Annotated in this window: 46 protein-coding genes (1 of these 46 cut by a window edge); 16 read left to right on the top strand and 30 right to left on the bottom strand. The window is 62.7% G+C overall.

Translation table 11 applies throughout. The annotated features are described in order from the left end of the window. Positions 1-103: 103 nt before the first annotated feature. Together E5X88_RS12375 and E5X88_RS12370 are read right to left on the bottom strand one after the other, a co-directional pair. Positions 104-1078, bottom strand: a complete 975-nt coding sequence (locus E5X88_RS12375; RefSeq protein ID WP_292161558.1) for a hypothetical protein — start codon at positions 1076-1078, stop codon at positions 104-106. A gap of 194 nt (positions 1079-1272) precedes the next feature. Beyond that, on the bottom strand, positions 1273-1779 hold the full coding sequence (locus E5X88_RS12370; protein WP_292161557.1) for a glycosyltransferase: 507 nt from the start codon (positions 1777-1779) through the stop codon (positions 1273-1275). Between the two features lie 149 nt (positions 1780-1928). Here E5X88_RS12370 and E5X88_RS12365 point away from each other — a divergent pair, with 149 nt between their 5' ends. Beyond that, positions 1929-3083 (top strand): PA0069 family radical SAM protein, encoded by a 1155-nt coding sequence (locus E5X88_RS12365; RefSeq protein ID WP_292161555.1) that lies wholly within the window; start codon positions 1929-1931, stop codon positions 3081-3083. 157 nt (positions 3084-3240) lie between these two features. Further along, positions 3241-3936, top strand: a complete 696-nt coding sequence (locus tag E5X88_RS12360) for a ribonuclease HII (RefSeq protein WP_292161553.1) — start codon at positions 3241-3243, stop codon at positions 3934-3936. A 284-nt stretch (positions 3937-4220) separates the two neighbouring features. On the opposite strand, the gene E5X88_RS12355 is transcribed toward E5X88_RS12360, so the two are convergent. The 8 genes from E5X88_RS12355 to E5X88_RS12320 all read right to left on the bottom strand — a co-directional run bounded on the left by E5X88_RS12355 (position 4221) and on the right by E5X88_RS12320 (position 10797). Beyond that, positions 4221-4712: a F0F1 ATP synthase subunit B gene (locus E5X88_RS12355; RefSeq protein ID WP_292161552.1), complete on the bottom strand. Its 492-nt coding sequence runs from the start codon at positions 4710-4712 to the stop codon at positions 4221-4223. Positions 4713-4722: 10 nt separating this feature from the next. Further along, complete coding sequence (locus E5X88_RS12350; RefSeq protein WP_292161551.1) at positions 4723-5322, bottom strand: F0F1 ATP synthase subunit B; 600 nt, start codon at positions 5320-5322, stop codon at positions 4723-4725. A gap of 77 nt (positions 5323-5399) precedes the next feature. Further along, positions 5400-5624 (bottom strand): F0F1 ATP synthase subunit C, encoded by a 225-nt coding sequence (locus E5X88_RS12345; RefSeq protein WP_056103679.1) that lies wholly within the window; start codon positions 5622-5624, stop codon positions 5400-5402. A gap of 78 nt (positions 5625-5702) precedes the next feature. Beyond that, complete coding sequence (locus E5X88_RS12340) at positions 5703-6464, bottom strand: F0F1 ATP synthase subunit A (protein WP_292161549.1); 762 nt, start codon at positions 6462-6464, stop codon at positions 5703-5705. A 69-nt stretch (positions 6465-6533) separates the two neighbouring features. After that, complete coding sequence (locus E5X88_RS12335) at positions 6534-6932, bottom strand: AtpZ/AtpI family protein (protein WP_145716059.1); 399 nt, start codon at positions 6930-6932, stop codon at positions 6534-6536. Positions 6933-7174: 242 nt separating this feature from the next. Next, positions 7175-8341, bottom strand: coding sequence for a cell wall hydrolase (locus tag E5X88_RS12330; RefSeq protein ID WP_292161568.1), 1167 nt, complete (start codon positions 8339-8341; stop codon positions 7175-7177). Positions 8342-8694: 353 nt separating this feature from the next. Then, positions 8695-10128, bottom strand: a complete 1434-nt coding sequence (gene der / locus E5X88_RS12325; RefSeq protein ID WP_292161548.1) for a ribosome biogenesis GTPase Der — start codon at positions 10126-10128, stop codon at positions 8695-8697. Positions 10129-10131: 3 nt separating this feature from the next. Next, positions 10132-10797, bottom strand: coding sequence for a tetratricopeptide repeat protein (locus E5X88_RS12320; protein WP_292161547.1), 666 nt, complete (start codon positions 10795-10797; stop codon positions 10132-10134). Between the two features lie 192 nt (positions 10798-10989). Here E5X88_RS12320 and E5X88_RS12315 point away from each other — a divergent pair, with 192 nt between their 5' ends. Then, positions 10990-11994, top strand: coding sequence for a polysaccharide deacetylase (locus E5X88_RS12315; RefSeq protein WP_292161546.1), 1005 nt, complete (start codon positions 10990-10992; stop codon positions 11992-11994). Positions 11995-12021: 27 nt separating this feature from the next. On the opposite strand, the gene sbmA is transcribed toward E5X88_RS12315, so the two are convergent. The 3 genes from sbmA to E5X88_RS12300 form a co-directional block, all read right to left on the bottom strand. Next, positions 12022-13299: a peptide antibiotic transporter SbmA gene (sbmA, locus tag E5X88_RS12310; RefSeq protein ID WP_292161545.1), complete on the bottom strand. Its 1278-nt coding sequence runs from the start codon at positions 13297-13299 to the stop codon at positions 12022-12024. A 117-nt stretch (positions 13300-13416) separates the two neighbouring features. Further along, positions 13417-14577 (bottom strand): YbfB/YjiJ family MFS transporter, encoded by a 1161-nt coding sequence (locus tag E5X88_RS12305; protein ID WP_292161544.1) that lies wholly within the window; start codon positions 14575-14577, stop codon positions 13417-13419. 141 nt (positions 14578-14718) lie between these two features. Then, the gene (locus E5X88_RS12300) at positions 14719-14931 is read right to left on the bottom strand and encodes a hypothetical protein (protein WP_292161543.1); all 213 of its coding nucleotides are present in this window, start codon (positions 14929-14931) and stop codon (positions 14719-14721) included. A 96-nt stretch (positions 14932-15027) separates the two neighbouring features. Between E5X88_RS12300 and E5X88_RS12295 the strand changes: the two genes are divergently transcribed. The 3 genes from E5X88_RS12295 to E5X88_RS12285 all read left to right on the top strand — a co-directional run bounded on the left by E5X88_RS12295 (position 15028) and on the right by E5X88_RS12285 (position 17662). Beyond that, the gene (locus E5X88_RS12295) at positions 15028-15942 is read left to right on the top strand and encodes a LysR substrate-binding domain-containing protein (RefSeq protein WP_292161542.1); all 915 of its coding nucleotides are present in this window, start codon (positions 15028-15030) and stop codon (positions 15940-15942) included. An 84-nt stretch (positions 15943-16026) separates the two neighbouring features. Continuing rightward, positions 16027-17283, top strand: a complete 1257-nt coding sequence (locus E5X88_RS12290; protein WP_292161541.1) for an aminopeptidase — start codon at positions 16027-16029, stop codon at positions 17281-17283. Between the two features lie 22 nt (positions 17284-17305). Continuing rightward, positions 17306-17662 carry a DUF488 domain-containing protein gene (locus tag E5X88_RS12285; protein WP_292161539.1) on the top strand — a complete coding sequence of 119 codons (357 nt, stop codon included), beginning with the start codon at positions 17306-17308 and terminating at the stop codon, positions 17660-17662. A gap of 137 nt (positions 17663-17799) precedes the next feature. On the opposite strand, the gene ugpC is transcribed toward E5X88_RS12285, so the two are convergent. The 5 genes from ugpC to E5X88_RS12260 all read right to left on the bottom strand — a co-directional run bounded on the left by ugpC (position 17800) and on the right by E5X88_RS12260 (position 23015). Beyond that, positions 17800-18867, bottom strand: a complete 1068-nt coding sequence (gene ugpC, locus E5X88_RS12280) for a sn-glycerol-3-phosphate ABC transporter ATP-binding protein UgpC (protein ID WP_292161538.1) — start codon at positions 18865-18867, stop codon at positions 17800-17802. A gap of 31 nt (positions 18868-18898) precedes the next feature. Next, a complete protein-coding gene (locus tag E5X88_RS12275; protein WP_292161537.1) occupies positions 18899-19624 on the bottom strand; it encodes an SDR family oxidoreductase in 726 nt (241 codons plus the stop codon). Between the two features lie 64 nt (positions 19625-19688). Continuing rightward, on the bottom strand, positions 19689-21194 hold the full coding sequence (locus E5X88_RS12270) for an extracellular solute-binding protein (RefSeq protein ID WP_292161536.1): 1506 nt from the start codon (positions 21192-21194) through the stop codon (positions 19689-19691). A 59-nt stretch (positions 21195-21253) separates the two neighbouring features. Then, positions 21254-22126, bottom strand: a complete 873-nt coding sequence (locus E5X88_RS12265) for a carbohydrate ABC transporter permease (protein WP_126039536.1) — start codon at positions 22124-22126, stop codon at positions 21254-21256. A 1-nt stretch (position 22127) separates the two neighbouring features. Next, entirely contained in the window at positions 22128-23015 is an 888-nt protein-coding gene (locus E5X88_RS12260) for a carbohydrate ABC transporter permease (RefSeq protein ID WP_292161535.1), read from the bottom strand. 155 nt (positions 23016-23170) lie between these two features. Between E5X88_RS12260 and E5X88_RS12255 the strand changes: the two genes are divergently transcribed. Further along, positions 23171-24091: a sugar-binding transcriptional regulator gene (locus E5X88_RS12255; RefSeq protein WP_292161534.1), complete on the top strand. Its 921-nt coding sequence runs from the start codon at positions 23171-23173 to the stop codon at positions 24089-24091. 189 nt (positions 24092-24280) lie between these two features. Here E5X88_RS12255 and E5X88_RS12250 read toward each other — a convergent pair whose 3' ends face one another. Both E5X88_RS12250 and E5X88_RS12245 read right to left on the bottom strand, forming a co-directional pair. Beyond that, positions 24281-25084 (bottom strand): HAD family hydrolase, encoded by an 804-nt coding sequence (locus tag E5X88_RS12250; RefSeq protein WP_292161533.1) that lies wholly within the window; start codon positions 25082-25084, stop codon positions 24281-24283. A gap of 4 nt (positions 25085-25088) precedes the next feature. Then, complete coding sequence (locus E5X88_RS12245) at positions 25089-26417, bottom strand: sn-glycerol-1-phosphate dehydrogenase (protein WP_292161532.1); 1329 nt, start codon at positions 26415-26417, stop codon at positions 25089-25091. A 139-nt stretch (positions 26418-26556) separates the two neighbouring features. Between E5X88_RS12245 and E5X88_RS12240 the strand changes: the two genes are divergently transcribed. Beyond that, positions 26557-27540: a sugar-binding transcriptional regulator gene (locus E5X88_RS12240; RefSeq protein ID WP_292161531.1), complete on the top strand. Its 984-nt coding sequence runs from the start codon at positions 26557-26559 to the stop codon at positions 27538-27540. Between the two features lie 38 nt (positions 27541-27578). Continuing rightward, on the top strand, positions 27579-29075 hold the full coding sequence (locus tag E5X88_RS12235; RefSeq protein ID WP_292161530.1) for an FGGY-family carbohydrate kinase: 1497 nt from the start codon (positions 27579-27581) through the stop codon (positions 29073-29075). 19 nt (positions 29076-29094) lie between these two features. Here the strand turns inward: E5X88_RS12235 and E5X88_RS12230 are convergent, their stop codons facing one another. Then, the gene (locus E5X88_RS12230; protein ID WP_292161529.1) at positions 29095-29451 is read right to left on the bottom strand and encodes an ArsC family reductase; all 357 of its coding nucleotides are present in this window, start codon (positions 29449-29451) and stop codon (positions 29095-29097) included. A 173-nt stretch (positions 29452-29624) separates the two neighbouring features. Here E5X88_RS12230 and E5X88_RS12225 point away from each other — a divergent pair, with 173 nt between their 5' ends. Together E5X88_RS12225 and E5X88_RS12220 are read left to right on the top strand one after the other, a co-directional pair. Then, positions 29625-29990: a metalloregulator ArsR/SmtB family transcription factor gene (locus E5X88_RS12225; protein WP_292161528.1), complete on the top strand. Its 366-nt coding sequence runs from the start codon at positions 29625-29627 to the stop codon at positions 29988-29990. Continuing rightward, the gene (locus tag E5X88_RS12220) at positions 29987-30472 is read left to right on the top strand and encodes an SRPBCC family protein (RefSeq protein ID WP_292161527.1); all 486 of its coding nucleotides are present in this window, start codon (positions 29987-29989) and stop codon (positions 30470-30472) included. The genes E5X88_RS12225 and E5X88_RS12220 overlap by 4 nt, the downstream gene beginning before the upstream one ends. 92 nt (positions 30473-30564) lie before the next feature. Here the strand turns inward: E5X88_RS12220 and E5X88_RS12215 are convergent, their stop codons facing one another. From E5X88_RS12215 to E5X88_RS12180, 8 genes are read right to left on the bottom strand one after another with little or no spacing between them, the layout of a single operon-like run. Next, complete coding sequence (locus tag E5X88_RS12215; RefSeq protein WP_292161526.1) at positions 30565-31113, bottom strand: 2'-5' RNA ligase family protein; 549 nt, start codon at positions 31111-31113, stop codon at positions 30565-30567. A gap of 59 nt (positions 31114-31172) precedes the next feature. After that, positions 31173-32159 carry a 2-dehydropantoate 2-reductase gene (locus E5X88_RS12210; RefSeq protein ID WP_292161566.1) on the bottom strand — a complete coding sequence of 329 codons (987 nt, stop codon included), beginning with the start codon at positions 32157-32159 and terminating at the stop codon, positions 31173-31175. A gap of 2 nt (positions 32160-32161) precedes the next feature. Beyond that, positions 32162-33694, bottom strand: coding sequence for an acyl--CoA ligase (locus E5X88_RS12205; protein WP_292161525.1), 1533 nt, complete (start codon positions 33692-33694; stop codon positions 32162-32164). Continuing rightward, positions 33687-34385 carry a fumarylacetoacetate hydrolase family protein gene (locus E5X88_RS12200; RefSeq protein ID WP_292161565.1) on the bottom strand — a complete coding sequence of 233 codons (699 nt, stop codon included), beginning with the start codon at positions 34383-34385 and terminating at the stop codon, positions 33687-33689. Before E5X88_RS12200 ends, E5X88_RS12205 begins: the two co-directional genes overlap by 8 nt. Positions 34386-34387: 2 nt before the next feature. After that, a complete protein-coding gene (locus tag E5X88_RS12195; RefSeq protein WP_292161524.1) occupies positions 34388-35143 on the bottom strand; it encodes an ABC transporter permease in 756 nt (251 codons plus the stop codon). 6 nt (positions 35144-35149) lie between these two features. Beyond that, entirely contained in the window at positions 35150-35953 is an 804-nt protein-coding gene (locus E5X88_RS12190; RefSeq protein WP_292161523.1) for an ABC transporter ATP-binding protein, read from the bottom strand. Between the two features lies 1 nt (position 35954). After that, positions 35955-36782, bottom strand: coding sequence for an ABC transporter permease (locus E5X88_RS12185; RefSeq protein ID WP_292161522.1), 828 nt, complete (start codon positions 36780-36782; stop codon positions 35955-35957). A gap of 12 nt (positions 36783-36794) precedes the next feature. Beyond that, positions 36795-37790 carry an ABC transporter substrate-binding protein gene (locus E5X88_RS12180; protein WP_292161521.1) on the bottom strand — a complete coding sequence of 332 codons (996 nt, stop codon included), beginning with the start codon at positions 37788-37790 and terminating at the stop codon, positions 36795-36797. Between the two features lie 178 nt (positions 37791-37968). On the opposite strand from E5X88_RS12180, the gene E5X88_RS12175 reads away from it, so the two are divergent. After that, on the top strand, positions 37969-38661 hold the full coding sequence (locus E5X88_RS12175; RefSeq protein ID WP_292161520.1) for an FCD domain-containing protein: 693 nt from the start codon (positions 37969-37971) through the stop codon (positions 38659-38661). 75 nt (positions 38662-38736) lie between these two features. On the opposite strand, the gene E5X88_RS12170 is transcribed toward E5X88_RS12175, so the two are convergent. Then, positions 38737-40164 (bottom strand): aldehyde dehydrogenase family protein, encoded by a 1428-nt coding sequence (locus E5X88_RS12170; protein WP_292161519.1) that lies wholly within the window; start codon positions 40162-40164, stop codon positions 38737-38739. A gap of 425 nt (positions 40165-40589) precedes the next feature. Between E5X88_RS12170 and E5X88_RS12165 the strand changes: the two genes are divergently transcribed. From E5X88_RS12165 to E5X88_RS12150, 4 genes are all read left to right on the top strand, one after another. Continuing rightward, positions 40590-41747 (top strand): fumarylacetoacetate hydrolase family protein, encoded by a 1158-nt coding sequence (locus tag E5X88_RS12165; RefSeq protein ID WP_292161518.1) that lies wholly within the window; start codon positions 40590-40592, stop codon positions 41745-41747. A 78-nt stretch (positions 41748-41825) separates the two neighbouring features. Further along, the gene (locus E5X88_RS12160; protein ID WP_292161517.1) at positions 41826-42620 is read left to right on the top strand and encodes an SDR family oxidoreductase; all 795 of its coding nucleotides are present in this window, start codon (positions 41826-41828) and stop codon (positions 42618-42620) included. 238 nt (positions 42621-42858) lie between these two features. Next, positions 42859-43791, top strand: coding sequence for a substrate-binding domain-containing protein (locus tag E5X88_RS12155; RefSeq protein WP_292161516.1), 933 nt, complete (start codon positions 42859-42861; stop codon positions 43789-43791). A gap of 124 nt (positions 43792-43915) precedes the next feature. Continuing rightward, a protein-coding gene (locus tag E5X88_RS12150; protein ID WP_292161514.1) for an ABC transporter permease crosses the window boundary here: on the top strand, positions 43916-44213 show its start. Its footprint extends 689 nt past the window's final position; 298 of the gene's 987 nt are visible here — the first part of the coding sequence; the start codon lies at positions 43916-43918; the stop codon falls past the right edge of the window.

The following is a 44213-nucleotide window of genomic DNA, read 5'->3' as shown; positions in this document are numbered from 1 at the left end:
AAACGCCGGCCGATAGGCTACAGAAGGTGTTGCAATGACCTATTGAACCCACCGGTTGTTTCGGGACATTCCCAAAACCAGCGCCAAGAATCAGCGCCAAGAATCAGCGAATGACGGGCTCGCCGTGGAACCGCCGGCGCGAGGGCGGCGAAACGCCGAAGCCGACTTCCATCATCAGTCGCGGTGTGCGCGTCGGCACGGTGCCCATGTGGAAGCCGAAGGGATCCTCGACAAAGCCCAACCCCGCCTCGCCGGTCAACGTGATCGGGCTCTGCTCGCCATAGACGTCCAGTACTTCTTCCGCCGGATGGCCGACAAGAAGCGTCAGCTGATGTTTGAGGCTGCGGCGGTTGTGGCTGCCCCTGACATAGACATGCGGCCCGGTGTCGGCATCGACCGGATTGAGATAGAAGAAGAATTTCAGCATCCGCCAATCGTCGAGGTCGAAGTGGTATTTGCCAAGCGACGCAAGGTTCTTCTCGGCATCGGAGACGGAGCCCGTCGGAAAGCTCCACCAGACGCGCGTTGTGATCAGCTTCGCCTGGCTGCCGAGGTAGTGGGCGGCGATGTCGAGAAGCAACGGGTCGCGCTGCACGGTAAGCGCGGCATTGCAGTCGAGGATGCGCTCGAAAAAGTGCCCGCTGAGCAATGGGCGGTCGAAGTGTTTCTCGGCCTCCGCATGCTCCGTCGGCAGGAACTCCAGCCGACGGTCGAAATTACCGAAGCAAGGTGTGCGCTGCGCAAAGCTGGCGATCTCCTCGTGGATCGACGACGGCAGGACAAGCCCGGAAAACAGGCCTTCCGAGCGGAGCGCATCGACCACCGCATCACGATCGACGCCGGTGAACATCGTTTCCTGGGTTTTTTGTGCCGGTCGGACGGGTTTTGCGCCGCGCCAATGCAACCGCCGCGCCGGCATGGTGCGCGCCAGCATGAACATCGGCAGCCATGCCGGATTCTCGCGAAGGTCCGTCAGATAGGTCGGAATCCGCACGGCAATGCGGCGCAGCAGGCTGCCGTTTCGGGCGATCGATTCGAGGCTTGCAGCACCGGATTTGTCAGGGCTTGAAGGGGGCATCAGGATCCTCAACTATCAATGCAGCATAGCCAAAGCGCCGGTCGCTCACTGCTCTGGTGCTACCCAAACCCATCCGCCCGCATCAAAGTAACCCGAGGTCAGCTTTTGTGCAATGCACAATGGGCGACTACCTCAGCAAAACTCGCCTCCCCGAAGGACGCGACCTTCCTCGCCACTTACGGGGAAAAGGACCCTCACCTCGTCGGCGCCACCCAGATCTCGGCGTCGAGCCTCCTGGTCGCAAGGCCGCGCGCGATGGCTTCGGCGCTGCGGGCGTTTTTCGCCAAGGCCGCGGCCTGACGCTTGCTGATCAGCAGCCCTTCGGCCAGTGCCCGGTTCCCCGAAAAGACCCGCGACAGGAACGGCACGCGACTGCCGCGCGCCCGCGAGAACCGCGCCGGCATGGTTTGCCTGCCCGCATGGGCGGCCACCTCGTCGATCCAGCCTTCCGCCAGCCGCGCACCCGGCTCCAGCAGCAGCAGCCAGTCTCCCTTGGCCTGCCTGATGCCGGCGGCAATGCCGCCGCTCGCCACGTAAACGCAGCCGGCATGTTCGGCAACGCGGTGCGTCTGGTCGGTCGAACCACTGTCGCAGACGACGACATCGCGCACCACGCCCTCGACCGCGCCACCGATCAGCGAGGCGAGCGTGCGGGCAAGTCTCTCTTCGTCATTCAGGGTCTGGATGAGAACGCTGAGCATCGTTAGCCGAATAGCGGAAAGCTGGCCGGAGCGCCAGTTTTGCATTGCACCATAAAAAGTTCTTGCTTTGTTCCCATCAGCAAAATAGGATTATTTTCATGAGCAGAGCGATTCGACGGCCAACCGGCAATCCGTGGGAGAGGGCGAAAATGGAACAGATCGTACGTGCCGACATTGCCGCCTTCGGAGCTGGAAGAGCCGAGATGGCCAACGCGATGATCGAGCAGAGCGGCGTCCGTATCCGTCCGGACCGCAATCGCGGCCGGTCCGCCGGCATCAACCCGTCCGGCCGGTTCGAACCGGTCAGCCGGCACGTATTCGACGATGGCTGGAATTCGCTGGAGGAACTGCCGCCCTTCAAGACCGAGGTGCAGGTCGAGAAGCCGCGCACCATCATCACCCGGAACGAATCCCCGGACATTTCCTTCGACCGCTCGATCAACCCCTATCGCGGCTGCGAGCATGGCTGCGTCTATTGCTTCGCCCGGCCGACGCACAGCTTCATGGGCCTGTCGCCGGGGCTGGATTTCGAATCGAAGCTGTTCGCCAAGCCGGATGCGGCGCGGCTGCTCGACAAGGAGCTGTCGAAGGACGGCTATCAGCCGCGCACCATCGCCATCGGCACCAACACCGATCCCTACCAGCCGATCGAGAAACAGTACCGGATCATGCGCGAGATCCTCGAAGTGCTGGAGGCGCGCGGCCACCCGGTCGGCATCGTCACCAAATCCGCGCTGGTGACGCGCGATATCGACATCCTGTCGCGCATGGCCGAACGCGGGCTGGCCAAGGTGGCGCTGTCGGTGACGACGCTCGACCGGATGCTGGCGCGCACGATGGAGCCACGCGCATCGACGCCAACCAAGCGGCTGGAGGCGGTCAGGCAGCTTTCGGATGCCGGCATTCCGGCCTCGGTCATGGTTGCGCCGATCATCCCCGGCCTGACCGATCAGGAGATGGAGCGCATCCTCGATTCGGCACGTGCGGCAGGAGCGCGCGAGGCCGGCTATGTCGTGCTGCGCCTGCCGCTGGAGGTCGCGCCGATCTTCAAGGATTGGCTGCTGCGCCATTATCCGGACCGCTACCGCCATGTGATGTCGCTGATCCGTTCGATGCGCGACGGCAAGGATTACGATTCGGAATGGGGCAAGCGCATGAAAGGGTCCGGTCCCTATGCCTGGCAAATCGGCCGGCGTTTCGAGATCTCCGCCAAAAGGCTTGGCCTCAACGCTGAGCGGCGATCGCTCAGGACCGATCAGTTCGTCGCCGCGGCCAAGGCGACCGAGCAACTGATGTTGCTGTGAAGACATCACGTGTGTCGCCGTTGCCGGCGGCACATGAAGAGATCCCGTCCGGCCTGTCTTGTCCCCGGGCTTGCAGACGGTGCTCTCCGGGTCCGATGCCCCATCCGACCCGGAGGGGCTTGCGGAGAATCGGAGCCGATGCGAACCTCGCCGCAACATGGCTCGCGCGCGTTCTGATTCTCCGCTTCTCTTTGAAATCGTCGAGAGGCCCGATTTCTCCTTCGAGACGAAGGCGATGGCCGAAGGACTGTGGCCGGTGGCGGGAATGGACGAGGCCGGCCGCGGCCCGCTCGCCGGGCCGGTCGTCGCGGCAGCGGTGGTGCTCGATCCCGCCAACATTCCCGACGGCCTCGACGATTCCAAGCGCCTCAACCATCTGCAGCGTGAGGCGCTGTTTCTGAAAATCCTCGGATCCGCTCTTGGCGTGTCGATGGCTTCGGTCAGCGCGGAAGGCATCGATGGCAGCAATATCCTCAAGGCCAGCCTCGAGGCGATGCGTCGCGCGCTGGTCGGCTTGCCGGTACAGCCGAAACTCGCGCTCGCCGATGGCCGCGACGTGCCGCCGGGCCTGCCTTGCCCGGGCCGCGCGCTGATCAAGGGCGACCAGCGCTCGCAGTCGATCGCCGCCGCCTCGATCGTGGCCAAGGTGATGCGCGACCGCATGATGTGCGGCTGCGGCAGCCATCACGCGCAGTACGGTTTCGAGGTCCACATGGGCTACGCCACGGTCCGCCACCGCACGGCGATCGAGGTGCATGGACCGGTGGCGCGGCTGCACCGCGCCACCTTCGCACCGTTCCGGCTTGGCGGCACCGAAGTGGCTGATGAAGAGAGCCTTGCGGGCCTGGATTGAGCGGGCTCGGCGGTATTTCTCGACGATTTAGCGACGGCGGCTAGGCGCGTAGTCTCCCACCTTGACGGGGAGATGGCCGGCAGGCCAGAGGGGGTCGCCGCGCGCGAAGCGCCGGCCTTCTCTTTCATCCCACGTGTTATCCGATATGGCGTCGCGCCAGAACGTACCGACCCCCTCTGTCGCCTTCGGCGACATCTCCCCGTCAAGGTGGGAGATTATCCGCACCACAACAAAAAGCCGCCAGGTTTCCCGGGCGGCTTCAATTGTACGACCACTATGGCCGCTTAATTCAGCTTGGACTTCACGTCATGAAGCGAGGCCTTGAACAGGTCGGCGCCGGCCTTCGCGTCGATCTTGCCGGCGAGCAGTGTGCGGGCGGCTTCGACGGCGATATCGACGGCACTGGCGCGCACCTCACCGATCGCCTCGCGCTCGGCCTGACCGATCTTCAGTTCGGCAAGTGCAGTGCGCCGGGCGACGTAGTCCTCGGTCTTCTTGTGCGCCTCGGCGGCCAGCATGTCGGCCTCGCGCTTGGCGGCGGCGACGATGTCGGCGGCCTCCTGCTCAGCTTCCTTGCGCTTGCGCTGATATTGACCGAGCAGTTGCTGGGCCTCCTCGCGCAACCGGCGCGCGTCCTCAAGCTCGTTGCTGATCTTGTCGGCACGAGCATCGAGCGCCTTGGCGATCAGCCCCGGCACCTTGATGTAGACGGCAATGCCAAGAAAAATGACGAGGGCAACCGTGGCCCAAAGCGTTGCGAGTGATGTGGCGTCCATGATGCGCTCCTCACCGGGCCACGGATTTGACGGCTGCCGCGATCTCGGCCTTGCTGGCCTTGCCGCCGACAAGCGCCTCGACGATGGCCGAAGTGGTGTCCTCGGCGATCGTGCCGACTTCCTTCATGGCACTCGCCTTGATCGACGAAATGCGCGCCTCGGCTTCGCCAAGCTTCTGGTCGAGGGCAGCCTCGACCTTCTTGCGGGCGGCCTCGGCTTCCGCCTTGGCGGCATCGCTGGCCTGCTGGCCGATTGCATTGGCCTTGGTCTTGGCCTCCGCCAGTTCCTGCTCATAGGCGGCAACGGCGGCATCGGCCTCGCCCTTCAGCCTGGCGGCATGGTCGAGGTCCTGCGTGATGCGGTCATTGCGAACGTCGATGATGCCGCTGACACGCGGCATCACCACCTTCTTCAGGAACAGGTAGAACAGCCCGAAGGTGATCGCCAGCCAAAGAAGCTGCGACGGGAACGTCGCCGGATCGAATGGCGGGAACACGCCGTGCGCCTCGGCAGGCACGCCGGTTTCGGAATGCGTATCGCCTTCCGTGCCGGTATGGCCGCCTTCGACGGCGGGCGCGGACTCTTGCGCAAAGGCAGATGTCACGAACATGGACTATCCCCGATAATCGGGCCTGCCGCTGAATTGCAGCCGGCCCGTCCAATTCCCAGTGTTAGCTGAACAGGGGCTCAGCCGAACAGGGCCAGAAGCGCGATGAGAAGGGAGAAGATGCCCAGCGCTTCGGTCACGGCGAAGCCGAAGATCAGGCGGCCGAACTGGCCATCCGCGGCCGACGGGTTGCGCAGCGCGCCCGCCAGATAGCTGCCGAAGATGTTACCGAGGCCAATACCGGCGCCACCCATGCCGAGGCATGCGATGCCGGCGCCAATGTACTTTGCTGCTTCTGCTTCCATGTGTTCAACTCCTTTGGATCTAAAATTCCGTTGCGATTCCATCCGGCAGCAATGCCGGAAACTCTTGGTCAGCCCGTGTCAGTGCCCGGGATGCAGGGCGTCGTTCAGGTACATGCAGGTCAGCACGGCAAAGACGTAGGCCTGCAGGAAGGCGACCAGCAATTCCAGCGCGGTCAGTGCCACGGCCATCGCCAGCGGCAGGACCGATCCGGCAATGCCAAGCGTACCAAGCGCACTCAGGCTCACCACGAAGCCCGAGAACACCTTTAGCGTGATATGGCCGGCCAGCATGTTGGCGAACAGACGAACCGAGAGGCTGACCGGGCGCGAGACGAAGGAAATCACCTCGATCAGCACCACCAGCGGCAGCAGGTAAACCGGCACGCCATGCGGGACGAACAGCTTCAGGAAGCCAAGGCCGTGCTTCATGAAGCCGTAGACGATAACGGTTCCGATCACCAGCGCGGCGAGGCCGAAGGTGACGATGATGTGGCTGGTGACGGTGAAGAAATACGGGAAAAGACCGAGCAGATTGGCGACGAGCACGAACATGAACAGCGAAAACACGAAGGGGAAGAACTTCATGCCTTGCGTCCCGGCTGCGTCCCTCAGCATGTTGCCGACGAATTCGTAGGCCATTTCCGAGACCGACTGAAGACGGGTGGGAACGAGGCTGCGGCTCGATGTGCTGAGATAGAGGAATGCCGAGGCAACGGCGACGGTCGCGACCATGAAAAGGGCCGAATTGGTGAAGGACAGGTCGTAGCCGCCGATCTCGATCGGAATCAGCTTGTTGATATGGAACTGGTGGATCGGATCGACCTTGTCAGCAGCAGCCACTTTAATTCCCCATCAAAGCCGCACGCGGCTTTAGTGTCCTGTTCATTGCGCCGGCAAGCGGCCTTAAGTTCATTCTTTCGGATCGCGCGTTTTATCGCCCTGTCCGAACTCCGCCATAAGCCCTGCGGAACGCAAGACGTTGAGCACGCCGGCGCCAAAACCCAGCAGCAAGAAAACGATCAGACCCCATGGCGATGTCCCCGCCAGACGGTCGATGATCCAGCCGATGCCGGCACCAACCACTATCCCGGCGATGAACTCGCTGGACAGCTTGAGCGCCTGGCCATATCCGGCCGCACTGCCCGCTTTCGCGTCGTCTTTCCCCTCGAGCCGGTCCGGCCGCCTTGTCGCAAGCGATGCTTCAAGGTCTCGCCGGCGGCGCTCAAGATCGTCGTCGCGGATGTCGGCTTGACGCTGTTTGCCGCGGCCGGTTTCTCCGGTTCCGTCTGGCCCATTCATGTCGGCCATCGCAACCCCCTTGCCCGGTCAGATCGTTGCCGTCCGTCCGCTCTTAAGTCGCCGGCAACATAGTTAGAGGGTCCGCGCCCGTCAAGCCACGGGGGGAACTTCAGCCTTAAGTATTTTTCTAATTAAAATCAATAACTTGCCAAGGTGCGACATCGTGCCCGATACGGTCATTGGCGTGCCGCGGCCGAATCCCTCCGGCGACGGGTCTTCGATCGACCGTGCCTGGGGCCTTGCCGGAGCGCTCAGCTCCAGCCGCCGCCATAGGTGCGGTAGAAGATATGCAGGCCGATCTTGGTCATTTTTTTCATCGTTCGCGCCCAGCCCGGATTGACGTAGTTGGCGTAGTAATGGGTCGACGATCCCACTTCCGGGATGAAGACCTTGCCGGCGGTGACCGCCATGGCGACATCCTGCGCAATTCTGTAGTTGGCGGGGCTCTGGATGCGCTTCTTCCTGCCGTCGCAAGCGAAGGAAAACTGGCAGCGGTTGAACCACTTGTCGTTCTGGTAGACGACGCCGCAGATCGAGTTCGGATAGGCCGGATTGCGGACGCGGTTGAGGATGACTTGGGCGACAGCAGCCTGGCCGCGCACGGATTCACCGCGCGCCTCGAAGTAGATGCCATTGGCGAGGCAAGTCTGTTCCTTCTTGGAGAAGACGCTCGCCGGCAGCGGAGTCTGCATCCACGAATGATCGCCCTTGGCCATCGGCGGAATGAAGCGGCCATCGTTCGGCTTCTCGTCCTGAAGCAAGGCCTCGAAGGGCGAAGCCTGCGCATAGTCGGGCGCGGCCGGGGCGTAGGCGGTCGCCAGGACGTCGGGGCGGTCGTTGTTGACAAGTGCGGCAAGCATGGCCGGCACGCCGGGATCCGGCTTCTTGTCGACGCGCGCGTGGAACGCGGCGGCGATCTGGATCTCCTTGCCTTTGATCTCGGGCTTGGAGAAAGCCATCTTCAGGCCACCGTCCATGCTCGGGCGAAGCAGCGAGGAGGTGCGCTCGAAGATCGAGCCGGCATTGAAGTTCTTCGGTGGCGCGACCGGCGAGACCATGATGATGCGGCCTTTCTTGTCGGCACGCATGATACGGTCCTCGTCGGGCGTCGCGCTGGCCACGCTGCCCTTGCCGCGAAACGAGACGGCGCCGATGCCAGGCAACCGGACGCCGGAACCCGAGATCGAACCGGTGGTGTCGGAATCGAGGAAAGGCATTTCGGCGGCATGGACAGAGCCGGCGACGGATTTCTCGACATAGGCGTTCCAGCGGGCATTCGGCGCTTTGAGGCCCGAGACCAGGCTTCCCATGTCCTGGTAGGCGATGACGGTCGGAAAGCCGACCCAGATGCCAAGCCCAATGACCAGAGGAGACACGAGTGAACGTCTTTTCTCACCGGCGGCGGCGAGCTGCGTCAAAATACGTCGATGCGCGGATCTTTCGGGAAAGCCGACCCGAGTGCACAGACCAACAATGAACGGAGACAGGAGTGAACATCTCTCACCGGCGGCGGCGATCAGCCGCTTCACAACACGTCGATGCACGGAACTCTCCAGAAACGCAACGGACCCACTGGAGAGGCACGATGATGCATTAACCTTGATGGGGCGTTAACAGGTTCGATCGTGTTTTCCCTGTCGATCTTCCTGTCGATCTGAAGTCCGGCGCTTTTGCGGCCATGTTCGGGCCGAAGAAAGATCGGCCAGGCGATCAGCGCGCAAAAAGGCCGCACCCATCCGCACGCCCATCCACGACCAGAGGGCGCCGGCGCTCAGCGGCGTTTTTTCGCCCTGCCGGCGAACGGATTTTCCGAGGTGCGCAAGGCGATGCGGATCGGCACACCTGGCATGTCGAAGGCTTCGCGAAGACTGTTGGAGAGATAGCGGACGTAGGACTGCGGCATCGCGTCCGGTCGTGAGCAGGACACGACGAAGCCCGGCGGCCGGGTCTTGGCCTGCGTGACATATTTGATCTTCAGCCGGCGCCCCGCCACGGCGGGCGGCGGATGATGCGCAAGGATGCCTTCCAGCCAGCGATTGAGCTTGCCTGTCGAGACACGGCTGTTCCACACTTTGTGCGTCCTGATGACGGCGTCCATCAGCTTGTCGAGACCGCGCCCGGTTTCGGCCGAGACCGGCACCGCCTGCAAGCCACGCGCCTGCGGCAACAGCCGCTCAGTCTTCTCGCGCAGTTCCGCCAGGAGTTCCTGTGGGTGGTCGATCAGATCCCATTTGTTGAAGGCGATCACCGGCGCGCGGCCCTCGCGGATGATCAGGTCGGCGATCTGCAGATCCTGCTTCTCGAAGGGAATTGTCGCGTCAAGCACGATGATGACGATCTCGGCAAAGCGGATGGCGCGCAAGCCGTCCTGCACCGACATGACTTCCAGCTTTTCGTGAATCCTGGCCTTGCGGCGCATGCCGGCGGTGTCGAACAGTTTCAGGCGGCGGCCATGCCAGTCCCAGTCGACGGAGATGGAATCGCGAGTGATGCCGGCTTCCGGCCCGGTCAGGAGCCGCTCCTCGCCGATCAGCGCGTTGATCAGCGTCGACTTGCCGGCGTTCGGACGGCCGACGACAGCGATGCGCATCGGCTTGGTGTCGTCATAGCTCGGTTCGGCGTCCGGATCGGTGATGTCCTCGCCGATCAGCACCTCGCTGGCGGCAATTTCCTCGTCCGTATCCTCTTCTTCCTCGCCGAAGGCGCGTGCCTCGCCAAGTGCTGCGATCACCGCATCGCGCAAATCGGGCAGGCCCTGGCCGTGTTCGGCCGAGACCGGGATTGGCTCGCCAAGGCCGAGTTCCCAGGCCTCCAGCATGCCGCCCTGGGCGCCGCGCGCCTCGGCCTTGTTGGCGACGACGACAACCGGCTTGCCGGACTTGCGAACGATCTCGGCAAAGGTCTTGTCGTCGGGCATCAGCCCGGACTTGGCATCGATGGTGAAAAAGATCAGGTCGGCTTCGCGGATGGCGATCTCGGTCTGGGCGCGCATGCGGCCGGGCAGCGTCGAAGCGGCAGCATCCTCGAAACCGGCGGTGTCGATGACGTCGAAATGCAGATCGTAGAGCTTGGCGGCATGGACGCGACGGTCGCGGGTCACGCCCGGCGTGTCGTCGACAAGCGCCAGCTTCCTTCCCACCAGACGATTGAAAAGGGTCGATTTGCCGACGTTAGGCCGGCCGATGATGGCGACTTTGAATGTCATGCATCACGACGCGCTGCCCGACCCACGGATCAGCTCGGACATCAACGTCGCCCGCTCGCGCGCGTTGCGCGGGGCGCCGTCATCCGAGGCGATCTGGTCGAACAGTTTCAGCGCGTCCGTCGCCTTGCCTTCCTTCCAGGCGGCAAGGCCGAGCGCCTCGCGCGCCGTATGGCGCAGCGTGTTGGTGTCGGCGGTGAGCGCCTCGACGCGGCTGGAGACATCGGCGAAGGAACCGTGATCGACGAGCAGCAGTGCCGCCCGGAGGCGCGCCATGTCGCGAAGACCGGCAGGAATGTCCGTGTCGGCGGCGACTTCGTCGAAGTCCTTGACGGCAGCGTCGACGTCGCCCTTGTCCGCCTTGACGGTTGCCGCGCGCATGCGGGCGAGCAGCGGATAGGCGCCGTAGCCATCCTTCTCCAGTTCAGCGAGGGCTGTCAGCGCTTCGTCGCTCTTGCCGTCATTGGCAAGCTTCAGGGCCTGCGAGAAGGCATCGCCCGAGCGATTGGCGCGGGTCTCGTCCCAATAGCGATAACCGACGAAAGCGGCGGTTCCGACCACCACCAGCACTGCGAGCCCAAGCAAGACAGGGCCAAAACGGTCCCACAGCGCATGCGCCTGATCGCGACGCATCTCTTCGTTGACTTCGCGGATAAAACTATCGTCCGACATGGATCAAAACCATTCCTGCCCCGGCCGGGGCGGTTCATGAGCCCGCGTTTTAGCGAAATTTTGTCGGCATGGAAGGGGTTCGGCAGGAAAATCGGCTAATCGCCGGATACGTGGCCACCAGAGGTGACCGTACCCACGCCACATTTCGCCGATAGCCGGTGCCGACCATTGCTAAATCCAGACCGGATGCTGATGCCTCGTTTGTCCCGCTTTGTTGCGTTTTCTCTTGCCTCGCTTGCGATGGCAGGCACTGCCCTCGCCGATCCGCCCGCGGCGCCAGCACCGGCAAAGCCTAAGCAGGCCGTCATCATCTCGTTCGACAGCGCCCGCGATATCTCGCAGTGGAAGCGCAGCCGGGCGCTGGCCGCCCGCACCGGCGCGCATTTCACTTATTTCGTGTCCTGCGTCTTCCTGCTCTCGCCGGAGACGCGCAAGGAGTACACGGCGCCCGGCAAGACATCAGGCAAGTCCAATATCGGCTTTGCCGCCTCGAAACAGGAGGTCACCGAGCGGCTTGAACAGATTCGGTTCGCCGTCTCGGAAGGCCACGACATCGGCAGCCATGGCTGCGGCCATTTCGATGGCAAGGACTGGAGCAAGGCCGACTGGCTGAGCGAGTTTGGCTCCTTCTCGCATATTCTCGAGAACGCCTATTCGATCAACGCCATTGCCCCCGAACCCGCGGGCTGGCGCGACATCGCACGCAAGGTGGTGGGCTTTCGCGCGCCCTATCTGTCGGCAAACGAGGCGCTTTACAGGGTGCTGCCAAAAGCAGGCTTCCTGTTCGACGCAAGCGGTGTATCGCGTGGCCCTGCCCTGCCACCGACCGGCAATGGCATCACGCGCTTTTCGCTGCCGCAGATTCCGGAAGGTCCAAGGCCACGACCGGTGATCGCCATGGACTACAATCTCTATGTCAGGCACTCGGGCGGCTTCGAGCGGCCGAGCAAGGCGGCCGAGTTCGCCAACCGGACTTATGACGCCTTTCGCGCCGCCTTCGACACCCAATACCAGGGCAAACGCATTCCGCTGGAGCTCGGCTTCCATTTCACGCTGATGAATGACGGCGCCTACTGGAATGCGCTGGAGCGCTTTGCCGGCGAGGTCTGCACCAAGCCCGATGTCGAGTGCATTAGCTACCGCGACTATGTTTCGCGCCAACGTACCAGCGAAAAGCAGGCGTCGGTGGGCGGCTGAGCCGGAAGCGCTCGCCGCCAACCACTCTTAGCTTACCGGCTGATCCTCAGGACGCAAGCCGGCTTGCTCACTCTCCAAATAACGCTGGTCGATTTCGGGCAGCGGCTCCCCTTCGAGCGTCGCCTCGAAGGCGCGCAGGCGTTTCTGGATCGAGATCAACTCGACGATCGTCGGCCATGCATTGACCAAGTACTGAAATGAAGAACTGACCTGGCCGAAAGCGGTGGAAACCTGCTGCCATATGCCCAAGGTAATTGTTCCAGCAGCGATCGTGGGAATGAGGATCAAACTGGAGAAGATGGCATCTGCCTGCAAATAGCCGGATCGGACGATGTTGAAGTAGGCGTAGTGGAAGTAGAGGGTGAAGTAGTTGCGTCGGACATGCGAAAACAGTTCTGCCACTGTCGGCGGCTCTGCGCGCGCGGCATCGTCTTCGCCGTATACGAGTTCTTTGCGGTAAGCCGCCTCGACTCGCTGATTCTTGAACTCCAGCCCCGGCAGTTTGACGCCAGCAATCATAAGAAGAGCCGTACCGAAGATCGACCAGGTGACTGCGGCTACAACCAGAGAATAGGGAATTTCGCCAACGAGGGGCAAGACTTTCACATGGCTGGAGAGTTGTGCGAGCAATGGCAAGAACGCAATCAATGTCATGACGGAGTCAACGAGCGATACACCAAGGCCCTCCATCGTAGTGGAGAACCGCATCGTGTCCTCCTGCACGCGCTGAGACGCGCCTTCGATGTGTCGCAACCTCTGCCAGTGCGTCATGTAGTAGTCATTCATGGCCGTGCGCCAGCGGAAGATATAGTGGCTGACGAAGAACCGGGTGACGACGAACAAGGCCATGCCCGAAGCGCCAATCCAGGCGTAGATCCAGAACATCGAATAGAGTTCGCCGGCGGTCACCGAGCCGGGTGTCGTAATCGCTTTCTGGAAGAGATCAAAGAAGGGTCCGCGCCAAGTATTCAGCGCCACATAAATCTGCACATTGAGATATGTAGAAAACAGGATGAGCGCCGAACCGAGGATCGACCAATCCTGCCACGGGTGAGGAGAATAAAGGCGCCAGAAGGCGTAGAAAGCACCAACCAGAAACCCAAAATAGATATAGAACCAGATAAACGGCTTGGTCGAGAAAATCGTCATTCCGAGGACCGGAGGGACATCGGCCGGTGCCGGCGGCAGACCGACCAGGGCGCCGAGTTGTTCCCCACCAAAGAACCAGAACAGAATTCCGGCAAGGCTCCAGACGGCGGCCGAAGTGAAAAACAACTTCGGCTGCGGGAAGAAGGATACGAACACTGTGGCGATTTCCTCAGTCGATGCGCAAATCAGCGGCGTTGCTGTCAGCGGGCATAAGGTCACACATCGGCTGGAAAGAGAATGGTGGCCTATGCCCGGTGTCGAGCAAGACCATAATCATGGCGATTTTGGCGCAGCCGACCAGGTGATCACGCCGGAGACAAGCAGAACGGCGGCGGCCACGATCGACGCGAGGAAGAAATCGCCCGAGGCTTGCGCAAGCAGACCGGCAACGATCGGACCGATGATCTGACCGAGGCCGAAGGAGGCTGTCATCAACGCCAGGACCCGGCGTGGCGCTCGCGGGACAAGCTGCCTTCCGGTCTGCAGGCCGAGCGCGGTGATGGCGATGAAGGTTCCGCCAAGCAGAAACCCGCCGAGCAGCGGCCCAATGTGTCCGCCCATGGCGACGCTCGCGGTGACGCCGACCACCTCGACGAGGCACCCTAAGGCATAAGCCGCATACAGGCCGATCCTTGCGGCGATCTTCTGCCAGAGCCAGATCGAAGGAATCCCGGCAAGGCCGGTGACCATCCAGACCACTGCTTCGAAGACGCGTCCGCCGCCACCCTGCCGGACAATGGCGATCAGAAACGTCGCCGTCACGATGTAGCCGAAGCCGAACAGGCCATAGGCAACGATGATCTTCATCAGCGAGCGGTCCTTCGGCAGTGCCGGTTCGCGACCGTCGGCGCCGTTGGCGGTCGCAGTGCTGCCGACCAGCAGCGCCACGACGACCAAGGCGCATGCCGAGATCGCGGCGGACCAGAACCAGCCCGCCGCCCAGCCGGCATGTCCCGTCACGAGGATCGCCATCAGCGCCGAGGACGCCGCTATACCGAGGCCGACGCCGCCGAAATGCAGCGCCTGCAGGTCGTTTCGTCCGGCCGCGGCCAGATGGCCGAAAACGATGCTGGACATGAAGACCAAGACGAAGGCGCTGGCCAGACCGGCAAGAAACCGGATGACGAGAAAGGTCGCCATAGTACCGGCCAGGCCCATCGCCCCGGTGAGGACTGCGGTGGCGGCAAGACCGACCAGCATCAGCAGGCGCTCGCGGCCGTGCGCCCAGCCGCCAACCGCTGCAAGCGCGCCGACGAGATAACCCAGATAGTTGGCGGATGCGATCCAACCGGCGTCCGCCGCCGACAGGCCGAGCTCTTCCATCATGCCGGGCAGGATCGGCGTATAGACGAAGCGGCCGATGCCCATGGCGACAGCCAAGGCGACCATGCCGGCGAAGGCGAGACGCAAAGGGGATGGCGGAACAGCTTTCATTGCGGTGCACAATAGGTGCACGAGCCTGTCAAACAATCCGCTTGTGTTGGGCCAGAGCGGCTCGCAGCGGTTGTCGGCAACCAGTCTCAGCCCGCCCCTACCAGCGGCAGAGGGCGACGGTCCGCCGGCGTTTCAGCAGCTTCAACCGCACCCCGCTTGCACCGTTGTCATTTCGTAGGCAGTGCGCCGGGCGGTCAGCCTGAACGGCATGTCGCCGAGTTCGCGCTCCGACATGGTGCCGAGCACAGGATGCGACAGCGGATCGATCGCCCATCGGGCGGTCTCGCTCTCATGCGACCGGCTCTGCCGCGTGCCGGCAACGGAAAAGACCCTGAGCAACGATAAAATCTTCATCGGATTTTCCTCCAGAGGTCTGCTTGCCCGTTAGAATCTGCCATTGTGCCTTGTGTTTCAATTGAGATTTCAACCGTTCAGGTTTAGAAAAACTATATGGTCTTGCTGAACCGCGTCCACCTCAACGGCCTGCGCGCCGTGGAAACCGTCGCCCGCCTGGGATCGCTTTCGGCTGCGGCGAGCGAACTCAACGTGTCCCCCAGCGCCGTCAGCCAGCAGGTCAAGCGGACAGAAGAGCAACTCGGCCAGGCGCTGTTCGAACGAACGGCAAGCGGTCTCGTGCCGACCGAATTCGGCACCGTCTTCACAGCGCGGCTCGGGGCAGGTTTCCGCGAGCTTGCGCAAGCCGTGGCGCTCGCCGACGAGGCTTCCGAATGCACTCTGGTGGTTTCGGCCGCGCCGGCTTTCGCGTCGAAGTGGCTGCTGCCGAGACTGTCACGCCACTTTGCCCGGCATCCGAATGTGCTTTTGCGCATCGACGCCTCGGTACGGATTGCCGATCTCGACCGCTCGGACATCGACATCGCGATCCGGCTTGGCGACGGCAAATGGCCGAGCGGGCGTGCTGAACTGCTGCTGGCGCAGGAGGTCTTCCCGGTCTGTGCCCCGGTGATCGCCAACAAGCTGAAATCGATCGAAGACCTAGCCTTGACCTGCGCGATCACCGACGAAAGGGCGATGATCAGTTGGGAAAGCTGGTTCGAGGCCGCCGGGGCAGAGCCGGTCACCTTCCTCAAGGGCGCGCGCTTCACCGACCCGATGCTGTGCCTGGAATCGGCGATCGCCGGCCACGGCGTCATGCTCGGCTGGCAATTGCTGACCGCCGATGCGCTGGCCGACGGCCGCCTTGTCGCGCCTTTCGGCGTGCGTGCCCAGAGCGGGCTCGGCTATTGGCTGGTGACCTCCGCCACCAAGAGCGAAAGCCGCAAGGTCAGGGACTTCAAGATCTGGATCCGCGAGGAAATAGCGGCGACCATGGCGCAATTCGGGTCGCTCGCCCGCGCGGACTGAGCCTGCCCAGTGCAATCGCGGTGGAAAGTAGAGCGGTGCCGGTCTATGTAGGAACCAGACTCCCACATCACGGCAGGCAGGATCATGACCACACATTCGCGCGGCGTTTCCGCAACGATCGACCCGGTGAAGCTCGACAGGCTGGCCGAGGTCGCCATCAAGGTCGGGCTGCAGTTGCAACCGGGGCAGGATCTGGTGCTGACATCGTCGATCGCGGCGCTGCCACTGACGCGACGGATCGTCGAGCACGCCTACAGAGCGGGCGCCGGCTTGGTGACGCCGATCTTCAACGACGACGAAATCACGCTGGCGCGCTTCCGCTATGGGGCGGACGCCGGCTTCGACCACGCCGCCGGCTGGCTCTATGAGGGCATGGCGAAGGCCTTCGCCAACAATGCGGCACGGCTTGCGGTGCGCGGCGAGGACCCGTCGCTGCTGTCGGCGCAGGATCCGGCGAAGGTGGCGCGCGCCAACAAGGCGAATTCGATCGCCTACCAGCCGGCGCTGGAAAAGATCACGGGCTTCGACATCAACTGGAACATCGTCGCCTATCCCGATCAGGCCTGGGCCAAGCAGGTATTTCCGGACGATACCGACGACGTCGCCGTGGCGAAACTCGCCGACGCGATCTTTGCCGCCTCACGGGTGGATGTGGACGACCCGATCGGCAACTGGACAGCGCATAACGCAGCGTTGCGCAGCCGTACCGAATGGCTGAACGGCCATGATTTCCACGCGCTGCATTTCACCGGACCCGGCACCGACCTCACCGTCGGCCTGGCCGATGGCCATGAGTGGATGGGCGGCGCCTCGACCGCCAGGAACGGCGTCACCTGCAACCCCAACATCCCGACCGAGGAGGTCTTCACCACGCCGCATGCAAGGCGCGTCGAAGGCCATGTCTCAAGCACCAAGCCGCTGTCCTATCAGGGCACGCTGATCGACGGCATTGCCGTGCGTTTCGAGGCAGGCCGCATCGTCGAAGCCAAGGCCAGCCGCGGCGAGGAGGTGCTGAAGAAAGTGCTCGACACCGACGAGGGCTCGCGCCGTCTCGGCGAGGTCGCACTGGTGCCGCATTCCTCGCCGATCTCGAAGAGCGGCCTCTTGTTCTTCAACACGCTGTTCGACGAGAATGCCGCCAGCCACATCGCGCTCGGCCAGTACTATTCGAAGTGTTTTGTCGATCGCGCGTCGCTCAGCCAGGACGAGATCGCGGCGCGCGGCGGCAACAAGAGCTTCATCCATATCGACTGGATGATCGGTTCGGACAAGATCGACATCGACGGCGTCGGCAAGGACGGTAGCCGCCTGCCCGTGATGCGCAAGGGCGAATGGGCCTGACAGGAGCGCGTCGCGAGGTTCCATGGCCTTCGATATCGCGGTCAAGCGCATCTATGAGCCGGCATCGCCCGCTGACGGGCAGCGGGTGCTGGTAGACCGGATATGGCCGCGCGGGCTCCGCAAGGCAGATGCCGCGCTAACGCTTTGGCTGAAGGACATCGCGCCAAGCGACGAACTGCGCAAATGGTTCGGCCATGAGCCGGCGCGCTGGGCGGGATTCCAGCAGCGATACCGTGACGAGCTCGACGGGAATGGCGAGGCCGTCGGGCAATTGCGCGCGCTGCTGGGCAAAGGCCGGGTGACGCTGCTCTACGGCGCCCATGACGAGATGCACAACAACGCAGTGGCGCTGGCTGACTATCTGCGCGAAACGGGCTGAGGCAGCGCGCCCCCTCGAGGTGTCGCCGCCGCCACGCAGCACAAGTTCAGGATCGCCTCCAGGCAGTTGCGTTGGGTGTGACCGCCTCGTGGTCGGACCATTTTTGATTTCATGATCGTCCGATCGCGAATCTCTCCTCAGGCGACACGCAGTTCCGTGGCCGCATCGAAGAGGTGCACCTTGCCCGGCAGTACCGAGAGATTGATCGCGGCGCCGGCGTTGCGGCGCTCGTCACGCGGCACCACGGCGACGGCGTCGTACCCCGCCACGCGCAAATGAATCTGGACATCCGCGCCGGTTGTTTCGGACAGCACGACCTCGCCCTTGATCTCACCCGCATCCGAAATGCCGAGATCGTTGGGCCGGACGCCCATGATGACCTTTTGGCCTGGCTCCGCCTTGATCTCCGGTGAAAGGCCGATCGACACGCCTTCGGCGACGAAGCGAGGACTGCCGCCCACGGTCTCGACAGCACCGGCGATGAAATTCATCGAAGGCGAGCCGATGAAATCAGCGACATATTTCGAGTTCGGGCGCTCGTAGACCTCGTCCGGCGTGCCGATCTGCATGATCCTGCCGGCGTGCATCAGCACGATCTTGTCAGCCATCGTCATCGCCTCGATCTGGTCATGGGTGACGTAGATCGTGGTCGTGCCGAGACGATTGTGGAGTTGCCGGATTTCCACGCGCATATGAGTGCGCAGCTTCGCATCGAGATTGGAAAGCGGCTCATCGAAAAGGAAGACGGCGGCATCGCGCACCATGGCGCGGCCCATGGCGACGCGCTGGCGCTGGCCGCCCGACAGTTCCTTGGGATAGCGCCCAAGATAGGGCGTGAGATTGAGGATATCCGCTGCCCATTCGACCTTCTTCCTGATCTCCGCCTTTGGCAATTTCGCCACTTCGAGACTGAAGCCGATATTGTCGAACACCGTCATTGTCGGATAGAGTGCGTAGTTCTGGAACACCATCGCGATGTCACGATCGCGCGGGTGAACGTCGTTGACCCGCCTGTCGCCGATCAACAGATCGCCGTTGGTCACGCTCTCGAGCCCTGCTGTCATGCGCAGCAGCGTCGTCTTTCCGCAACCGGACGGCCCAAGAAGCACGACGAATTCGTGGTCGGCAATGCCGAAGGAGATGTCCTTCATCACCTCGACATGCCCGAAACTCTTGGCGATGTTTCTATATTCTACGGTGGCCATTCTCTCTCTCCAGAAGCCCTGATTCGGGTCGTCAGTATTTCTGCCTGGTCGGCGTGATGACGATTTCCTGCACGAGAGCGTTCTGTGGCATCTGGTAGGTGTGCAGCATGAGGTCAGCGACGTGCTCCGGCCCGATCCCGCCGCCGATCTTGAGCTTGTTGGCCTTGTAGTTGGCTAGCGTCTGTGGATCGAGCACGCCGCTCAGAACTTCGGTTTCGATCACCCCGGGCGAAAGCACGACCACGCGGACGTCATAGTCGGAAAGATAGTCGCGCAGCGATTCCGACACGGCGTGAACGAAGAATTTCGTCCCGCAGTAAACGGTATGATCCGGATAGACCTTCCGGCCAGCGATCGAGCTCATCATGAACAGCGTCCCGTGACGACGCTCCATCATGCCCGACATCACCGCGTGGACCGAATTCAGCACGCCCTTCGTGTTGATGTCGATCATCTCGTCCCATTCCTCGGGCGGCTGGCGGCCTATATCGGCAAGACGCGCGATGCCGGCATTGGCGAAGAGCATGTCAACCGGTCCGTATTCGGCTTCCGCCTCCTTCACGGCGGCTGCGATTGCGGCGCGGTCCCGGACATCGACCTGCCGGGCCATGCTGTCGGGCAGGTTCAGCGCCTCCATGCGCTCCAGACGGCGGGCCATCATCAAAACGGGGTGGCCAGCGCGCGAAAACGCCTTGGCGACGGCCTCGCCGATACCGGAACTCGCTCCTGTCACCGCTACGAGCTGTTTTCCAGCCATTGCTTTTCCTCTTGGGAGTTGTCGATACACGGGGTGGCGGCCTCAGGCCGCCACCCCGGAACACTCAGCTCTTGGCGACGAGATCGTCGACCTGGGTTTTCAGAGCGTCGAGCGACTCCTTGGCCGTCCCCGACTGGCCGGCGAAGTACTTGCCCAGCGCAACCGGAATCATGTCGCTCGAAAGTTCCGCCCATGCCGGGAGGTCGGGCTCGGAGCCCATGTAGTTGGCGATGGTGTCGCGCACGACCGGCAGATGGCGGGTCGTGCCGGCGCCGACACGGGCATTGGCCAGCACGCGCGGATCGTCATAGACGCTGGTCCGCGTTGGGCCTGTACCGCCGCCCAGAACGGTTATCAGCGCCTGGGTGTCGGCTGAAGTCGCCCACTGCATGAAAATCCAGGCGGCGTCCGGGTTCTTCGAATATTTCGACACCGCGAGCGAAGAACCGCCCTGGTGACCAACGCCCGGAATTTCGCCGAATCCGGTCTGTTCGACCGTGCGTAGCGTGGCGGCCGGCTTCGGCGGAACCATCGCTTCCATCAGACCGGAGACCTTGGAGGCGTTGGGATCATCGAAGAACGGGAAGAATTCGCCCCAGGACAGCATCGAGGCGGCGACGCCCTGGCCGACCGACTGGCCCTCGCCATCCCATGTCCAGCCATCGACGCCGGGCGGCATCGTCGCCTTGAGCTTGTCCCAGTAGGCCATCGCGGCCAACCCAGCTTCATCGTTGCCGGTGAATTTGCCGTCGGCGCCGAAAATCGAACCGCCATGGCCCCAAAGCCACGCCGTCCAATCGCATTCGAGGCTGTAATGGCCCGATTTCATCTGGCCGCTGGTGCCATACATGTTCGGGCCCTTGGCGTCGGTGATCGCCGCGGACGCCTGCAGCAAATCGTCCAGCGTGGCCGGAGGCGGCAGCTTGAGCTCGTCCCAGATGTCCTTGCGGTACTGCATGATGAAGATCGGGATGTCATAGGGCACGCCGACCATGCGGTCCTCGTACATGGCGATACCGTCGACGAGCGGCTTCAGGAAGTCGTCGATATTGTAGTTCGGCATCGCCAGCTCGGCGTTCTTGAGCTGCTCGCGCGGATCGAAGACGTCCTGGCTGAAGCTCGCCGCCCAGCTCTGGTCGATGTAGTAGAGGTCGTAAGTGCCGAGGCTCGACGCCACGTCGAGCGTCAGCTTCTGCAGCACCTGCTCGAGCGGCAGCACTTCGATCTCGACCTTGATGCCGGTAGCCTCCTCGAAATACTGCTTGAGCTGCGTGGCGATGGCATTCGACGGCGGCGTCGATTCGGTGGCGAGACGCAGGGTCGTTCCGGCAAAGGGCTTGCCGACATCCGAGAGCCACTTGGTGATTTCGGCGCTGGGCTTCAGTTCCTGTTCCTGGGCCGATGCCTGGCTGATGCCGTAGAACGGACGTCGTCCCAGGCCCATGCCGAGAGCGCCGGCGCCGAGGCCGAGAATGCTTGCTGCGCGAAGAAACGAGCGCCGGTCCATCTGTCCGCGAACGAAGCGATCGGTGACAGAGGCAAGATGCGCCTTTCTGATGCTGTCTTTCATTGTCTACTCCTCCGGTTTAATTCGCGATTTTCACAAGGCTGCGAATTCGAGCCTCCCATCTATTGTTTCAACGATCCCATCGTGAGACCGCGCACGAGATGCTTTTGAACCAACAGAATGAAGATGAAAGCAGGAATGATGGATGCGGCGCCAAGCGCGGCCATGTTGCCCCAGGCGGTGCCGATCGAGGTAACGAAGGTCGACGAGACGACAGGCACGGTCTTGAGCGACGTGGTGGTCAGGGTCAGCGCAAAGAGGAATTCGGTCCAGCTGAAGATGAAGCAGAGGACTGCCGTGGCGGCGATGCCGCCCTTGGCCATCGGTAGCACAATCCGCCGGAAGATCATAAAGCGGCTGGCGCCATCGACGATCGCGCTCTCGTCGATCTCGGAAGGAATGTCGTCGAAGAAGCTCTTCATCAGGAGAACGGCGAGCGGCAGGTTCATCAGCGCATGGATCAGCACCATGCCGGTATAGGTGTCGATGAGCCCGAAATTCTTGTAGATGAAGAACATCGGAACCGCGACCGCCACAGGCGGCATCATGCGCGTGGACAAGACCCATCCGACGAAACTGTGCCGGCCGCGGAAGTTCATGCGCGACAGGGCATAGGCGGCAACCGTGGCGATGGCGACGGCGAGCACGGTCGACAGCGTCGCGATCACGATCGAATCCCAGACGCGGGGCGCCATGTAGAAATTGCCGCCGCCCGGCGTAACGGTGATACCGCCGCTGCCCAGCGAAATTCCGAACACCTTCTGGAAATTGTCGAAGGTCGGCGTGAAGGCGAACAGTTTCGGCGGCCGGTTGAAGATGTCATTGCCGTGTTTGAACGCCACCGACGTCCAGTAGTAGATCGGAAAGAAGAAGACTGCGACCACAACCCAAGCGGCGATGGTGCGAAGCATGCGCGTCGAGAAGGAGCCGTTCATTCTACCATTTCACCTTCGCGATACGGATGAAGAGGTTGGCAATGACGAGGATAATCACGAGGGTGACGAGGCTGAGCGTGGCGCCATAGCCCCATTTTACGAAGCTGAACGTCTGCTGCCACGCATAGAGGGAAAGCGAATAGGTCGACGCTCCCGGCCCGCCGGACGTCATGACGAAGACGTAGTCGAAGACGCGGAAGAGATCGATGCCGCGGACCAGGACGGCGATCGCGATCACCTTGGACATCATCGGCAGCGTGATGCGCCGGAAAATCTGGAACGATGACGCACCGTCGATCATCGCGGCCTCGTAAGGCTCCGGCGGCAGCGCCCTCAGACCAGCAAGGAAGATGAGGACCATGAACGGCGTCCACTGCCAGATTTCCGCGACGAGAACGCCGGCAAGCGCGGTCGACGCCGTGGCGAGGATGGGATTGTTCGGATTGAGCAGGCCGATGGACTGCAGGAGATAGCTGATCACCCCGAACTGCGGATCCTCCATCAGCAGATACATCATGCCGACAATGGCCGGCGGGATGACGAGCGTCATCGTCAGCACGCCGCGCAGAAAGCCGAAACCGAAGCCGTCGCTGTCCAGGAGCAGCGCGATCGCCATGCCGAGCACCAGTTCAAAGACCAGCGCGATGGCGAAATAGGTGAAGGTGATGACGAGCGACTGCCAGAACCGCGTATCGTTCCAGAGCTGCACCCAGTTTTCCATTCCGACGAATTCAAGCGCCCGCCTGCGCGGGACGAATTCGTGGAAGCTCAGCCAGATGTTGTAGATCAGGGGATAGACAGTGAAGACAAGCAGGATTGCCACCAGCGGCAGCAGCCAGGGCAGCGGATGATCCGAAATGACGAAACGTCTGGCTTGGGCAACCCGCACGCGTTCCTCCCGAACCGCTTCGTTTTGCGATGCACAAATGTTCATATCTTGTGCATTTGTTCAAATGCTATATCGTCACCATGTCCGTGGCAAGCACTTGTTGGCCGGCGACAGCGGCGTTCGGACGGGTGCGCCACCAGCATCGGAGAACCCTCATGACGTCGATCGGCCTTCTGGCACGGGTTGCCCATCAATATTTCGTGCTGGGCGAAACGCAGCAGGCCATCGCCGAGCGGCTGCAGATCAATCGCACCAAGATCCACAGGCTGCTGGCCGAGGCGAAGGAGCGCGGCATCGTCTCGATCCGCATCAACGCCGGGACGTCCCAAGCCCTCGAAATGGAAGAACAGCTCAGGCGGAAGTACCGGCTCGACATATGCAGCATCACGCCTGATGACACCGGCTCGGAGCTCGGCCTCTCCGAAGTGATCGGCATCTATGCCGCGCAGACCGTCGAGACGCTGCTCAGGGACGACATGACAGTCGCCATGGCGTGGGGCCGAACCATGAGATGGCTCGCGTCCAACATCGAACCGGTGACGCTCAGGAACGTTACCGTCGTACCGCTTCTCGGCTCTCTGTCGCGCCGGTCGTCGATCGACAAATACGACGCCGCCGCCGTCTTTGCCCAGCGCACTCAGGCCGAATCCTATTATCTCCCCGGACCCATCATCTGCGACAGCCGCGAAAGCCGCGAGACGATCCTGCAGCAGCCGAGCGCGCGTGAGGTTATCCAGAAGGCGCTGAATGCCGACCTTGCGCTCATGAGCGTCGGCGGCACAACCAGCTCGACGCTTCGGAGCGTCGGTTACATGACGGACGAGGAATTCGACGACATCCTGAGAATGAAGCCGATCGGGAACTTTCTCGGCTATTTCTTCGACCGGAACGCCGAACTCGTCGACCATCCCGTCAACGAACGCATCGTCGGGGTTTATCCTCTCGACACACTGAACATTCCCAAACGCATCCTCGTTTCCGGCGGAAAGAACAAGATCGGCATCATGGCCAAGCTCCTGGAAAAGGGATTCTTCACCGGCCTCATCACCGACCAGGAGACGGGCAGTTCGCTCTGACATCCGCGGGCCGGGATCGCTGCAGCAAGCGAAGGTGCTGCGCGGTGTTGTCCGGAACATCGCATTCGCTTTCATCTGAAAGCAAATTGCCACCGAGTCCTCCCTAAGCCGTCCCTGGTTCTGTTCCATCGCCTGCAGAACATCCTTTGCGTCTTTTCCGAGCGGTCCACTTCGCGCCGGCCAATCAGGCTACCCCGACCTCCGGTTTGCCAGAATGATGTCGGCAATCTCGACGAAGCCGCGGCCACCCCGCGAGGTGGCGACGAAAGCGGGTTCGGCGTCGATCTGTCCCTGGAAATCCATCACATTCGCGACCCCGAACGAGTTCGGAAAGAACCCGAACATCGGCGCATCGTTCGGGCTGTCTCCGACGAATGCATAGGCCTGTCTTTCAACATCGAGATCGGTCCCGAGTCTCTCGCTCGCAAAGCGACGCGTCATCGACAGCTTGTCGTACCGGCCAAACCAGCCGTTCACATGGATCGACGAAATCTTGGCGACAGCGCCGGCTTCCTCGAACATCTGCTTGATGCGCCTGGCATCGGACATCGGCAGCGCCGGAACATCTTCGCAAAAGTCGATGGCCAGATCGGCTTCGCGATATTGCTGGTCGGCGGACACGGCCGAACCCGGCACTTCCCGGACAATGCGTTGTTCCAGTTCGGCGAGCCTGCGCCTGTTTTCCCGGCGTTCCTCAGCGCTCGCCGCGAAAACCCGGACCATCTTTCGCGCTGGCTGATCATAGGCGAAGTAAAAAGCGCCATTTTCGCCGACAACGCCCGTCACCGGCCAGAACCGGGCAATCATGTCGCACCAGCCCGCGGGTCTCCCGGTAATGGGAGCAACGACGAGGCCTGCCTCGTGCAGTCGTTCGAGCGCACGGTAGGCATCGGCCGGAAGACGACCCTCGGTCGTCAACGTATCGTCGATATCGCAGAAGACGCCGCGAATGCGCGACGCAGCTTCAGGGCCGAATTCGACGAGGTCGCGCATCCGGTCAGGCTTCCCCGCGAGCAAAATCCTCCAGCATTCCTGCATCCGCAGCAATGTCGAGGAACGAGAAGCGATTGCGCATCTCCCGGCAATGAATGACGGCTTCGCGATAGAAATTGGCTGGCGTGCCCAATTCGGCCGCTGAGACCGGGCCGCCGGTAGATTTCAGCAGGCGCTGCATCTCGTCGACCGGCACCATGAATTGCTTGAGCTCCTGCCTGAGCGTCGGCCAGAGCTCCTGCAGGCGCTCGTTGAATGCGGCGGCGGCATTCCCGTCGAAGGCCTTCTTCTTCAGTTCGTCGAGACATTGGGCGGCGACAGCCGGCCCCATGCGGCGGACCATGTCGTCGGGATCGATCTTCGTCGCCTTCAACACCGGCGGCTTGTCGCTTGCAAGCATTGCTTGCTGCAATCGCGCCATGGTGAGTGAAGCGACGCCAACCTGGGTGCCGTGGAGCGTACCGGGGTGGCGCCCGCCGGCGAAGCAGTCGATGTAGTGCGATATCTGATGCTCGCCCATCGAACCGTGGTTGGAGACGCCGGTGAAGGAAATGCCGAGGCCGCAGAGCGTCAGCACGCGGTAGAGATAACCATTCGCCTCGATGTCGTGTTCGGCAAGCTTTGCCGCACGCTCGTTGAGCGCCGCCTCATCCTTTTCCTGGATGAGAAACGGTACCTGATGGTAGGCGGTGCCAAGCAGACGGTGCGACATCCACCAGTCGATCTGGGCGACCGAGCGGCAAAGGCAGTCACCAAACCCCGCCGCCGACAGATAGGTCGGGGCGGCAGCAGAGACGCCGAGATCGACGAAAAAGCCTGACGGCGCATGGGAGGGGAGCGATACTTTCAGGCCGCTTTCAAGCGTGATGGACGCGGTCGTCGATGTGTAGCCGTTCATCGAACCGGCCGTCCCGAACACGCAATAGCGCCGTTCATTCCTTCCGGTGACGAACTTGCAGAGATCGTTGATCGTGCCGGAACCGACCGCGACCACGGCATCCGCATCCGCGAGTTTGACGGCTAGGCTTTCGACATTGGCCATGTCGGCGTGTGGGTGATCCAATATCAGGACATCGACAGGGCCGAGCGTCTTCAATTCGCGCGCGACGCGTTCGCCAAGCGCATCATAGGTCGCGGCATCGGCAACGACCGTGAACCTCTCGCCTAGATCGAGCTCCGAAACGAGATCGGCCGCCCGCCCTTCGAGGCTTTCTTCGATGACAATCCGGTCATACGGCACCACGGCCTTTTTACCGGTCTCCGGGCTGGTCCAGTTCCCGTCCAAAATGTCGTCGATCAATGTCGTCCAGGATCCGGCTGCCGGATTCGTCATGGCGTCCTCTTCTGGGGCAACTCTCTAATCGAGACGCAGGCGCGCTGCGCGATCAAACAATAGTCACTTGCCCATGTCTTTTGTCAAGTATGTACCCGCAACGCTTGACTTCATTCTGCAAACCTGCGGAAAAAGGGACATGAATGCCGATGCCGACATCGACCTGGTCCGCCCCTCCGGGCTCTCGGCACTGCCGTCCGAATTCGACAGCGCGGTGGCGTGGGCTGCCTGGCTCTACTATGTCGACCAGCTTAACCAGAGCGATGTGGCCAAGGTTATGAACCTCTCCAGGGCGAGCGTGGTAAACTATCTGCAGGAGGCGCGCGAAAGCGGACTGGTCGCCGTGCAGGTCGACCACGACGCTTTTGCCCGCACCTCGACCTCGCGGCGTCTCATGGAAAAATACGGGCTCCGCGGCGCGGCGGTTATCCCCGACCTCGATCCCAGCGATGCCGACCGCCGCATCGGCGAGGCGGCAGGACGGTTGCTCGCGTCCATGGTCGATCCGGGCGACACGATCGGCGTTGCCTGGGGAAAAACCGTGCTCGCTGCCGCCCGCTCGATCCCACGGCTACGGCATAACAGGAACCTCACCGTCGTCCAGCTCTCGGGAAGCTCGATCGGCACCAGCGATTTCTCGCCGGAATTCTGCACCTCGCTGATGGCCAATCGGCTCGGTGCCCGCTGCATCAACCTGCTTGCCCCGGCGATCGTCTCCACCGACAAGCTGCACGACGAACTCATGCAGGAGCCGATGCTCGTCAACCAGTTCCGCATGATACATGCCGCCGGCAAGGTCATCTTCGGGATCGGCGATATCGGGCCGGAGAGCACCTATGCCCGAGCCGGGATATCGGATGCCGCCGCGCTTGCCGGCATGATCGAACAGGGAGCGCTCGGGGTGATCATCGGGCGGTTCATCGACGCTCAAGGGGCTGCTTTCGCAACTCCGCTCGATGGACGCACCGTCGGCATCACGCTCGACGAACTGAAAGCGGTGCCTGTCCGCATCTGTGCAGCCGGTGGCGCCCGCAAGATCGGGGCGATCAGGGCTGGGCTCGGCGGCGGATACGCGACACATTTTGTCACCGACCTGGCCACCGCGAACATTCTCTTGGAATAGCCAGACTCGGCGGAACTCATCGTCTCGGGAGGACAATCATGGGCAGCAGCGACGGACCTCTTGTCGTCGGCCTCGACAGTTCCACGCAATCCTGCAAGGCGATTGCCTGGAGCCGGGACGGACGAGCCGTCGCGGAAGGCCGCGCACCGCTCGATCTGATGAAGCCGAGGCCGGACTATGTCGAGCAGGAGGTCACCGACTGGTGGCGGGCCGCAACGGCAGCGCTGCGACAGCTTGTCGGCGCAGTCGATGCAAAACGCATCGCCGGTATCGCGATCTCCAACCAGCGCGAGACCGTTGCCCTCATCGACGGCGCCGGCGAGCCGATCGGACCCGCGAGCCTGTGGCTCGACGAACGTGCCGCCGGGCTGGTCGACCGTTTCGCGGCTGAGATCGGCCGTGAGCGGCTGCACGCGATCACCGGCAAGCCGATCGACGTGACGCCGGTCGTCTACCGCCTGAAATGGCTGCGCGAGAACGAGCCGAAACGGTTGGATCACGCTGACAAAATCCTCGACGTGCATGGCTATCTGACGCTGAAACTGACGGGAACGCCGAGTGCGAGCTGGACGAGCGCCGATCCGTTCGGTCTCTTCGACATCTCGCGCAAGGCATGGTCGCAGCCGATCCTCGATCATCTCGGCATCAAGCCGTCGCAACTTCCCAATGCGGTACGGTCCGGCACGCGGGTCGGGACCGTTCATGCCGCGGCCGCCGCGGCAACGGGCCTTGCCGAGGGAACGCCGGTGATTGCCGCCGGCGGTGACGGGCAATGCGCCGGGCTCGGCGTCAATGCCATGCGCGACGGCGTCGTCTATCTCAATCTCGGAACTGCGATCATCGCGGGAATCTGGTCGCGGGAACCGGTGGTCGGCGCCTTCTGGCGTACCATGACCTCGCCGACAGGCGATGGCTATTTCCTCGAGGCAGTGCAGCGGGCGGGTGTCTATTTCGTCAACTGGTTCGTCGACACGTTTGCCGGCGGACGCTCCGATCCGGCGATCTTCGACCGCCTGGAACGGGAAGCGGCGGCTGTCCCGATCGGCTCGGACGGACTTCTCGCCGGCACCACCCTGGTCGGCTGCATGGACCCGCATTGGGATCCGAGCGCACGCGCGAGCTTCATCGGCATGCACCCCTCGCACACGCTCGGTCACTTTTATCGCGCGGGGCTCGAGGCGATGACGCTGCAAACCGCCCGGGCTCTCGAAGAGATGCGCAGCCATGGTCTTTCGCCGGCGCAAATGGTGGCGATCGGCGGCGGCGCCAACAGCAAACTTTGGACAAAGATGATCGCGGACGCAACCGGGATCTCGATCCATAAGGGTCACAATGCTGAAGCTTCCTCCCTCGGCGCAGCCATCAGCGCCGCGGTCGGAGTCGGATGGTTCGAGAGTTTTGCCGGGGCCGCGAACGCCATGACGAGCATCGTCGAGACGATCGAACCGGACCGACGCGACCGCGAAGCGTGGGACGCGCTGTCGGCCAGGCAGGCCAAGGTCTTCCCCGCGACCCAATTCGCCTGGCGGAATTGAGGCCCGCGCGGCGCTACACCTACTTCAACCCACCCACTACCTGCTGATAGACATCAGGCTTAAAGCCGACGAGGATGCGATCGCCAAGATCGAGAACCGGCCGCTTGATCATGGTCGGTTTGGCCAGCATCAGTGCCTTGGCCTTCTTCTCATCGAGGCTCATCTTGTCCTTGTCCGCCAGTTCGCGAAACGTCGTGCTCGCCTTGTTGAGCAGGACTTCCCAGCCGACCTTGCCGGACCAGCCGTCGAGCCGTTGCGCGTCGAGCCCTTCGACCCTGTAGTCGTGAAAGCGGTAGGCGACGTCATGGCTCTCCAGCCAGACCCGCGCCTTCTTGATCGTGTCGCAGTTAGTGATGCCGTACATCGTGATCGTCAAAACCGTGGTCCCTCGGACTGATCGCTGGTCGAATCTGGCGGCACCCTAAAACCACGCTTCCCGCTTTGCCAGCGGTCCCGCCGGGCATTCCCGATTTTTGGCCTTGCCAACACTAAGGAATTTTCCTAAGTATTGCGAACCGTCTTTGCCCGATGCAGTGACGCAAGGAAGACATGACCGTGGCAACAAACCAGCAGACCGCAAGTCCGAACGTCCCGCCGATTGACGGCATTTTCCGCGCGCTCGCCGATCCGACGCGCCGCCGCGTGGTGGAGCGGCTGAACAGAAGCCCTGCCTCGGTCGGCGAGCTTGCCCAGCCATTCGGCATGGCCCTGCCCTCCTTCATCGAACATCTCAAGGTGCTGGAAAGTTGCGGCCTGGTGCGCTCGCAGAAGACCGGCCGCGTCAGGACCTACCGGCTCGCGCCTGAGCCGCTGAAGCTTGCGGAAAACTGGCTGACCGAGCAGCGCGCGCTGTGGGAGCGTCGCCTCGACCAGTTCGACGCCTACGTCATGACACTCAAGGAGAAAGACATATGAGCCCGGCGCCGCTGTTCAAACCCGATCCGAAACTCGACCTCGTCCTCGAACGCGTTGTCGATGCGCCACGAGAACTGCTCTGGACCGCCTACACCAAGCCCGAGCATGTCCGGCAATGGTTCACGCCGAAGCCGTGGATCATCACCGATTGCGAGATCGACCTGAGGCCCGGTGGGCTATTCAGGACCCGCATGCAATCGCCTGATGGCAGGCAAGTCAACGACCGGCGTTGCTGCTATCTCGACATCGTGCCGAACGAGCGGCTGGTGTGGACCGATGCACTGCTGCCTGGCTATCGCCCGTCGGGGGATCCATTCATCACCGCGGTCATATCCTTCCAGCCGGAAGGCAAGGCGACGCGCTACACCGCGACCGCCATCCACCGCGACGAAGCCACGCGCAATAACCACGAGGAGATGGGATTTTACGACGGCTGGGGCACCGTGCTCGACCAGCTTGCGGAGTACGTCAAGACGATCTGATACGGTGTCTTCTCACATGGCGGCCACGGCGTCGTCCTGGCCGCCCAACTGCCAGCGGCCAGGGAACTCGTATCGACCTTCATAACTGTGGATCAATGCAAAATTCTGCACAGTCCACCTGACTGGTTCAACGCCCGTTCCCGAACTTTGGGCACGCGTTGCCGGTCACGAAGCAACGTCACATGAGGCTCTATCGATTTGCTTACGAAAGGCTTCAGCGGGCTGTCGTCGATCACGGCTGAGAGGTTGCACCAGAAGGCTTGCAGCACTGGCGAGCTGTCACTGCTGCGAAGCACCAGCGCTCCGCCGCCGAAGGCCGACAGGCGATCGAGAGAAACCTCAAATGGCCTCGCCTGTATCAACGAGCCGATATGACGGGCGACGCCGATCAAACCGGCTGGCCGGCGTTGATGATAGCCGAGACCGACGAGCGTTATGTGAATGTGACTTTCAGGGATTAGCGTGCCGCGCAATCCCAGCTCACGACGAAAGCTGACGCGTTTTTTTGCCAGTAATGCGTTGATCGGCTTTTCGACCAAGACCGCGAAAAACACATGGTGTCTCCGATTCTGGTCTGGCTCGTCCCAGCGGAAAAAAGTCTGACCGTTCTGGCCTATCCCGAACGAAGGCAGCTCGTTCATGGCTGATCCCTCCCGGATGTTGCATCCAAAAGATCAGACTAGAACAAAAGAAGAACAAACTACAAGGAAGAATAACAGCCGCGCTCGATGGCAAGCCGCCGCACCAGAGCCAGCACGTTGTCGATGGTGGGTGTCGACTGGCCGGTCAGCCGGCCGAGTTCCTGGACCGCCGTCACCAGCGCGTCGATCTCCATTGGCCGGCCGCGCTCCAGATCCTGCAGCATCGAGGTCTTGTGCTCGCCGACGTCGCCGGCGCCCTTGATGCGGCGGTCGACCGATATCGGGAAACGAACGCCGAGGCTTTCGCCGATCGCCTGCGCCTCCAGCATCATGGTGCGGGCAAGTGTGCGGGTTGCTTCGTCGGCAGCGATTGCCGCAAGCGTGCTGCCGGTCAGCGCGGAAATCGGGTTGAAGGAGAGATTGCCCCAGAGCTTCACCCAGATTTCACTACGAATGTCGTCGCGAACCGGCACCTGCAGCCCCGCCGCAACCATCTCCTCGGCAAGCCGCGTGACGCGTTCGCTTTTCTCGCCCGAAGGCTCGCCAAGCGAAAAGCGTTTTCCCTCGATATGGCGGACCAGGCCGGGCGCATCCACCTCGGCCGCCGGATAGACGACCGAGCCGATGACGCGATCCGGTCCAAGCCGGTCCCAGATCACCCCACCAGGATCCACCGCTTGCAACCGCGTGCCTTCGAGCGACCCGCCGATCTTGTGGAAGTACCACCACGGCACGCCATTCTGCATGGTGACGACGGCCGTCCCCTCGCCCAGCAGCGGCGCGATCTGGTCGAGCGCTGGTGCAAGCGAATGAGCCTTGAGCGCCAACACGACATAGTCCTGGACGCCCAGCTCCTGCGCCTGCGCGGCGGCCCTGACAGAGGCGACGGATTCATGACCGTCTTCGATCAGGCGAAGCCCACCCGTCTTAATCGCATCGAGATGCGCGCCGCGCGCCACGATCGACAGATCGACCCGGCCGGCCATCGCAAGTTTGGCCGCGAGATAGCCGCCGATCGCGCCGGCGCCAAAAATGGTGATCCGCATCATTATCCAAGCCCGGGTTTGGCAAGACCGAGTTTGGTCGCGAGACCGATACGCTGCAGCTTGCCCGTCGCGCCCTTCGGGATTTCGTCCAGGATCAGGACAATGCGCGGCACCTTGAAATCGGCAAGCCGCAGCGCGGCAAAGCTGCGGATGTCGCCTTCGGTGGCAGCCATGCCCTCGCGCAGCACGATCGCGGCCGCGACCTCCTCACCAAGCTTGTCGTGCGGCGTGGCGAAGGTGACGACCTGCGCCACCGCCGGATGGTCCATCAGCACGTCATCGACCTCGAGCGGGGAGATCTTCTCGCCGCCGCGGTTGATGATCTCCTTGAGCCGGCCGGTGACACGCAGATAGCCGTCTTCGTCGAGCACGCCCTGGTCGCCGGTATGAAACCAGCCATGCGCGAAGGCCGTGGCATTGGCGTCCGGATTCTTCTCGTAGCCTGCGGTCACATTGGGTCCGCGAATGACGATCTCGCCAGTCTCACCCGGCTTCAGCAATTGCCCGTCGGGCGCCATCACCGCCACCTCCGGTCCGGCGGCCGCGCCGACGCTGCCCGGCTTGCGCAGGCCCGGCGGCAGCCGGTTCGAGGCCATCTGGTGCGCGGCTTCTGTCATGCCGTAGGATTCGATCACCGGGCAGCCGAAGGTCGCCTCGAGCTCGGCCATCACCTGCGGCGGCAGCGACGCCGAGGACGATCGGATGAAGCGCAAAGGCGCCGCGGCCAGCGCATCGGCATTGCGCGCCGCGCGCGGCAGGATGGCCTGATGCATGGTCGGAACGGCCGTGTACCAGCTCGGCCGGACCTCATTTAGCCAGTGGAAGAAACGCAGCGCATTGAAGCCCGGCGTGCAGAAGACGCTGCCGCCGGCGGCGAGCGAGGACAGCACCGCCGCGATCAGCCCATGGATGTGGAACAGCGGCATGATGTTGAGGCAGCGATCGCCGGCCGTCAGGCCGAGCGTGGCGCCGATATGGGCGGCCGAGGCGGCAAGGTTGGCATGGCTGAGCGGCACCAGCTTTGGCCGCGACGTGGTGCCGGACGTGTGCAGCAACAATGCAATGTCACCATCCGCTGCCAAGCCGGACAAAACAGACGGGCCAACCGGTTTGCCCTCGATGCTGAAGCCGCCGGCCGGCGCGCCATCCTGCGCAACGAGCCTCAGCACTGCTATGCCCAGGCGCTCGGCGACGGCCACTGCAGGGCCAGTTTCGCCTTCTGCAACGAGGATCGCCTTTGCGCCGATATCGCTGAGATAAAAATCGAGTTCATCGGCCCGGTAGGCGGGATTGAGGGGCGCCGTCGAAGCGGCGGCCGCTACGGCGACAAAAGCCGTCGCCATCTCCGGGCCGTTCGGCAGCACGATGGCCACACGGTCGCCACGGCCGAGGCCGAGCGCATTGAGCCGCGCAGCCGTTTCGGAGATCAGGCGGCGCAGTCCGCCGTGGGTGAGCGTGATCCGGTCGGGTGCCGAAATCGCCGGAGCATCGTCCGCTCCGGCAGCAAGCCGTTCAACGATCGAGGCTTCAGACAACGCGAACCTCTATGTCGCCGACGCCATCGATATGACCGCGAAGAACATCACCGCGAGTGACCGCCCCAACGCCGGACGGCGTGCCGGAAAGAATAATATCCCCCGGCATCAGCGTGAAAAGCCCTGACAGATAACTGATCATTTCCGAAACTTTCCAAATCATCTGGTTGAGATCGCCGGTCTGTTTTCGCTCGCCATTGACGTCCAGCCAAATCGCTCCCTGGCCGGGATGGCCGATCGAGCTTGCCGGAACCAGTGGCGTGCATGGCGCCGATGCCTCGAAAGCCTTGCCGACCTCCCATGGACGGCCCATGTCCTTCGCCTTCCCTTGCAGGTCGCGCCGCGTCATGTCGAGACCTACGCCATAACCGAACACGCAGTCCAGAGCCTTTTCGACCGGGATGTCCGTACCGCCGCTTTTCAGCGCCACGACCATTTCGATCTCGTGATGGACATCGTTGGAGGCCGGAGGATACGGAAATTCTCCTGTCGTATCGAGGTTGTCGGGGTTCTTCTGGAAGAAGAACGGCGGCTCCTTGTTGGGGTCGTGTCCCATCTCGACCGCATGCGCGGCATAGTTCCGTCCGACGCAATAGACCCGGTGCACCGGGAACAACTTGTCGGTTCCCGCCACCGGGATACTCGGGATCGCGGTCGGTTCGATGACGTAGCTTGAGGTCGTGCCGTGCATGTTCACTGTCTTGCTCCTGCATAGTATTCGACTTTGGCTTCGGCCCGTTCGATCAGTTCGGCAACCAGCAGGGCGAAGGCAAAAAGGATGATGGTAAGGGCCCAGAATTCGGCCATGCGGAAATTTCGCGAAAAGGTCTCGAACAGCGCACCGTAACCGACGATGGCGACGAGCAACTGGCCGATGACGACGCCCTTGACGCCGCGGATGAGGCCGAGGCGGATGCCGGCAAGGATCTCCGGAAGCGCCGCCCAAACGAGGATCTTGGTGTAAAGCGCCGGGCGCGAGGCACCATAGGAACGCGCCATTTCGATCAGCGACGGCGAGATATGGCGGACCCCGGCGCGGGTGTCGAGAACGATGATCCAGATGGCAAACAGGAAGACCGCCGCAACGATCGTCTTCTCGCCGAAGCCGAACAGGATCATCAGCACCGGGACGATCGCCGAGAGCGGTGCGCTTGAAAAGATGTTGACCCACATGCCGAGCAGGTCGTCGGCGATCTTGACGCGTCCCATCAGGATGCCCAGTGGCACGCCGATCACGATCGACAGGACCATGCCCATGGCGAAGGCGCGAAGGGTCGTGACCGTAGCGCTCTGCCATGACGGGGTCTGCACGAGATCGACGGCTGCAGCCAGCACCTCGCTGAACGGCGGCAGCATGAAGACAAGGTCCAGCCGGCCGACGATTTCCCATACGACGCACCAGACGAGCAGGGACGCCATCATTGGTACACGGTAACCAAACAAGGTCATGGCCGATCATTCCACATACTGCTTCAGCCCCTGCCATATCTCCTCGACGGTATCGAGATAGTGCCTGTCGCGGTGAATGCGCTCCGGATCGCCGGAGCGGTCGATTTCCGGTTCGATGATCTGCGAAACCCGACCGGGTCTCGGCGACAGCAGCACGATGCGGTCGGAGATGTAGACAGCCTCCTCGATCGAGTGCGTCACGAAGATGAAGGTCTTGTTCTGGTTGGTGCGCAGCCGGATCAGGTCTTCCTGGAACTTCCGCCGGTTCTGCTCGTCGACCGCCGAAAACGGTTCATCGAGGAGCAGGACGTCGGCATCGACCGACAATGCCCGCGCCAGGCCGACGCGCTGGCGCATGCCGCCCGACAGTTCGTGGGGATATTTGTCCTCGAAGCCGGCTAGTCCCACCTCGGCGATGTAGCGGTGGGCAGTCTCCTCGCGTTCGGCCTTGTTGGTGCCGCGCAGTTCGAGACCGAAGGCCACGTTGCGTGTCACGGTCGCCCAAGGCATCAGCGCAAAGTCCTGAAACACGAAAGCGCGTTCGGGACCTGGTGCGCTGACGCGCTTGCCGTTGATCGCGACGGTTCCGCCATCGGCTCGTGTCAGCCCCGCTATGATCTTCAACAGCGTCGTCTTTCCGCAACCGCTGGGTCCGAGAAGGCTGGTCAGCTTGCCCCTGGGAAAGTCGAGATCGATGCCGCGCAGCGCCTCGACATTGCCATAGGTCTTGGAAATTCCTCTCACCTCCACGATTGAATCGATCGGTGCGGGAACCGGGGACGGTCCGTTTCGCAATGCGGTCGCGCCCATGTTAAGCACCTCTACTCTCGGGCCTGAAAACACGGACTTCCACCCACTGCAGAAAGACGAGCGTCAGGGTGGAAAGCGCAATGATCGAGGCAATTGTTGCGTACATCTCGGCATAGTCTGCGCGCGAGCGGTGAAACGTGATGAGGTCGCCGATCCCGGTTGGGGTGATCAGCAGTTCGGCGAGCACCACGCCGACGAACCCGGCAGCGACGCCGAGGCGCAAACCGGCAAAGATCACCGGGCTGGCGTCGGGAAGAATAATCTTGGCGACGGTCTGCCAACGTGTGCCCAGGAATGATCGGCACATGACGAGCAGCGACTCGTTGACGTTGCGCACCGCCTTGTAGGTGTTGAGCACGATGACCGGCAGCGCAAGGATCATGACGGCGAGCGTCTTGGCGGTCATGCCGATGCCGTAGACGAAGGTGACCATCGGAATGAAGGCGGCGACGGGCGCTGCCTGAAGCACGATGAACACCGGGATCATCAGCCACTCACCGGTGCGCCATAGGCCACATATCGTGCCAAGGCCGACACCCAGGAACGCCGACAGGACAACGCCGAGCACCAGCGGCTGCAGTGTCGACAGGTAGGCGGTTGCCAAACTCCCGTCGGCGAGCAATCCGAAAAACGCGACGATCGTGTCGGAAAAGGTCGGGAAGGCGAAGCTGACGGGAATGCGACCGGCCACCTCCCAAATTCCCGCGAACAGGACGATCGACACAAGCCTGAGGATGATCGGCTGGTCCCATGATGCGCCCGAGGTGCTGCGATTGGAAAGGGGAGCGAGGCCGGCAGCCTCGCCCTCGGTTCTGATGCTTACGGCCATCCGGCAGGCCGCCTATTTCTTGCCGAGCTTGGCGACAGCGCGGTCGAGTGCCGAGACATCCCAGAAGTCCTCGACCTTGAGGCTCGCGGGATCGCCTTCGATCTGGCCGGCAACGCTGAAGAAGGCGAAATCGTCGGCGGCCGCATCCGCTCCGCCGCCATTCAACGCAAGACTGCCGGCTTCCGCGGTTTCCTTGTAGTATTCGGTGATTTCGCTATCCGCTTCCGCGCCGAGATCCGGCAGCAATTTGTACTTGTTGCGGAATTCGACCGCAACGGCCGGGTTCTCGGTTATTTCCCGCGCGGTCTTCATCAATTCCTCGACCAGGATGTCGACGTCGGCGGCGTTGTTCTTCAGATAGTCTGCGGTCGCGAAAAGCGCTTCGTCCGAGGCGCCGAGATCCTCGACCGGCAGGACGATGAACTTGCCGGGGGCCTCGGCCTCAAGTGCCCGCCTGTTGGCGGCATCGACGATCGACGCCTTCAGCGTCCCCTGGAGCAGCGCATTGCGGCGAACCTCGGAACCCGGGACATAGCTGATGTTACCGAGCTTGATGCCGTGATTTTTGGCCATCAGGAGCATGACCGCCTCGGTACCGGAGCCGCGCGCCTGAACGGCGACCTCCTGCCCATCGAGATCCTTCCATTCCTTGTAGAATTCGCTGTTGACGACAGGAAAGAAGCGCAGCGTCGATATCTGCGCAAAAATGCGGATCGGCACGCCTACCTTCTGGATCAGCGTATAGGGCGCGCCGATGCCGACATCGGCCTGGCCGCCGACAATCGCCTGCGCAGCCAGGTCCTCGTCATTGAGAACGATGAGTTCGACATTCACGCCGCGCTCCTTGGCGCGCTCTATCGCGGCGAGCGTCTGGATGGATTCGATCCCGGGAAGGTCGCCGAATGCGATGCGCATGTCGCCGGCACTTGCGGCCGCAAAAGGCGCCGCACTTGCCAGAACCGCAGCGAAAGCGGCGGCAAGGATGGTACGTCTGGATACGCTGGCCATTTGTCATTCCTCCCGTTTCTTGTAACCATTGTCTTAATTGGTTAAGCCTGAAGAGCAGATTGGTCAAGGAGAAACTGTGCCATTCCGGCCGTAGGGCCCAGAAAACTTGGCAGTTGACGGTTTGTGCCAATCGTTTTAACACCAACACAAGGAATCAATATGCGAATTGGTTAAATTGATGGACGATCCCGGCAATGGCGGTCACGCCGCCCTGGTTCAGCTTCAGGCCTATCTTGCCCAGATGGACCATTCCGGGGAAACCCGGCTGCCTGCCGAGCGGGAACTGTCCGAGAGTCTCGGCGTATCGCGCGGCGATCTGCGCAAGGCGCTGGCCGTGCTCGAGAAGGACGGCCGCATCTGGCGTCACGTCGGCAGGGGCACCTTCGTCGGCAGCGGACCGGTCGAGGAGACGATCGGCATTTCCGAAATCGCCGGGCGCACCAATCCGGCCGACGTGATGCGCGCGCGCCTCATCATCGAGCCCGAAATTGCGCGCGAAGCGGCGCTGCACGCGACGCTTTCCGATATCGCAGCGATGCGGCAATCGCTGGTGCAGACGCGGGAAGCCAGTACATGGCGGCAATACGAGAACATCGACAATCTGCTTCACCGGCAGATTGCGCAGGCGAGCCGCAACAATGTGCTGCTCGGCCTGTTCGATGTCCTGAACGCCGTGCGCCGGACCGTGGTCTGGGGACGTCTTCGTTCAGAGGGCGCCCGTCCTCCGGCAGACCATCACAGCTTCGCCGACCATGAGCGGATCGTGGAAGCAATAGCCGAGCGCGACCTCGGCGGCGCGGCGGCGGCGATGCGCCTGCATCTCCAACAGGTCGAGCGGCGCTTGATCCCTGTCCGCGAAGCCGCCGAATAGCCAAGCCCGCACCACGGCGCCGCGCGTCCTTTTGGACGCGCAAAGGACGCATGGACCTGCGGTTCGTGTTTTGCGCTAGGCGCCGTAGCCGATGATGCCCTTGATCTCCAGAAAATCATGGATCGCCCAGTCGGCATATTCGCGGCCGTTGCCCGATTGCTTGTAGCCGCCGAATGGCGCGAACGTGTCCCACTCCGGATAGTTGATCGAGACCTGTCCGGCGCGCAGACGCCCAGCGACTTTTCGCGCGTGGTCGATATCCTTCGACTGCACATAGGCGGCGAGACCATAGACGGTGTCGTTGGCGATCTTCACGGCATCGTCGTCATCGCTATAGGAAATGACCGAAAGCACCGGCCCGAAGATCTCCTCCTTTTCAATGGTCATGCCGGGCGTGACGTGACCGAAGACGGTCGGCCTGACATAGTAGCCGCGATTGAGATGTTCCGGCCGGCCGGGTCCACCGGTGACCAGCGTCGCGCCTTCGGCGAGGCCCGCCTCGATCAGCCGCTGGATCTTGTCGAACTGGATGTTGCTGACCACCGGCCCGAGCTTGGTCTCCTCCGAGCGCGGATCGCCGACCTTGTGCGCCTCGGCCGCCCTCTTGGCGATCGTCAGCGCCTCGTCATGGCGGGCGGCCGGCACCAGCATCCGCGTCGGCGCGTCGCAGGACTGGCCGCTGTTGCCGAAACAGGCGTTGACGCCCTGGCGCACGGCTTCCTCGAAGTCGGCGTCGGGCAGCACGATGTTGGCCGACTTGCCGCCGAGTTCCTGCGCCACGCGTTTGACCGTGTCGGCCGCCGTCTTGGCGACGATGATGCCGGCCCGGGTCGAACCAGTGAACGAGACCATGTCGACATCGGGATGGCCGGCCATGACCTGTCCGACATCCGGGCCGGTGCCGTTGACCATGTTGTAGACCCCCTTCGGCGTGCCGGCCGCTTCCATCACTTCCGAAAAGACGATGCCGCTGATCGGCGCGATCTCGGAGGGCTTCAGCACGACCGTGCAGCCGGCGGCGATCGCCGGCGCCACCTTGCAGACGATCTGGTTGAGCGGCCAATTCCACGGCGTGATCAGCGCGCAGACGCCGATCGGCTCCTTGACCACCATGGTGGTGCCGCGCTTCTCGCTGAATTCGTAATCCTCCAGCGCCTTGATGGTGGACTCCATATGCGCCCTGCCCGCCCAGGCCTGCGCCTCACGCGCCCAGGTGATCGGCGCGCCCATTTCCTGGCTGACGGCCTGGGCGATGTCCTCGTAGCGCTCGTTGTAGACCTCGAGGATGCGCTTCAGCAGCTTCAGGCGTTCGGCCTTACTGGTTTGCGAAAAGGCCGGAAAGGCCGCCTTGGCCGCCGCCACGGCGCGATCCACATCGGCCTTCGAGCCGACGGAGATCTTCGTGTAGGCCTCCTCGGTGGATGGGTCGATCACGTCCAGCGTTGCCGGCACCACGGGCGCGACCCATTTTCCGTCGATGAAGAAATTCAGATGATTGCTCACGGGGTGGCGCTCCGGTTTCTGGGAAGATGAGGGGCAGATCAGCTGGGCAGCATAGGGCAGTTAGCGCCACGACGCAGGCTGATATGCGCCACGTCGCCGACGCTGAATTGAAACCTTCAGCCCGGCGCGGCGCATCGATCACCATCCCCTGCCCCAATTCGGCGTGCAGGCGCAAGGTGCGGCCGTGAAAGACGACGCTGCTCACCCGCACCGGCGCGCCGCCGGCCACTGCTTCGGTCGTCGCCAAAAGATGGGCGTTCGACGATGCGAAATGCAGCGGAGGGGCCTGACCGCGAGGAACGGGATAGACCTTTGACGGGAATTTGTTGAAAGTGCCGCCGCCGCCGGCCAGGCTTTTTGATGAACCATTGGTCCGGCACAGACGAACCGTCGCAGCAGAACAAGACAGCAGAGGATCGCAAGCCATGACGAACACCACTCTCCTGCCTGACGAGGGCCTCTTCATCGGCCGCGCCAGGACAAGCGACGCGCTCTATCCGCAGGTGGTCACGGTGCGCGACGGAACGGTGTTCGACATCACGTCGAGCATGGCACCAACGGTGCGCGACGTCTGCGAGATGCCGGACCCGGCAGGCTACGTCCAGGCGGCGGGGGGCGAACCGATCGGATCGCTTGACGCGATCGCCGCCAACAGTTTCCAGGCCGCGCGCGATCCGCAAAAACCATACCTGCTTTCTCCGGTCGACCTGCAGGCGGTCAAGGCGTCGGGCGTCACCTTCGTCGTCAGCCTGCTCGAACGGGTCATCGAGGAGCAGGCGCGCGGCTCGGCGGAGAAGGCGGACGCCATTCGCGCCGACATTGCCGGGCTGATCGGCCATGATCTGTCCAAGCTCAGGCCCGGCTCGCCGGAGGCGATGGAGATCAAGGCGAAGCTCATCCAGCGCGGCGCCTGGTCGCAATATCTGGAGGTGGGCATCGGCCCCGACGCCGAGATCTTCACCAAATGCCAACCGCTGGCATCGGTCGGCTTCGGCGCCGATGTCGGCTTGCATCCGGTTTCCACCTGGAACAACCCGGAGCCGGAGATCGCCATGATCGCCGCAAGCAGCGGCAGGATCGTCGGCGCGACGCTCGGCAACGACGTCAATCTGCGCGACGTCGAAGGACGCTCGGCGCTGTTGCTCGGCAAGGCCAAGGACAACAACGCCTCGGCAGCGCTCGGCCCGTTCATCCGACTGTTCGATGCAACATTTTCCATCGATGACGTGAAGCAGGCCACCGTGCGCCTGAAGGTCGAGGGCGAGGACGGTTTCTCGCTGGAGGGCGCCAGCTCGATGGCCGAGATCAGCCGCTCGCCGGAAGAGCTGGTCGCCGCCGCCATGGGGCCGCATCACCAGTACCCGGACGGGCTGGTGCTCTATCTCGGCACCATGTTCGTGCCGTCGAAGGATCGCGGAGAAAAGGGCAAGGGCTTCACGCACAAGGTCGGCGACATCGTCACCATCTCATCGGAGAAATTCGGCGCTCTGGTCAACCGGGTGCGGCTGTCGCCCGACTGCCCCCACTGGACCTACGGCGCCAGCCATCTGATGCGCGACCTCGCCAGGGCCGACCTCATCTAGTCCCCCAGCCTAACATCCGATAGATTTCTAGAATTCTCTGATTGGAAATTACTGCTCGTCGGCATTCGGGAGAGTCCATTGATCGTCGCTCTTGAGGGCAAGACCCTTGTTGTTACCGGCGGAACGCAAGGGCTTGGCGAGACCATCGCCCGGCTGGCCTCAGCCGGCGGCAGCGAAGGGATCGCCATTGTCGGCCGCAATGCCGAGCGTGGCGGACGCATCGCCGACGAGCTTTCACGACCAGGCCGGCCCGTCGTCTTCATCCGGGCCGACCTTGCAGATCCGGCCGCGCCTGCAGCCGTCATGGCGGAAGCGATCAAAAGACTCGGCTGCATCGATTGTCTGGTGAACGCCGCCGCCCTCACCGACCGGGCCTCGCTGGAAACCGGCACAATCGACGACTGGGACAGGTTGTTTTCCGTCAATGCGCGCGCGCCGTTCTTCCTCATGCAGGCGGCCGTAGCCGACATGAAGACGCGGCGGGCGGCGGGCGCCATCGTCAACATCCTGTCGGTGAATGCGCATTGCGGTGCGCCGGACCTTGCCATCTATTCCGCCACCAAGGGCGCGCTTTCGACCCTGACCAGAAACATCGCCAACGCGCATCTTTCCGATCGCATCCGCGCCAACGGCATCAACATGGGCTGGGTAGCGACGCCGGCCGAACAAGAGATGCAGGCGCGCACGCTGGGCAAGGGCGAAAACTGGGCAAAGATCGCCGCCGCCGGCCTGCCGCTTGGTCGATTGCTGACCATGGACGAAGTCGCCCAGCTAACGCTGTTCCTGCTCAGCGACGCCTCCGGGCTGATGACCGGAACGCTGATCGACCTAGAGCAATCCGTGCTTGGCGCGCCGCCGCGCGGCATTGCATGACGGTCGCAAGGCCGATCGTCAGCCTGCCCGGAAAATATCACCCGAACTGATGCAATCTGATGGGATCGCTGATGGCGCCTCGGGTTGCGCCAACTACCACTGGCAAATGGAGGCTTGCCATATGCCGGAAAAGCGGATGCTGTGATGCATCCAGATCGGCGCTGGCAAGAAATACGATCGGGGTTTGCCGTGATCGTCGTCGGAGGTGGAGGAGTTTTTTCAAATGGGAGGAAATCAAATGCTGACAAGGCTACGACTATTTGTATTCGGCCTGATCGTGGCGCTGGCCATTCCGGCGGCGGCACAGGCCAAGACCTTCTACTGGATTTCGCATGGCGGCCCAGCCGATCCGGTCTGGACCTATTTCCTCGCCGGCGCCAAGCAATGGGCGACGGACACCGGCAACACCGTCAACACGTCGTTCCACAATGGCGACGTGGCGTCCCAGCAGGAGGCTGTCCGCGCGGCCATCGCCGCAAAGGCCGACGGCATCACCACCACCAGCCCTGACCCGGGCAGCCTTATCGAGATCGTCAAGGAGGCACGGGCGGCAAACATCCCGATCATCAACTTCAACACGCCCGACCCGAAGGCGGACTTCAACGCCTATGTCGGCGGCGACAACGTCACCTTCGGCAAGAACTGGGCGCAGTATCTGGTCGACAAGGGCCTGGTGAAGAAGGGCGATTTCGTCTGGATGCCGGTCGAAATCCCCGGCGCCACCTATGGCGTCCAGGAAGAAGAGGGCATCAAGAGCGTGTTCGAGCCGCTCGGCATCACCTATGAGATCACCGAAGCCACGCTCGACCAGGCAGAAGCGATCAACCGCATGGTCGACTACCTCACAGCCAACAGGGCCAAGGTCAAGGCGATCATCGGCCTCGGCGATCTGGTGACCGGCTCGATCAAGCGGGTGTTCGACCAGGCTGGCATCCAGCCGGGCGAAATCCCGGTCGTCGGCTGGGGCAACTCGCTCGACACCACCCAGGAGGTGCTGACCGGCTACGTCAATGCCGGGCAATGGCAGGATCCGCAGGCGACCAGCTATATAGCGCTCTCCCTCGCCAACATGGCCGCCAGCGGCATTCCGCCCGGCTTCGACGTGATCACCGGCGCGCTCTATGAAAAGGACACCGCGCAGGTCTACGACGACATCTTGTCCGGCAAATAAAACCGCGATCGGGATGATTGCGGCGGCGCTGCCGCAGCGATCATCCCCATCATCCCGCCGAGCCTCGAAACCCGCTTGATGCGGCGCTGGGTTCTGGCCAGTTCCATCCTATCGCGGGGTCAACGTGGAAAATAGCTCCATCATCCAACGCTCGATCGCGAGGCCGGAATTCGGGCCCTTCGTGTTGCTTGTCGCCGAGCTCGCCGTGTTCTGGGGACTGAACCACGACTTCCTGTCGCCGCAGAACATCAGCAACATACTGGCCTTCACGGTCGAGCTCGGCCTGATTGCGCTGGCGATGACGCTGTTGATGACATCGGGCGAATTCGACCTCTCGGTCGGATCGCTGTTCGGCTTCTCGCCGGTCTTGATGTGGACGCTCTTCAACAGCGGCCTCACCTCGCTGGAGGTCGGCTTTGTCG

Origin of the sequence: Mesorhizobium sp. (assembly GCF_004962245.1) — a bacterium.
In the GTDB taxonomy this organism is placed as follows: Bacteria; Pseudomonadota; Alphaproteobacteria; order Rhizobiales; family Rhizobiaceae; genus Mesorhizobium.
The sequence above is the reverse complement of the archived record's forward strand: the minus strand, read 5'-3'. Positions and strand labels throughout refer to the sequence as shown.

What these genes read in the sequence shown, in the direction of transcription:
- E5X88_RS12185 (WP_292161522.1), bottom strand. Translation starts at nt 36,782, where the DNA reads ATGGCCGTAAGCATCAGAACCGAGGGCGAGGCTGCCGGCCTCGCTCCC.
- E5X88_RS12225 (WP_292161528.1), top strand. Translation starts at nt 29,625, where the DNA reads ATGACCGTGGCAACAAACCAGCAGACCGCAAGTCCGAACGTCCCGCCG.
- E5X88_RS12320 (WP_292161547.1), bottom strand. Translation starts at nt 10,797, where the DNA reads ATGTCGGACGATAGTTTTATCCGCGAAGTCAACGAAGAGATGCGTCGC.
- E5X88_RS12250 (WP_292161533.1), bottom strand. Translation starts at nt 25,084, where the DNA reads ATGCGCGACCTCGTCGAATTCGGCCCTGAAGCTGCGTCGCGCATTCGC.
- E5X88_RS12155 (WP_292161516.1), top strand. Translation starts at nt 42,859, where the DNA reads ATGCTGACAAGGCTACGACTATTTGTATTCGGCCTGATCGTGGCGCTG.
- E5X88_RS12190 (WP_292161523.1), bottom strand. Translation starts at nt 35,953, where the DNA reads ATGGGCGCGACCGCATTGCGAAACGGACCGTCCCCGGTTCCCGCACCG.
- E5X88_RS12290 (WP_292161541.1), top strand. Translation starts at nt 16,027, where the DNA reads ATGACCACACATTCGCGCGGCGTTTCCGCAACGATCGACCCGGTGAAG.
- E5X88_RS12300 (WP_292161543.1), bottom strand. Translation starts at nt 14,931, where the DNA reads ATGAAGATTTTATCGTTGCTCAGGGTCTTTTCCGTTGCCGGCACGCGG.
- E5X88_RS12180 (WP_292161521.1), bottom strand. Translation starts at nt 37,790, where the DNA reads ATGGCCAGCGTATCCAGACGTACCATCCTTGCCGCCGCTTTCGCTGCG.
- E5X88_RS12220 (WP_292161527.1), top strand. Translation starts at nt 29,987, where the DNA reads ATGAGCCCGGCGCCGCTGTTCAAACCCGATCCGAAACTCGACCTCGTC.
- E5X88_RS12345 (WP_056103679.1), bottom strand. Translation starts at nt 5,624, where the DNA reads ATGGAAGCAGAAGCAGCAAAGTACATTGGCGCCGGCATCGCATGCCTC.
- E5X88_RS12315 (WP_292161546.1), top strand. Translation starts at nt 10,990, where the DNA reads ATGCCTCGTTTGTCCCGCTTTGTTGCGTTTTCTCTTGCCTCGCTTGCG.
- E5X88_RS12165 (WP_292161518.1), top strand. Translation starts at nt 40,590, where the DNA reads ATGACGAACACCACTCTCCTGCCTGACGAGGGCCTCTTCATCGGCCGC.
- E5X88_RS12285 (WP_292161539.1), top strand. Translation starts at nt 17,306, where the DNA reads ATGGCCTTCGATATCGCGGTCAAGCGCATCTATGAGCCGGCATCGCCC.
- E5X88_RS12195 (WP_292161524.1), bottom strand. Translation starts at nt 35,143, where the DNA reads ATGACCTTGTTTGGTTACCGTGTACCAATGATGGCGTCCCTGCTCGTC.
- E5X88_RS12255 (WP_292161534.1), top strand. Translation starts at nt 23,171, where the DNA reads ATGACGTCGATCGGCCTTCTGGCACGGGTTGCCCATCAATATTTCGTG.
- der (WP_292161548.1), bottom strand. Translation starts at nt 10,128, where the DNA reads ATGACATTCAAAGTCGCCATCATCGGCCGGCCTAACGTCGGCAAATCG.
- E5X88_RS12275 (WP_292161537.1), bottom strand. Translation starts at nt 19,624, where the DNA reads ATGGCTGGAAAACAGCTCGTAGCGGTGACAGGAGCGAGTTCCGGTATC.
- E5X88_RS12200 (WP_292161565.1), bottom strand. Translation starts at nt 34,385, where the DNA reads ATGCACGGCACGACCTCAAGCTACGTCATCGAACCGACCGCGATCCCG.
- E5X88_RS12270 (WP_292161536.1), bottom strand. Translation starts at nt 21,194, where the DNA reads ATGAAAGACAGCATCAGAAAGGCGCATCTTGCCTCTGTCACCGATCGC.
- E5X88_RS12245 (WP_292161532.1), bottom strand. Translation starts at nt 26,417, where the DNA reads ATGACGAATCCGGCAGCCGGATCCTGGACGACATTGATCGACGACATT.
- ugpC (WP_292161538.1), bottom strand. Translation starts at nt 18,867, where the DNA reads ATGGCCACCGTAGAATATAGAAACATCGCCAAGAGTTTCGGGCATGTC.
- E5X88_RS12295 (WP_292161542.1), top strand. Translation starts at nt 15,028, where the DNA reads ATGGTCTTGCTGAACCGCGTCCACCTCAACGGCCTGCGCGCCGTGGAA.
- E5X88_RS12265 (WP_126039536.1), bottom strand. Translation starts at nt 22,126, where the DNA reads ATGAACGGCTCCTTCTCGACGCGCATGCTTCGCACCATCGCCGCTTGG.
- E5X88_RS12210 (WP_292161566.1), bottom strand. Translation starts at nt 32,159, where the DNA reads ATGCGGATCACCATTTTTGGCGCCGGCGCGATCGGCGGCTATCTCGCG.
- E5X88_RS12350 (WP_292161551.1), bottom strand. Translation starts at nt 5,322, where the DNA reads ATGTTCGTGACATCTGCCTTTGCGCAAGAGTCCGCGCCCGCCGTCGAA.
- E5X88_RS12355 (WP_292161552.1), bottom strand. Translation starts at nt 4,712, where the DNA reads ATGGACGCCACATCACTCGCAACGCTTTGGGCCACGGTTGCCCTCGTC.
- E5X88_RS12215 (WP_292161526.1), bottom strand. Translation starts at nt 31,113, where the DNA reads ATGAACGAGCTGCCTTCGTTCGGGATAGGCCAGAACGGTCAGACTTTT.
- E5X88_RS12375 (WP_292161558.1), bottom strand. Translation starts at nt 1,078, where the DNA reads ATGCCCCCTTCAAGCCCTGACAAATCCGGTGCTGCAAGCCTCGAATCG.
- E5X88_RS12360 (WP_292161553.1), top strand. Translation starts at nt 3,241, where the DNA reads ATGGCTCGCGCGCGTTCTGATTCTCCGCTTCTCTTTGAAATCGTCGAG.
- E5X88_RS12365 (WP_292161555.1), top strand. Translation starts at nt 1,929, where the DNA reads ATGGAACAGATCGTACGTGCCGACATTGCCGCCTTCGGAGCTGGAAGA.
- E5X88_RS12305 (WP_292161544.1), bottom strand. Translation starts at nt 14,577, where the DNA reads ATGAAAGCTGTTCCGCCATCCCCTTTGCGTCTCGCCTTCGCCGGCATG.
- E5X88_RS12175 (WP_292161520.1), top strand. Translation starts at nt 37,969, where the DNA reads ATGGACGATCCCGGCAATGGCGGTCACGCCGCCCTGGTTCAGCTTCAG.
- E5X88_RS12370 (WP_292161557.1), bottom strand. Translation starts at nt 1,779, where the DNA reads ATGCTCAGCGTTCTCATCCAGACCCTGAATGACGAAGAGAGACTTGCC.
- E5X88_RS12240 (WP_292161531.1), top strand. Translation starts at nt 26,557, where the DNA reads ATGAATGCCGATGCCGACATCGACCTGGTCCGCCCCTCCGGGCTCTCG.
- E5X88_RS12335 (WP_145716059.1), bottom strand. Translation starts at nt 6,932, where the DNA reads ATGGCCGACATGAATGGGCCAGACGGAACCGGAGAAACCGGCCGCGGC.
- E5X88_RS12235 (WP_292161530.1), top strand. Translation starts at nt 27,579, where the DNA reads ATGGGCAGCAGCGACGGACCTCTTGTCGTCGGCCTCGACAGTTCCACG.